Source organism: Pseudidiomarina sp. WS423 (assembly GCF_050750165.1).
Classification (GTDB): domain Bacteria; phylum Pseudomonadota; class Gammaproteobacteria; order Enterobacterales; family Alteromonadaceae; genus Pseudidiomarina; species Pseudidiomarina fusca.
Genome location: NZ_JBOJLN010000016.1, coordinates 1 through 51,363, shown reverse-complemented (window position 1 = coordinate 51,363; position 51,363 = coordinate 1). Strand labels below are relative to the sequence as shown.

60 protein-coding genes and 1 pseudogene are annotated in these 51,363 nt (G+C 46.8%); 43 read left to right on the top strand and 18 right to left on the bottom strand.

Translation table 11 applies throughout. The features are described from left to right. Positions 1-145 precede the first annotated feature (145 nt). Together ACQ661_RS11190 and ACQ661_RS11185 are read left to right on the top strand one after the other, a co-directional pair. Positions 146-496: a hypothetical protein gene (locus ACQ661_RS11190; protein ID WP_153826524.1), complete on the top strand. Its 351-nt coding sequence runs from the start codon at positions 146-148 to the stop codon at positions 494-496. Between the two features lie 77 nt (positions 497-573). Next, entirely contained in the window at positions 574-921 is a 348-nt protein-coding gene (locus tag ACQ661_RS11185; RefSeq protein ID WP_110075740.1) for a flagellar protein FlaG, read from the top strand. A gap of 31 nt (positions 922-952) precedes the next feature. On the opposite strand, the gene fliE is transcribed toward ACQ661_RS11185, so the two are convergent. Further along, positions 953-1,300, bottom strand: a complete 348-nt coding sequence (gene fliE / locus ACQ661_RS11180; RefSeq protein ID WP_110075741.1) for a flagellar hook-basal body complex protein FliE — start codon at positions 1,298-1,300, stop codon at positions 953-955. A gap of 206 nt (positions 1,301-1,506) precedes the next feature. Here fliE and fliF point away from each other — a divergent pair, with 206 nt between their 5' ends. From fliF to fliR, 13 genes are read left to right on the top strand one after another with little or no spacing between them, the layout of a single operon-like run. Next, entirely contained in the window at positions 1,507-3,261 is a 1,755-nt protein-coding gene (gene fliF / locus ACQ661_RS11175; protein WP_431668344.1) for a flagellar basal-body MS-ring/collar protein FliF, read from the top strand. After that, positions 3,248-4,294 (top strand): flagellar motor switch protein FliG, encoded by a 1,047-nt coding sequence (gene fliG / locus ACQ661_RS11170; protein ID WP_431668343.1) that lies wholly within the window; start codon positions 3,248-3,250, stop codon positions 4,292-4,294. Before fliF ends, fliG begins: the two co-directional genes overlap by 14 nt. Then, positions 4,281-5,009, top strand: a complete 729-nt coding sequence (gene fliH / locus ACQ661_RS11165) for a flagellar assembly protein FliH (protein WP_431668342.1) — start codon at positions 4,281-4,283, stop codon at positions 5,007-5,009. Before fliG ends, fliH begins: the two co-directional genes overlap by 14 nt. Then, complete coding sequence (gene fliI, locus ACQ661_RS11160) at positions 5,002-6,360, top strand: flagellar protein export ATPase FliI (protein ID WP_431668341.1); 1,359 nt, start codon at positions 5,002-5,004, stop codon at positions 6,358-6,360. The genes fliH and fliI overlap by 8 nt, the downstream gene beginning before the upstream one ends. After that, entirely contained in the window at positions 6,360-6,809 is a 450-nt protein-coding gene (gene fliJ, locus ACQ661_RS11155; RefSeq protein ID WP_153826519.1) for a flagellar export protein FliJ, read from the top strand. The genes fliI and fliJ overlap by 1 nt, the downstream gene beginning before the upstream one ends. 10 nt (positions 6,810-6,819) lie before the next feature. Continuing rightward, positions 6,820-8,112 carry a flagellar hook-length control protein FliK gene (locus ACQ661_RS11150; RefSeq protein WP_431668340.1) on the top strand — a complete coding sequence of 431 codons (1,293 nt, stop codon included), beginning with the start codon at positions 6,820-6,822 and terminating at the stop codon, positions 8,110-8,112. Positions 8,113-8,148: 36 nt separating this feature from the next. After that, entirely contained in the window at positions 8,149-8,640 is a 492-nt protein-coding gene (locus ACQ661_RS11145) for a flagellar basal body-associated FliL family protein (protein ID WP_162014505.1), read from the top strand. A 9-nt stretch (positions 8,641-8,649) separates the two neighbouring features. Continuing rightward, the gene (gene fliM, locus ACQ661_RS11140) at positions 8,650-9,765 is read left to right on the top strand and encodes a flagellar motor switch protein FliM (protein WP_431668339.1); all 1,116 of its coding nucleotides are present in this window, start codon (positions 8,650-8,652) and stop codon (positions 9,763-9,765) included. Further along, entirely contained in the window at positions 9,755-10,156 is a 402-nt protein-coding gene (gene fliN, locus ACQ661_RS11135) for a flagellar motor switch protein FliN (RefSeq protein WP_110075750.1), read from the top strand. The genes fliM and fliN overlap by 11 nt, the downstream gene beginning before the upstream one ends. A gap of 4 nt (positions 10,157-10,160) precedes the next feature. Next, complete coding sequence (fliO, locus tag ACQ661_RS11130) at positions 10,161-10,529, top strand: flagellar biosynthetic protein FliO (protein WP_153826515.1); 369 nt, start codon at positions 10,161-10,163, stop codon at positions 10,527-10,529. After that, positions 10,529-11,272: a flagellar type III secretion system pore protein FliP gene (gene fliP, locus ACQ661_RS11125; RefSeq protein WP_313933291.1), complete on the top strand. Its 744-nt coding sequence runs from the start codon at positions 10,529-10,531 to the stop codon at positions 11,270-11,272. The genes fliO and fliP overlap by 1 nt, the downstream gene beginning before the upstream one ends. 9 nt (positions 11,273-11,281) lie before the next feature. Beyond that, positions 11,282-11,551 (top strand): flagellar biosynthesis protein FliQ, encoded by a 270-nt coding sequence (gene fliQ / locus ACQ661_RS11120; protein ID WP_110075753.1) that lies wholly within the window; start codon positions 11,282-11,284, stop codon positions 11,549-11,551. An 8-nt stretch (positions 11,552-11,559) separates the two neighbouring features. Continuing rightward, positions 11,560-12,345: a flagellar biosynthetic protein FliR gene (fliR, locus tag ACQ661_RS11115; protein WP_153826514.1), complete on the top strand. Its 786-nt coding sequence runs from the start codon at positions 11,560-11,562 to the stop codon at positions 12,343-12,345. 41 nt (positions 12,346-12,386) lie between these two features. Here the strand turns inward: fliR and flgL are convergent, their stop codons facing one another. Genes flgL through flgB form a run of 11 tightly spaced genes read right to left on the bottom strand, consistent with a single transcriptional unit; the run spans position 12,387 to position 21,654 of the window. After that, a complete protein-coding gene (gene flgL / locus ACQ661_RS11110) occupies positions 12,387-13,583 on the bottom strand; it encodes a flagellar hook-associated protein FlgL (protein ID WP_110075755.1) in 1,197 nt (398 codons plus the stop codon). A 17-nt stretch (positions 13,584-13,600) separates the two neighbouring features. Continuing rightward, complete coding sequence (gene flgK / locus ACQ661_RS11105) at positions 13,601-15,208, bottom strand: flagellar hook-associated protein FlgK (RefSeq protein WP_110075756.1); 1,608 nt, start codon at positions 15,206-15,208, stop codon at positions 13,601-13,603. A gap of 57 nt (positions 15,209-15,265) precedes the next feature. After that, a complete protein-coding gene (locus ACQ661_RS11100) occupies positions 15,266-15,586 on the bottom strand; it encodes a rod-binding protein (protein ID WP_110075757.1) in 321 nt (106 codons plus the stop codon). Beyond that, the gene (locus ACQ661_RS11095) at positions 15,586-16,689 is read right to left on the bottom strand and encodes a flagellar basal body P-ring protein FlgI (protein ID WP_324186768.1); all 1,104 of its coding nucleotides are present in this window, start codon (positions 16,687-16,689) and stop codon (positions 15,586-15,588) included. The genes ACQ661_RS11100 and ACQ661_RS11095 overlap by 1 nt, the downstream gene beginning before the upstream one ends. Before the next feature lie 26 nt (positions 16,690-16,715). Then, a complete protein-coding gene (locus ACQ661_RS11090) occupies positions 16,716-17,399 on the bottom strand; it encodes a flagellar basal body L-ring protein FlgH (protein ID WP_431668338.1) in 684 nt (227 codons plus the stop codon). Positions 17,400-17,411: 12 nt separating this feature from the next. Further along, positions 17,412-18,194 carry a flagellar basal-body rod protein FlgG gene (gene flgG / locus ACQ661_RS11085; protein WP_110075759.1) on the bottom strand — a complete coding sequence of 261 codons (783 nt, stop codon included), beginning with the start codon at positions 18,192-18,194 and terminating at the stop codon, positions 17,412-17,414. Between the two features lie 14 nt (positions 18,195-18,208). Next, positions 18,209-18,952, bottom strand: coding sequence for a flagellar basal body rod protein FlgF (locus ACQ661_RS11080; RefSeq protein ID WP_110075760.1), 744 nt, complete (start codon positions 18,950-18,952; stop codon positions 18,209-18,211). A gap of 6 nt (positions 18,953-18,958) precedes the next feature. Beyond that, a complete protein-coding gene (gene flgE / locus ACQ661_RS11075; RefSeq protein ID WP_110075761.1) occupies positions 18,959-20,143 on the bottom strand; it encodes a flagellar hook protein FlgE in 1,185 nt (394 codons plus the stop codon). 11 nt (positions 20,144-20,154) lie between these two features. Further along, the gene (gene flgD, locus ACQ661_RS11070; protein WP_313933293.1) at positions 20,155-20,829 is read right to left on the bottom strand and encodes a flagellar hook assembly protein FlgD; all 675 of its coding nucleotides are present in this window, start codon (positions 20,827-20,829) and stop codon (positions 20,155-20,157) included. Beyond that, positions 20,829-21,233, bottom strand: coding sequence for a flagellar basal body rod protein FlgC (gene flgC, locus ACQ661_RS11065; protein WP_110075763.1), 405 nt, complete (start codon positions 21,231-21,233; stop codon positions 20,829-20,831). Before flgC ends, flgD begins: the two co-directional genes overlap by 1 nt. Before the next feature lie 13 nt (positions 21,234-21,246). After that, positions 21,247-21,654: a flagellar basal body rod protein FlgB gene (gene flgB, locus ACQ661_RS11060; protein WP_431668337.1), complete on the bottom strand. Its 408-nt coding sequence runs from the start codon at positions 21,652-21,654 to the stop codon at positions 21,247-21,249. Between the two features lie 153 nt (positions 21,655-21,807). Here flgB and flgA point away from each other — a divergent pair, with 153 nt between their 5' ends. From flgA to flgN, 3 genes are all read left to right on the top strand, one after another. Then, positions 21,808-22,569 carry a flagellar basal body P-ring formation chaperone FlgA gene (gene flgA / locus ACQ661_RS11055; RefSeq protein WP_110075765.1) on the top strand — a complete coding sequence of 254 codons (762 nt, stop codon included), beginning with the start codon at positions 21,808-21,810 and terminating at the stop codon, positions 22,567-22,569. Between the two features lie 66 nt (positions 22,570-22,635). Continuing rightward, positions 22,636-22,905: a flagellar biosynthesis anti-sigma factor FlgM gene (flgM, locus tag ACQ661_RS11050; RefSeq protein WP_219968240.1), complete on the top strand. Its 270-nt coding sequence runs from the start codon at positions 22,636-22,638 to the stop codon at positions 22,903-22,905. A 7-nt stretch (positions 22,906-22,912) separates the two neighbouring features. Further along, positions 22,913-23,368: a flagellar export chaperone FlgN gene (gene flgN / locus ACQ661_RS11045; protein ID WP_431668336.1), complete on the top strand. Its 456-nt coding sequence runs from the start codon at positions 22,913-22,915 to the stop codon at positions 23,366-23,368. Here flgN and ACQ661_RS11040 read toward each other — a convergent pair. Genes ACQ661_RS11040 through ACQ661_RS11020 form a run of 5 tightly spaced genes read right to left on the bottom strand, consistent with a single transcriptional unit; the run spans position 23,365 to position 28,784 of the window. Beyond that, on the bottom strand, positions 23,365-24,192 hold the full coding sequence (locus ACQ661_RS11040) for a S1/P1 nuclease (protein ID WP_431668335.1): 828 nt from the start codon (positions 24,190-24,192) through the stop codon (positions 23,365-23,367). The genes flgN and ACQ661_RS11040 overlap by 4 nt on opposite strands. A gap of 19 nt (positions 24,193-24,211) precedes the next feature. Next, positions 24,212-25,330, bottom strand: a complete 1,119-nt coding sequence (locus tag ACQ661_RS11035; RefSeq protein ID WP_431668334.1) for a PQQ-dependent sugar dehydrogenase — start codon at positions 25,328-25,330, stop codon at positions 24,212-24,214. Beyond that, positions 25,327-25,785 carry a hypothetical protein gene (locus ACQ661_RS11030; protein WP_110075770.1) on the bottom strand — a complete coding sequence of 153 codons (459 nt, stop codon included), beginning with the start codon at positions 25,783-25,785 and terminating at the stop codon, positions 25,327-25,329. The genes ACQ661_RS11035 and ACQ661_RS11030 overlap by 4 nt, the downstream gene beginning before the upstream one ends. Positions 25,786-25,806: 21 nt before the next feature. Next, a complete protein-coding gene (locus ACQ661_RS11025) occupies positions 25,807-26,334 on the bottom strand; it encodes a DUF6702 family protein (protein ID WP_431668333.1) in 528 nt (175 codons plus the stop codon). Then, positions 26,334-28,784, bottom strand: coding sequence for a M1 family metallopeptidase (locus ACQ661_RS11020; protein ID WP_431668332.1), 2,451 nt, complete (start codon positions 28,782-28,784; stop codon positions 26,334-26,336). Before ACQ661_RS11020 ends, ACQ661_RS11025 begins: the two co-directional genes overlap by 1 nt. A gap of 230 nt (positions 28,785-29,014) precedes the next feature. Here ACQ661_RS11020 and ACQ661_RS11015 point away from each other — a divergent pair, with 230 nt between their 5' ends. The 17 genes from ACQ661_RS11015 to glmS all read left to right on the top strand — a co-directional run bounded on the left by ACQ661_RS11015 (position 29,015) and on the right by glmS (position 46,018). After that, positions 29,015-30,418: a diguanylate cyclase domain-containing protein gene (locus ACQ661_RS11015; protein WP_431668331.1), complete on the top strand. Its 1,404-nt coding sequence runs from the start codon at positions 29,015-29,017 to the stop codon at positions 30,416-30,418. A gap of 52 nt (positions 30,419-30,470) precedes the next feature. Next, positions 30,471-30,926, top strand: coding sequence for a flavodoxin domain-containing protein (locus tag ACQ661_RS11010; protein WP_369742942.1), 456 nt, complete (start codon positions 30,471-30,473; stop codon positions 30,924-30,926). Between the two features lie 447 nt (positions 30,927-31,373). Then, positions 31,374-33,284 carry a tRNA uridine-5-carboxymethylaminomethyl(34) synthesis enzyme MnmG gene (mnmG, locus tag ACQ661_RS11005; RefSeq protein WP_110075774.1) on the top strand — a complete coding sequence of 637 codons (1,911 nt, stop codon included), beginning with the start codon at positions 31,374-31,376 and terminating at the stop codon, positions 33,282-33,284. Between the two features lie 8 nt (positions 33,285-33,292). Then, positions 33,293-33,913: a 16S rRNA (guanine(527)-N(7))-methyltransferase RsmG gene (rsmG, locus tag ACQ661_RS11000; RefSeq protein ID WP_153826500.1), complete on the top strand. Its 621-nt coding sequence runs from the start codon at positions 33,293-33,295 to the stop codon at positions 33,911-33,913. Between the two features lie 5 nt (positions 33,914-33,918). Then, positions 33,919-34,716, top strand: a complete 798-nt coding sequence (locus tag ACQ661_RS10995) for a ParA family protein (RefSeq protein WP_110075776.1) — start codon at positions 33,919-33,921, stop codon at positions 34,714-34,716. 20 nt (positions 34,717-34,736) lie between these two features. Further along, a complete protein-coding gene (locus ACQ661_RS10990) occupies positions 34,737-35,642 on the top strand; it encodes a ParB/RepB/Spo0J family partition protein (RefSeq protein ID WP_153826499.1) in 906 nt (301 codons plus the stop codon). A 73-nt stretch (positions 35,643-35,715) separates the two neighbouring features. Beyond that, positions 35,716-36,111 carry an ATP synthase subunit I gene (locus ACQ661_RS10985; protein ID WP_153826498.1) on the top strand — a complete coding sequence of 132 codons (396 nt, stop codon included), beginning with the start codon at positions 35,716-35,718 and terminating at the stop codon, positions 36,109-36,111. Positions 36,112-36,128: 17 nt separating this feature from the next. After that, the gene (gene atpB, locus ACQ661_RS10980) at positions 36,129-36,986 is read left to right on the top strand and encodes a F0F1 ATP synthase subunit A (RefSeq protein ID WP_153826497.1); all 858 of its coding nucleotides are present in this window, start codon (positions 36,129-36,131) and stop codon (positions 36,984-36,986) included. Positions 36,987-37,041: 55 nt separating this feature from the next. Beyond that, a complete protein-coding gene (gene atpE, locus ACQ661_RS10975; RefSeq protein WP_034733567.1) occupies positions 37,042-37,275 on the top strand; it encodes a F0F1 ATP synthase subunit C in 234 nt (77 codons plus the stop codon). 45 nt (positions 37,276-37,320) lie between these two features. Then, positions 37,321-37,791 carry a F0F1 ATP synthase subunit B gene (gene atpF / locus ACQ661_RS10970; protein WP_110075779.1) on the top strand — a complete coding sequence of 157 codons (471 nt, stop codon included), beginning with the start codon at positions 37,321-37,323 and terminating at the stop codon, positions 37,789-37,791. An 18-nt stretch (positions 37,792-37,809) separates the two neighbouring features. After that, on the top strand, positions 37,810-38,343 hold the full coding sequence (atpH, locus tag ACQ661_RS10965; protein ID WP_110075780.1) for a F0F1 ATP synthase subunit delta: 534 nt from the start codon (positions 37,810-37,812) through the stop codon (positions 38,341-38,343). 14 nt (positions 38,344-38,357) lie between these two features. Continuing rightward, a complete protein-coding gene (atpA, locus tag ACQ661_RS10960) occupies positions 38,358-39,899 on the top strand; it encodes a F0F1 ATP synthase subunit alpha (protein WP_110075781.1) in 1,542 nt (513 codons plus the stop codon). 57 nt (positions 39,900-39,956) lie between these two features. Beyond that, entirely contained in the window at positions 39,957-40,823 is an 867-nt protein-coding gene (atpG, locus tag ACQ661_RS10955; RefSeq protein ID WP_110075782.1) for a F0F1 ATP synthase subunit gamma, read from the top strand. A 39-nt stretch (positions 40,824-40,862) separates the two neighbouring features. After that, positions 40,863-42,248: a F0F1 ATP synthase subunit beta gene (gene atpD / locus ACQ661_RS10950; RefSeq protein WP_110075783.1), complete on the top strand. Its 1,386-nt coding sequence runs from the start codon at positions 40,863-40,865 to the stop codon at positions 42,246-42,248. 17 nt (positions 42,249-42,265) lie between these two features. Next, positions 42,266-42,682 (top strand): F0F1 ATP synthase subunit epsilon, encoded by a 417-nt coding sequence (locus tag ACQ661_RS10945; protein ID WP_110075784.1) that lies wholly within the window; start codon positions 42,266-42,268, stop codon positions 42,680-42,682. Between the two features lie 133 nt (positions 42,683-42,815). Beyond that, positions 42,816-44,180 carry a bifunctional UDP-N-acetylglucosamine diphosphorylase/glucosamine-1-phosphate N-acetyltransferase GlmU gene (gene glmU / locus ACQ661_RS10940; protein ID WP_431668330.1) on the top strand — a complete coding sequence of 455 codons (1,365 nt, stop codon included), beginning with the start codon at positions 42,816-42,818 and terminating at the stop codon, positions 44,178-44,180. Positions 44,181-44,185: 5 nt separating this feature from the next. Continuing rightward, entirely contained in the window at positions 44,186-46,018 is a 1,833-nt protein-coding gene (gene glmS / locus ACQ661_RS10935; protein ID WP_369742938.1) for a glutamine--fructose-6-phosphate transaminase (isomerizing), read from the top strand. 10 nt (positions 46,019-46,028) lie between these two features. On the opposite strand, the pseudogene ACQ661_RS10930 reads toward glmS, so the two are convergent. After that, a pseudogene (locus ACQ661_RS10930) lies at positions 46,029-46,544 on the bottom strand (phage integrase N-terminal SAM-like domain-containing protein). A 314-nt stretch (positions 46,545-46,858) separates the two neighbouring features. Here ACQ661_RS10930 and ACQ661_RS10925 point away from each other — a divergent pair. From ACQ661_RS10925 to ACQ661_RS10890, 8 genes are all read left to right on the top strand, one after another. After that, on the top strand, positions 46,859-47,311 hold the full coding sequence (locus tag ACQ661_RS10925; protein ID WP_431668329.1) for a hypothetical protein: 453 nt from the start codon (positions 46,859-46,861) through the stop codon (positions 47,309-47,311). A 100-nt stretch (positions 47,312-47,411) separates the two neighbouring features. Beyond that, on the top strand, positions 47,412-47,777 hold the full coding sequence (locus ACQ661_RS10920; RefSeq protein WP_431668328.1) for a hypothetical protein: 366 nt from the start codon (positions 47,412-47,414) through the stop codon (positions 47,775-47,777). Between the two features lie 136 nt (positions 47,778-47,913). Then, complete coding sequence (locus ACQ661_RS10915) at positions 47,914-48,336, top strand: hypothetical protein (RefSeq protein WP_431668327.1); 423 nt, start codon at positions 47,914-47,916, stop codon at positions 48,334-48,336. A 100-nt stretch (positions 48,337-48,436) separates the two neighbouring features. After that, entirely contained in the window at positions 48,437-49,027 is a 591-nt protein-coding gene (locus ACQ661_RS10910; protein WP_431668326.1) for a hypothetical protein, read from the top strand. A gap of 117 nt (positions 49,028-49,144) precedes the next feature. After that, entirely contained in the window at positions 49,145-49,288 is a 144-nt protein-coding gene (locus ACQ661_RS10905) for a hypothetical protein (RefSeq protein ID WP_181394975.1), read from the top strand. A 204-nt stretch (positions 49,289-49,492) separates the two neighbouring features. Next, positions 49,493-49,864, top strand: a complete 372-nt coding sequence (locus ACQ661_RS10900; RefSeq protein ID WP_431668325.1) for a hypothetical protein — start codon at positions 49,493-49,495, stop codon at positions 49,862-49,864. A gap of 121 nt (positions 49,865-49,985) precedes the next feature. Beyond that, positions 49,986-50,927: a hypothetical protein gene (locus ACQ661_RS10895; protein ID WP_431668324.1), complete on the top strand. Its 942-nt coding sequence runs from the start codon at positions 49,986-49,988 to the stop codon at positions 50,925-50,927. Between the two features lie 22 nt (positions 50,928-50,949). Continuing rightward, positions 50,950-51,291 carry a ribonuclease E inhibitor RraB gene (locus tag ACQ661_RS10890; RefSeq protein WP_369743941.1) on the top strand — a complete coding sequence of 114 codons (342 nt, stop codon included), beginning with the start codon at positions 50,950-50,952 and terminating at the stop codon, positions 51,289-51,291. Positions 51,292-51,363 lie beyond the last annotated feature (72 nt).

The following is a 51,363-nucleotide window of genomic DNA, read 5'->3' as shown; positions in this document are numbered from 1 at the left end:
GTCAGTATTGGCGCAAGCGAACCAAGTACCTCAATCAGTGTTATCACTGTTGGGCTAATCGCTCTGAGTTGTTTGAAAAAGGCGCCGATTGGCGCCTTTTTTATTAGTAGAGGCAGTATATGATGCTCACTTTTAAGGCGAATTTATGGCGTGGTCGGCGACAACCATTACTTCAGTCAACCTAATCAATGACGTGATTCCGAAGCTGAAGACGGTGGAGTTTATTTTACAAGGTAAGCTGCAACAGGCTATTGATCATGGTCCTAGCGCTGAGAACCGGACTAAATATCAGTTACTGCAACAAGAATTTGAGTTAGAGCTATTGATGATTCAAATGAATTTAGAGCATTTACTTCATCGTTATACTCAAGATTTACAGCCTACGGCTGGTCGGCTTGATAACAAAGTTTTAGATCTAGACGATAACGAGCGTGTGGCAATCACTGCGGTCTATCAATTGTATGAACGTGTTTGTGCGATCACGACCAAACTTTAGTTGCTTCGTTAAATTGTTTAAAGTTTCAGCAATGATTGCCGATATATCGTTATAACCTCATTGTTTGGAGAACTGTTATGGCGTCGCCTATTAATGAAGCCGGTTTAAATTGGCCGGTAACATCGGCAGCTGCCGAGCAACAACGGCTTGATCGGGTACTACAGCAATTGCCTGCGGTACGCCAAAGTGAAGCTCAAAAGGAACTGAAAAAAGACGAATTGGTGAAACCTATTCAACAAATCAACGAAGTGATGAACAATTACGGTATTCATTTTGAAATGAATGATGATGCTGGTCGAGTGGTGGTTAAAGTGATTAGCCGCGATTCCGGTGAGGTGATTCGGCAAATCCCATCAGAAGAAGTGATTCGCATTGCCCAGCATCTGCATGAAATGTCTGGCTTGCTGGTCCGCGAGCAAGCCTAGCAGGTCACCATGACGACGCCATGCAGGTGTTCTACACCTGCATGTTCATGATTTCTTTGTAAGCGCTTACTAATTTGTTTCGTACTTGTACACCCATCTCAAAAGCCAGCCCGGCTTTTTGTTTATCCACCATCACTTGGTTTAGAGACACGTTCGGGTCACCTAACTGAAAGGCTTTGGTGTTGGCTGCGGCAGTTTGTTGCAGACTATTAATTCGTTCCAGGGATTGTTTTAATTCAGTGGCAAAACCACCCTGTGGTACTGCGCTGTTTGCAGCGCCTATTGCGTTGGCTGCCATCGAGCTCGCTGAAGGAGCTGCTGTTTCGGCTTTAAGCGCTTGCATTTGTTGCAATGCGGTTTGAATTGCGGGTACGCTCATCATTGTCCTTGGTGCTAGTTAGGCCATTTTTATGCATGCCACTATACCCAGTTGAATCGCTAGTGAAGCAAACAATAAGCCTTAAAAAAGTGCCTTTATTGCCCCTTTGAGTTGCCACTACCTGCGCATAATGTGCACTAGATAAATCCGTCTACCCTAGACGACATTTCCGTCATTTGATTAACCGAATTGAGACCCAAGGCCCCATGGAAGCATCTGCAACAGTGACCCAAGCCGGTACCGCTAGTAATAGCCCAGACTGGCTGGCCAAGTTAAAACAAACCGGTATGGTGCCATTATTGATTGGCGGAGCTGCATTCATCGGCTTGGTTTTTGCCCTAGTGATGTGGGCTAGTGCGCCTGAATATCGCGTGCTTTATAGCAATTTAAGCGAAGCTGATGGTGGCCGTATTGTGACTCAACTGGACACCATGCAAGTGCCCTATCAGCTAAACGGCAATGGGACTATTTTGGTACCTAGTAACGATGTGCATAAGCTGCGTTTACAAATGGCTGAGCAAGGTTTACCGCAAGGGGGCAATGCTGGTTTCTCACTCATGGACAACCAAGCCTTTGGGATCAGTCAGTTTGCCGAGCAAGTTAATTTTCAGCGTGCCTTAGAAGGCGAACTAGCCAGCTCCATGGAATCTCTCGGCCCTGTACTCAAAGCACGAGTGCATTTAGCCATGGCTAAAGCCTCCGTGTTTGTCCGTGAACGTGAGCCAGCCAAAGCCTCGGTTATTCTTACCTTGCATCCTGGCCGCAAGCTTGGCGATGGACAGGTACAAGCGATTATCCACATGGTTTCAAGCAGTGTTCCCGAGTTAGCACCGGAACAGGTTACTGTGGTGGACCAATACGGCTCCTTATTGTCGAACAGCAATCAAGAAGACGCTCAAATCGGTTCTAAATTAGAGTACATCCATCAGTTAGAGCGCTCCTATCAAGAACGTATCGAAAATATTTTGAGCCCGATCCTTGGCCGCGATAATATCCAAGCCCAAGTTGTTGCTGAAGTCGATTTTGCCAAGCGTGAAGCGACCGCCGAGCGTTATAGCCCCAATCAAACGCCCGAAACTGCGGCTATCCGTAGTATTCAACGCAATCTCAGTATGCAGGGCAATGGCCAGGGCGCTAGCGGCGTTCCCGGAGCATTGAGCAATACGCCTCCTGGTGTAGCTGCATCACCGATCGAGTCGATCACCAATGCCGATGAAGCCACGGCTGCCGACAACACCAATCCACAACAAATTCAGCAAGATCAAGTGGTTAATTACGAAGTTGACCGTACCGTTGAACACGTTGACCACCAGCGCGGCCAACTGCAACGACTAAGCGTGGCCGTGGTTATCAATCATCGCAGTGTGTTAGACGAAGAAGGCGTGCCGCAATTAGTTCCACGCAGTGAAGAAGAGCTTGATTACATTAATCGGCTGGTACGCCAGGCTATGGGCTTTTCAGAAGTCCGTGGCGATCAGCTCGAAGTGGTGAATAGCGTGTTTGTACGACAACGCACCACCGACGAACAGCTGCCTTGGTACGAGCAACCGTCAATGGTTGATTTTATCAAGCAGCTAGCTCGGTACGTTGTTGCTGGTATCGGCGTGTTATTACTGTATTTGCTGATTCTACGGCCGTTGTTAAAACGCTATACACCAGCTCCTACAGTAACTGAGCCCGTTGAAACTCGTGGCCGTCTACGCGCAGTGGTCGGCGACGATGATGATGCCGTTGCTGCAAATGGCAGCAGTCGCAGTCGTCGAGCGGGCGGCGGTTACGCTGATGACGATGAGCTTGAAGTGGATGACAATACCCCTAGCGATCCTTTCCATTGGCCGAAACAGCAACGTAATGCTAGCTATATTCAAGCCTTAGCGAAGGCGAAAGAAGCAGCACAAAGTAACCCACGCCAAGTAGCTCGTATTTTACAAAATTGGATGAACGAAGATGACCACGTCTAACCCAACGAGCACGACGCCGGCTAACAATGGCGTCAAAGCAGGCAAAGAAACCACCGGGCTACGGCGGGCTGCTTTGCTGCTATTGATGATTGAAGAAGAATCTGCTGCAGAAGTCTTTAAACATTTCGCGCCTAACCAAATACAAAAAATCAGTAAGGAAATGACGCGCCTTAATGACGTATCCCATGCCGAAATCAAAGCGGTGCTGGAGCTCTTCCATCAGCATCTGGCCGACACCCCATCGCTAGATAAATACGACGATTACGTGCGTTCTGTGTTAACCAAAGCGCTTGGTACCGACCGTGCCAACTCACTGATTGAAGACGTGCTTGAGCACAAAGTGGGTGGCATTGGTATAGACGCATTAAACATGATGGACGTACCAGAAGTTGCTGAAATGATTAAAGATGAGCATCCGCAAATCATTGCCACCATCTTAATCCACCTGGATCGTGCCCAAGCGGCAAAAGTACTAGAATTATTTGATGAGCGCCTACGCAACGACGTGGTGCTGCGAGTTGCCACCTTTACCGGGGTGCAGCCAGCGGCTTTACAAGAGCTGACCGAGGTGCTTGGCGGTATGTTAGATGGCCAATCGCTCAAGCGCAGCAAAATGGGCGGAGTGCGAACCGCTGCAGAAATACTCAACTTACTTTCTGCGGGCCAAGAAGATACTGCATTGGAAAATATTCGCGCCTACAACGACGAGTTGGCACAAAAGATTGTCGACGAAATGTTCTTGTTCGAAAACTTATTGGATTTGGACGACCGCAGTATCCAAGTACTCTTGCGTCAGGTAGAAACCTCATCGTTGGTGATTGCTCTCAAGGGCGCACCCGACGAATTGGTGGAGAAATTCCTACGCAATATGTCCCAGCGTGCGGCACAGCTTATTCGTGAAGAAATGGAGACTCGTGGACCGATCCGAGTATCGCAAGTGGAAGGCGAACAAAAAGCTATTCTGCAGGTGGTTCGTCGCTTGGCCGATGCTGGTGAAATTGTCTTGAGTAGCGGTGACGATGCCTACGTTTAAGCCTTTTTTTACTGAACCAAGCTCTACCAATAGCAACTCTGAGCAAGAGTGGCAAAGCTGGAACATGCGTTCGTTAAATCAGCCGGCGCCGTCCAAACCACCAACACCCGCCGACAATGCTCAGGTTAAAACGGCCGAGTTTGCCCAGCAAAGCGAACTTAAGAAGTTACAAGAGCAAGCGCGTACCGAGGCCGCTGAACAAGGCCATGCCGAGGGGCATAAGGCAGGTTACGACGCAGGTTACGCTGAGGGCCTAGCGGCGGGTAAATCGGCCGCAGAAGAAGCCGCAAAAGCCGAACTAGCACAAGCTCTAGCGCCATTAGCAGACTTATTAAAAAGTGCCGACAGCGCTATCAATAGCATGAGCGAGCAGTTAGCTGATAGCTTACTGCAATTAGCCATGACGGTAGGAAAACAACTTGCCGGTGAAGCCTTGGCGGCGAATCCTGAGCAAATCATTGCGCTTATCCGCGATATCATTCATGAAGACCCCTTGCTGGGTGAACGCCCCACGCTAGTTCTGCATCCACAAGATCTGGCGCTCGTGGAACAGCACATGCAAGATGAGCTCGCCAGTTTACGCTGGAAATTAAGAACCGATGAGCGATTAGAGCGCGGCGGCTGTAAGTTACTCACCTCTCAAGGTGAATTAGACGCAACCATCGAAACCCGCTGGCAACGTATGCTACAGCAAGTACGAGGGCGACATGCCTAATTCGGCCCGCCTATTGGCCCACTGGCAACAAACGCTTACCAGCGTACAGCAGCGCCTTAACGAACAGCCGCGTTGGTTTATGTGCGGCCGCTTGGTGCGGGCCACCGGCATGGTACTTGAGGCTGTGGGCTTACGAGTGCCGGTTGGCAGCCATTGCTGTATTGAAGCCAATTCCAACAGCATTACTGCTGAAGTGGTTGGTTTTGCAGGTGATATTACTTATTTAATGCCACTCAACAACGTGCAAGGATTAGTGCCAGGCGCACGCGTGGTGCCTTTTACCGACAACGACCAAAGCGGTCAGCGCTTTCCTCTGGGCCCTGCGTTATTAGGACGGGTGTTAGATGGTTTAGGGCAGCCTTTAGATAATCGGCCATTGCCTAAACACACAGAATTTGGCGGCCTTACTAGTGCTCCTATCAACCCCATGCAACGTGCCCCTATCGATACTCCTATCGATGTTGGTATTCGTGCTATCAATGGCTTACTGACCGTTGGTCGCGGCCAACGCATGGGCCTATTTGCCGGCTCTGGTGTGGGTAAATCTGTTTTGCTTGGCATGATGGCGCGCTTTACTCAAGCCGACGTGATTGTGGTGGGTTTAATTGGTGAGCGTGGTCGTGAGGTCCAAGAGTTTATTGATCATATTCTTGGGCCACAAGGGATGGCCAGGTCCGTGGTGGTAGCTGCACCCGCAGATTCATCGCCGTTACAACGCCTTCAAGGCGCTACCTATGCTACCCGCTTAGCCGAAGACTTTCGCGATCGCGGCCAACATGTGTTATTGATTATGGATTCTCTTACTCGATATGCCATGGCGCAACGTGAAATCGCCTTAGCTATTGGCGAGCCCCCAGCTACTAAAGGGTATCCACCAAGTGTCTTCGCTAAATTACCTAGCTTAGTTGAACGCGCCGGTAATGGTACCCGTGGTGGCGGCTCTATCACTGCATTTTATACGGTGTTAACTGAAGGCGATGACCAACAAGATCCGATCGCTGATAGCACCCGCGCCATTCTCGATGGCCACATTGTTTTATCACGTGAATTAGCTGAGAGTGGACACTACCCGGCCATTGATATTGAGGCCTCTATCAGTCGCGTTATGCCTAGCATTACCGCGCCTAATCAGTTGCAAAGTGCGCAACGCTTGAAAAAACTATTCTCGGTCTATCAACGCAATCGCGATCTTATTAGTGTGGGTGCTTACAGCCCGGGCCACGACCCCCTCTTAGATCAGGCGGTGCAAAAACAACCGCAAATCGAGCGCTTCTTACAACAGCAAATGCACGAACAAGCACCTTTTGAGGCCGCTTTTAAAGGCTTAACCTCGTTAGTAGGAGGGGCATAATGAATTCTACCGCATTGTCTTTGTTAACCGAGCGTGCTGAACAAGCTCGGACCGAGGCAGCTGTGTTGCTCGCCTCTGAGCGGCAGAACAAAGTAAAGATTTCGCAGCAGTTACAGGTGTTGCAGCAATATCGCAATGAATATGCGGCACAGTTGCAACAGCAATTGCAGGCGGGCTTGCCAAGCGTGATGGTAACCACTTACCGGCGTTTTTTAAGTAGTTTAGATCAAGCCATCACGCAGGCTCAGCAAGCGTTGGTACAACAGCAACAAAAAGTAGCTCACAGTACCAAGCATTGGCAGCAGCAACAGCAGCAGTTGCAGTCTTATCAAACCCTAGCACAACGGCAGCAGGATAAGGCGCAGCAACAACAAAATAAACGCGAGCAAAAGCTGGCTGACGAACTATCCATCGCGATGTACGTACGTCAGCAACAGGCGCTTAAATAAGGGAACGGCCATGGTACAAATATCTTCGGTTATCGCAGCAGTGCCTGTTAGCCCTCGTACTACCGGCACTAAAGATGCCAGTGGTACTGAGCTAGGCAGCACTGGCGCCGACAGTGGTTTTGCTGGGCTTTTCGCTGCTTTACAGTTGCCGGCCCAAACTGCCACCAGCAAGAACCCAGATCTAACGCAACAGGTGGCCCGCTCTGGCAGCCAATTACCGCAATTTTCAGCGCCGGCCTTACTGGCAAACCTTGGTGTTGCAGCAGACCTGGCAACGGGGAATCCATCAGGTGCACCTGCTGCGACTCTGTTCGCGCAGACCCTGGCTGCGAACGAAGGCGGGACCGCTGTACTAGCACTCGCCTCTGCGGCTGCTCACACTAACTCATTATCGCCAGCGGTTCTGGTTGGTACCCAACAGGCTACGAATATCTCAGCAAGCCATGTTGCAAATCATGTCGCAAGCAAGACTGCCAAACCTAATCAGGTGTCGGGAGCTTTAACAGCTGCTAGCGCGACTGCGAGTGATTTAGCAGGGGCTAAGCCAACACTATCAGCAGCCCTCTCCGCAACCCATGCGGCAGCCACAACCGAAGCGCCCCATTCTAGTGTTGCTAACTCTGTGACAGCAGCGTTAGCTAGCCAAAGCAATCAAGCACTAGCACCTGCGGATAACGCCTCACCACAACTGGCTACGGGCACACTTGCCAGCACTGCGGCTCCTGCGGCAGCAGGCTCGACCCTGACAGCACCTGCTATTCAAGTGATGTTAACCGATGCGAGTAACTTATCGAGCGCAAGCACCAGCAGTGCCCAGCTAACTGCATCGGTAGGTTCTCAAGCTTGGGCTAACCAGTTAAGCCAATCAATGGTGCAGATGGTGATGCACAACGGCCAACAGATGACGCTAAAGCTTCATCCCGCAGAGCTTGGTCCGCTACAGATGCAACTGCAATTGGATGAACGCAATCAAGCACAGCTGGCCATCCTCACTCACAGCGGTGCTGTGCGTGCAGCGTTAGAGCAAGCCTTGCCACAGCTACGAGATACTTTGGCAAATCAGGGAATTCAGTTACAGGGCTCGCAAGTAAGCGAGCAATCTAACCACGCTAGTACCGCACAGCAATTTGCTGGTTCCGGCCAGTCTGCAGCTGGCTTTGCGCAACAAGATCGTGACCAGGGGCGAAATAACTCGCAAATTAACCCTGCAGAAATCGCCACTGCGGCCGAAAATACTGACAGAGAAGCAAATTCTCGGCATACTGCTGCGTCTGCTTCAGGCGCAGTTGATACTTACGCCTAAGCAAGCAGCTAATGGATGATAGAAAAGGTAGATAACATGGCGCGAAAAAATGACGCTCAGTCGGCTACGGCGGGACAGAGCTCTCCAATCATGATGGTCTTGCAAGTGCTCCTCATTGGGGTAATGGCGCTTAATACGTATTTGCTTTGGGATACTCGAAACATCGCCGCAACGGCTTCTGTCGCCGGAGGGCATGTAGAACCAGAAGCAATCGAGCCAGTATTTTTAAATATTGCGCCGTTTACGGTGAACTTAGCCAGCGATCAGTATGGTCCGCGCTTGCTCTATGCCGGATTAACGCTAGAGTTACCTAGTGAGAAAATGAAAGAATTGCTCACTAAAAACATGCCGCAAGTACGCAACCGCTTACTGGTCTTATTATCAGGTCAGCAAGCAGAACAGATTGCTAAATCTGAAGGCAAAAAAACCCTGGCTAGCAACATAGCCAAGGCTTTGAGCGAGCCTTACTCGGGCGATGAAGAAATTCTCATCAACGATGTTTTGTTCACAGAATTTATTGTTCAATAAGAAGAAGTTATGAGTAGCGGACACCACCTGTCACAAGAAGAGCTTGATGCTCTTATCAGTGCTATAGAACCAGAAGCGGAAGTTGCCGACGAGATCGGCTCTACCGCTACTGACCATGTGTCCGCAAGTACCGCTAAAAGTGCGCAGCCGCAGCGCAAGAAGGTCAAGCAGCAGCCTTTCGACCCGGGGTCACAGGCTCGTATTGTGCGCGAGCGCTTGCATACCTTAGAAGTTATCAATGAGCGTTTTGCCCGGCAATTTCGCATGAACTTGTTTAACTTGTTGCGCCGTAACGCAGATATCACGGTGGATTCGGTGCGCTATCAGCGCTTCAGTGATTTTGCTGATGCGACCCCGTCACCGGCTAACCTCAATATCATCTCGATGAAACCGCTGCGCGGCAGTGCCTTGGTGGTGTTTCCCCATGCCTTGGTAAGTATTATTGTCGAGAACTTGTTTGGTGGTGATGGTCGGTTTATGACGCGCAACGAAGCGCGAGAATTTACCGCCACCGAACAGCGAATCATCAATCGAGTCTTGAATTTAGCTATCGACGCCTATCAAGAATCGTGGCGTGCTGTGCATCCGTTAGAAATCAGCTTCATTCGCTCAGAAGTACAACCTAAGTTCGCCGCCATCACCAGTTCACCCAGCGAAATTGTGGTGACCACGACGTTCCGTTTAGAAGTCGGGCATTTAGAAAGCACCTTTAAAATCTGTATGCCGTATGCCATGGTCGAGCCACTGCGCGACAAGCTAAGTAACCTTCGCGCGGACATTGGTGGTAATTCAAACGACAAAGCTTGGCGCCAACGCATCACTCATGAACTACAATCGTCTAGTGTTGAAGTCATCGCCGACTTTGTCGAAATTCCCTTGCGCTTACCCCAAGTAATGTCATTGAAGCCAGGCGATATTTTACCCATTGAGCTACCGGCCACTGTGATGGCTACGGTTAACTCATTGCCTATCATGGAATGTGAATTTGGTACCATTGATGAACATAGAGCGCTGAAAGTGAAGCAAATGCTAGATAATCACCGCTTCCCTCAATCTATTCTGCGAGATAGCCGCAAAGGTGTATTCACACCACTGCGCGCCAAGGAGACATCTGATGACGAATAAAGACGATTCGTTTAACAACGAACAAGACCCATGGGCTGATGCCCTAGACGAAGAGCAAGCCAGTGCGGCGAGTGATAATGCCGGCGTATTTAAACCACTGGATAGTAGTGCAGCTGCCAGTTCAGCCATGAACGAGCTCGACATCATTATGGATATTCCAGTCAAGCTAAGCGTAGAGCTTGGGCGCACCCGGATCACCATCAAACAGTTGCTAGAATTAGCCCAAGGCTCAGTGGTAGAGCTAGATGGTCTTGCTGGCGAACCGATGGATATTCTGATCAACGGCTACTTAATCGCACAAGGCGAAGTGGTCGTGTTAGACGATAAATACGGTATCCGAATTACCGAAATCGTCACGCCGTCTGAGCGTGTACAAAAGTTAAACCGTTAAGCTGATGCAAAGTACCGACGCACCCGAATTAGCCACCGGTATGGCCCTCTTAGGCCAGGTAACCCTGATTTTGTTATTTATTATTGCGGTGATCTTGGTGTGCGCTTGGGTGTTTCGTAAGCTGTCAGGTAAAAGTGTTGGCCAACCAGGCTTAATGCAGGTGGTTGGTAGTTTGGCTATCGGTCAACGCGAACGTGTTGTCATTGTCGCTGTAAAAGACACTTGGTTGGTGCTTGGCGTTACCAACAACGGCATCAATAAATTACACGAAATGCCAGCGCAGGCTCTTCCTGCAACTCAACTAAGCAGCTTTGCCGCTCGTTTTCAGGCTGCCAATTCTCGCGTTGCTAACCCCACCAAGGATAACGACTGATGCGTTGGTGGGTGGTCTTAGTTGTTGCATTAGGTAGCCTGTTACTGCCGCTCGACGCCATTGCGCAGAGCATCCCAGGGGTAACTACTAGCCCAACTGAAGATGGCGGCCAACAATGGTCGCTGTCGCTGCAAACCTTACTGTTTTTAACTAGCCTTACTTTTTTACCCGCCGTACTCTTAATGATGACCTGTTTTGTGCGGCTTATTATCGTATTTGGCTTGCTGCGTACGGCGATGGGTACGCAATCAGCACCGCCTAACCAAGTGCTGCTGGGGTTAGCATTGTTTTTAACCTTTTTTATTATGCAGCCGGTGTTCAGCCAAATTTACGAACTTGCATGGCTCCCCTTTAGCCAAGATGCTATCGGATTTGAGCAATTTATCGAGTTAGCTGGCGGCCCATTGCGTGAGTTTATGCTCGCACAAACGCGCGAGCCGGATTTAGCGTTATTTGCGAACTTGGCGAATGTCGGGCCCTTAGAAAGTCCTCAAGACGTGCCTTTTCACGTACTGGTGCCGAGCTTTATTACCAGCGAACTAAAAACCGCTTTTCAAATTGGTTTTACTATTTTCATTCCCTTTTTAATCATCGATTTAGTGGTTGCCAGTGTGCTGATGGCCTTGGGGATGATGATGGTCCCGCCGGCAACCATTTCGTTGCCGTTTAAGCTAATGCTGTTTGTGTTGGTTGACGGCTGGCAACTACTGATTGGCAGTTTAGCCAACAGTTTTTACCTGTAGGAGCCGGCGATGACCCCAGAAACAGTCATGACCATTGCCTACCAAGCGATGCTGGTGTGTCTCTATCTAGCGGGCCCGCTGCTGCTTACAGCGTTGCTTTTAGGTTTGTTGATCAGCTTGTTTCAAGCGGCCACCCAAATCAACGAAATGACCCTATCTTTTATCCCCAAAATACTTGGTGTATTAGCTGTTTTGATTATGATCGGGCCCTACTTATTGCAGTTGATTATTGATTTTACCACGCGCCTCTTCACTAATATTCCTATCATGATTCAATAGGGTCGGTCATGATTACCGTCTCTTTTGCGCAGTTACAAGAATGGATTAGCCTGTTTTTATGGCCATTTTGCCGTTTTACTGGGTTTTTATTGATAGCCCCTATCTTCAGTCATTCAAGCCTGCCCAACCGAGTTAAACTTGGTTTAGCGCTGATTTTCACAGTGATTATTAGCCCAGTACTACCACCGCTACCAGCCGTGCCGCTGTTCTCGTGGGCCAGCTTTGGTATCATCATCGAACAGCTGATTATTGGCGTCGCCATAGGTTTAGTGATGCAAGTTGTATTTGCCGTGGTGCAGGCCGCAGGTGAATACATTGGCTTACAAATGGGGTTAGCGTTCGCGACCTTTTTCTCGCCCGATAGCGGCGCCAACACCATGATCTTATCGCGCGTCTTCTATACCTTTGCCATCTTGATGTTCCTAGCCCTAGACGGCCACTTATTGATGCTAGAAGTTCTCGCTCGCTCTTTTACTTTGTTACCAGTCGGAACCTTGGGCATGAACGCTGATGCCTTTTTGCTGATTGCCCAGTTTGGCATGGTCATCTTTAGTTCTGGTATTTTACTGGCTTTACCGGTGTTCGGCGCACTGCTTATTGTTAACCTTACCTTAGGTATATTGAATCGTTCTGCGCCACAGCTTACCGTATTTTCGGTGGGCTTTCCGATGTCGTTGACCTTGGGTTTGGTGTTATTAACGGTATTGATGACTGAGCTTGGCGGGTATTTACGGCGGCTATTTGAGCAGGGGTTTGCCATGCTAGAGCAGGTACTCACCAGCATGGCGTTATAAGCTATTGAGTTTGGCTTGGAGTTTGCTCCTTGTTTAACAACTTACAGGAAGTTAAACAGGCTCATTCCTTTCATATCAACAAAGGCTTTTTGCGCGGCCTGTAAACCCACCATCCGCACGCTGTACTGACTAGCCGCCTCGACATAATCTAAATCAACCAGTTGCGATAATGCTTGTTCGTAAGCCAGTTCCCGATTACCAGCAATAGCATCTAACGCATCCAATTCATTTAAGCTCGCACCCACCTCTGCACGGGTAGTAAGCACGTTGTCTAGGCCATTATCAAACTCGCGCATCACGGTACGCAGGGTATTAGCTCGGGTAGCTTTACTGGAGGCATCCGTAGCAGGAGCATCTAACACGGCCATGGCTTTCTCGAAGGTGCGGAAAATATTGGTATTATTTTCAGCTCCTCGAGCCACGCGCAAGCTATCGCCCGCAGCTGGCTGGCCTTTTAACTCAATCGCCACGCCGGCTAAAGAAACCGTCATAGGATCGGTGTAATCTTCCCAAGCACCGCCATTAACACGGTATTGCATGGCGCCGCCATTGTCGGCAAATTCAATGTCAAAAGCGTCCCCAAAACCCGCCGCATCAACGTCGGTAATGGCGATATTGCCAAATTCTAATGTCCCTTGGTTTGTAAGCGGGGCATCAGCAAGGTAGTTAGCACTGCTATGCACACGATCAAAAATATCGGCCCCGATGTGACCCACATCAACCAGTCTATCGCCATCTATTTTTTGTTGTCTAACTTGGTCGTTACCTACGTATTGCACGGCTCCATCAGCGCCAGCAGCAAAAGCTGGGCTATCGTCTTGGTACCCGGCGAACAAGTAGCGGCCATTGCCATCACGGGTATTAGCCAACCCTAACAAGGACTGATAAGCCCCCTCTAATTCGCTCGCAATAGAAGCCCTGTCGGCATCCGACATGGTATCGCTAGAGGCTTGAATCAGCAGCTCTTTAGCGCGGCTATACACATCACTGACGCTGTTCAAAACGCTCTCTTCTTGCGATAGCGCGTTGCGCACGCCAATTCGAGCTTGGTCATACTGGCCACTTACCGCTTTAGATTGCTGAATATTAATGGCTTGGGTCATGGCTTGCGGGTCATCAGAAATATTGACTATTCGCTTACCACTGGCAATTTGCTGCGAGATCTTCAGAAACTCAGTTTGCTGCCGATTCATCGAGGTATTGCTCTGGTTGTACATGGTCATGGTACTAATACGCATCTACTTGCTCCCAACCCTTAACGTAACGACAAAATGGTATCGAGAATGGTGGAACCGGTCTCGATGACTTTTGCGTTAGCCTGATAATATTGTTGATAACGAATCAAATTAGCGGCTTCTTCATCTAGGTTGACCCCAGACTCAGATTGCTGCAGCGCATAAAGTTGCTCGGTTAGGCCTTGCTGGGCCGCCATGTTAGCTTGTACCACATTGATTTGGTTACCCAAGGTGCTCACCATGCTGCCGTAGGCTTGATTAAAGGTGCCTTTACCTTCCACCAACAGCTGATTCTGTAGCTCTTGTAAGGCTAAGCTATTGCTATTATCGCCACTGGCATTCGACTGGGCTGCTGCAAACTGTGAGCCATCTTCAAGCTCCAGCTCGAAATTCTTCGCTTGGTTTACCAGCGGCCGTACTTTAAAGCGATCACCTTCGGCTACTGCGCCCCCAGCAAAACTCACCTCCACGCCCGCAAAAGATAACGTATTAGTAGCAGCATCAAAGGTTGCTGGCACGGTTTTACCGTTATCTAGACGAGTCACTTGATAGCCATCTGGTCCTAATTGCACATCAAAATCTGTGGCTAACAGTGCCGTTGCATCGGTAATTGTTGTGGTGGCGGTAGCATCGCCAGTGTTAGCGCTATGACTGTAGGTAAGCGGGCTGCCCATACTAAACATCGCTTGGCCCGGGTCCTGATTTAAATCCACCCCTTGTTGATGCTGCTCGTTCATTGCTGAGGCAAACACCGCAACCATCTGGCCTAGCTGATTACGAAGGGTATCGAGGCTTTCTGAGCGAAATTCCAGTAACCCACCCAGCGAGCCGCGGCTAAATACGTTTTCTCGTAACTGAATAGGCTGCCCTGTAGCATTGGTATAAACAATCGCTAACCGGGTAGGATCTGCTTGGTCCGTTTGCGCCTCAAGCTCATAGGTTTTATCGCCGGCTACTAACGGTAGGCCATTACTCATTGAGACACTGTAAGAGCCTGAAGACTGCTCATACACGCGCACGTCCATTTTTTGGCTAAGCTCATGCACCAACTGATCGCGTTGGTTTAAGAGACTATTGGGAGCCTCGGTACCACCGCTGCGGGCCAACAAAATTTCTTTATTGAGGCTAGCAATTTGAGTATTGAGTGAATTGATGCTGTTCACCTCGTAGGTGATCTCATTGCCAATGTTGCGCTCAATGTCGTTTAAATAATTATCAAAGGAGCGGAATTGTGCGGTTAAGGTGCCGGCTGTACCCATAACACCCGCACGAGCGGCTGGATCTGCTGGGTTACTATTCACCTGGCCAATAGCTTTAAAGAACTCTTGCATGGCCGGAGCCAAGCCTGCGCGTTCGTCCGATAGCAAATTATCAATCTGCTTAACTTGAGTGTGATAGGCTTCAAAGGATGCTAATGAGCCACTTGCGGCATTGAGTCGAGTTGCCACAAACTGGTTAAACTGGCGTTCAACCCCATTCACTAAAACTCCAGCTGCGCGGTTTTCGCTTAACTGGACTAACTCACGATTGTAACCGGGCGTACCCACATTACTGATGTTACCGCTGGTGGCAAACAATCCACTTTGAGCAGCTCGAAGACCGCTTAAGCCAATGGCAAAAATACTCATAATTGCTCCCTTTACTGATGCCTATGGTATCGGCAGCAGCGGCATAAACTTAAGTGCTTAGCGTGGCTTTTGCTGAAGTTGCTGTAATAACTGCTCAGCTAAACCAATCCCTTTACCTGCGGCCATCTCGCTCGCTAGTTGCTGATCAAACATATCGGTATAGGTGCGCATCGCGTTACTATTAAACAGCTCTGACTCGCCGCCCGCTTGCCGCATCGATTTCATCATCTGTTGAATAAATAAGGCTTCAAACTGCTGCGCAGCCTCGGTAGCCGCTTGCTCTGGGCGATGCCTACTGGCCGTTTTTAATGAGTCTAACGATTGCACATCCATGGCCACGCCACGGGTTAACTGGCTTATTGCGTTACTATCAGCCATTAAATAATCTCCAATTCAGCCCGTAATGCACCAGAGCTTTTGAGCGCTTGCAGAATCGCCATTAAATCACTAGGAGTTGCGCCCAAGCTATTTAACGCCTGCACTACTTGCATAAGATTTGTGCCTTCAACCACTTGCAGTGCACCACCTTCTTGGCTAATCGCTATATCTGCACCTTCGGTAACCACGGTATCACCACCACTAAGCGCTGGCGGTTGGCTCACCTGACTACGCTGGGCAATGGTCACGGTTAAATTGCCATGGGCTACCGCTGCTTGACGAAGTGTTACCGGGCCACTCAAGACCACCGAGCCTGTACGTGAATTAAACACCACTTTGGCATCACTTGGGCCAGCATAGACATCAATGTTTTCAATGCGCGCCATAAAGCGCACGCGGTCGGTTGTATCAGCAGGGCTCTCTAAGCGAATGGTGCCCCCATCAATGGCCTGTGCTACTGGGTAACCAAAGTCACTATTGATGGTATCTACCATGTTCAACGCGGTGGTAAAGTCTGCCTGCTTTAAATTAAGCTGTAGACTGCGCGGGGTACGATCCAAATCCAGTGCGACGCTACGCTCTACGGTAGCACCGGCGCTAATACGACCACCGGCTTGTTGATTGATTTGCGCTGACGAGCCTTGTGCTTCAGCACTGGCGCCATTGATTAGCAGATTGCCTTGGGCTAACGCATAAACTTGCCCGTCTGCACCCTTCAAGGGGGTCATCAACAAGGTGCCACCGCGCAAACTACGGGCATTACCAATGGAGCTCACCACCACATCAAGTTGTTGCCCGGGGCGTGCAAAAGCTGGCAAGGTCGCGGTCACCATTACTGCTGCAACGTTGCGTAGTTGCATATTGGTGCCCGGTGGAATAGTAACGCCTAACTGAGCTAGCATGTTCGTCATACTCTGGCCAGTAAACGGCGCTTGCATGGTTTGGTCACCTGAACCATCAAGCCCTACAACGAGACCATATCCCACCAAACTGTTGGTGCGAACGCCGGCAAAATCAGCAAGATCTTTAATGCGCTCGGCGTGCACGGTTGGCATCAAGAGTGCCAGTGCTACTAAAGCTACCCAAAACTGTCGCATCTTCATTCTTCTATCCTGCTTATATGCTGCTGTTAAAACGGCGCAATATAATTAAAAAAGCGTTGTAGCCAGCCCATTTGCTGCGCTTCGGTGATATAACCATCACCTAAATATTCCAATCGCGCTTCTGCGACAGCTGTAGAAGTGACGCTGTTTTGTCCACTAATACTGCGTGGATTCACAATCCCAGAAAAACGGATGTACTCGGTGCCTTGGTTAATTGCGAGCTGCTTTTCGCCACGCACTCGTAAATTACCATTGGTTAATACTTGCGTAACTTGTACGGTAATAATGCCAGAAAATTGATTACTGGCACTGGAGCCGCCAGACCCGGCAAAATCATTGGCACTACCAACGGTGAAGCCATATTCAGCTAACTGCTCTAAAGCTTCCGGTAAGCCTTCTAAATCCAACCCCATATTGCTGCTTCGAGAAGTCTGCGAGGATGAGTTTTTAGTAGCACTCACTTGTTCTTCTAGCACTATGGTAATCACATCACCGACTCGGCGGGGACGCTGATCTTCAAACAAAGGAACATAGCCCTGTTGCGCTTGAAAGATCGAGCCATTCGCTTCTGCTTGGGCATACTCGGGAATATGAATAGGCTGATAAGGCTCAACAACTTTGGGTTCAGGTGGCGATGAACTGCAAGCCGCCAGGCCTAAAAATCCCACAGTTGCCATAGCTCTGATTGCCAGCTTACCAGCGCGCATCATGGTGCTCATTCCTTACAGTTGACCTAAACGCGCCAGCATTTCGTCGCTCGTAGAAATGGCGCGACTATTAATTTCATAGGCTCGCTGGGTTTGAATCATATTGACCATTTCTTCTACGACGTTAACGTTAGATGCTTCAACAAAGCCTTGATACAAGGTACCAGCCCCATTAAAACCTGGTAGTGCTTCGTTTGGAGCGCCAGACGCTTGAGTTTCCACGTAAAGGTTACCACCACGAGCCTCTAACCCGGCGTCGTTCATAAACATGGCCAGAGAAATTTGACCTACCTGCACGCTTTGGGTGTTACCCGGCTGAGTGACCGTAACAATACCGTCTTGACCAATAGTGACGCTCAAGGCGTTCGCTGGTAGAAAAATTGCTGGCTCTAATGGAAATCCATTGGCCGTAACCATTTGCCCATCTTGGTTGATCTGAAAGCTACCGTCTCGGGTGTAGGCAATACTGCCATCGGGCATCAACACTTGAAAATAGCCTTTGCCACTGATGGCCAGGTCGCGCGAGTTCTCGGTGTTGTTTAGGCTACCTTGGGTGTGTAGGCGCTCGGTGGCAACGGTTCGCACCCCGGTACCCACCTGCAACCCCGACGGTAATTCGTCTTGAGCGTTGTTCATCGCACCTGGTTGGCGCATATTTTGATAAAGCAAATCTTCAAAGACTGCCCGCGAGCGTTTAAAACCAGCAGTATTCACGTTAGCTAGGTTGTTGGTGATAACGTCTAACTGTTGTTGCTGGGCGGTTAAACCGGTTTTTGCCGTCCATAATGATTTAATCATTGCGATTCTCCTAACTAACCTTTCACCGACAACAAGCTGTTTGCCTGCTGAGCTGTTTCGTCTGCAGTCTTTATCACGCTCATATTAAGCTCGTAGCGACGTTGGGTATCAATCATGGCCACCATGGCTTCGATGGTATTGACGTTGCTACCCTCTAGCGCGCCGCTGACAACTTGGGCGGTTTCATCACGTTCTAAAGCGCCGCCATTGGGGCTTCTAAACCAACCATCAGCGCTACGTTCTAGCTGTTGCGGTTGATCCACCCGCACTAACTTTAAACGATCTAGCGGCACCAACTCATTGGCATCACCCCCTAGGCCAATCCCACTCAAAGTACCGTCATTGCCAATACTTAGCTGGGTGCCCAAAGGCACTAGAATAGGACCACCATCACCTAATACCGGCATGCCGTTCACCAGCAACTGGCCGTCAGCATCTACCTGCAAGTCACCTCGTTTGGTATAAGCTTCGCCTGTTGGGGTTTGTACCGCTAGCCAGTTGGCTTGATCTAAAGCTACGTCTAAGTCACGCTCGGTGGTTTGAATGGCACCAGCACGGGTATCAAACAAACCCGTCGTAGTGACCGCAGCGACGCGAGTATCCAACGGACCCGGACCTTGCACAGGCACGGCCCTAGCCGCAGCCAACTGCGCACGAAAACCGGTGGTCGAAGCATTACTTAAATTATGCGTTACTACCGATTGCTCATCGAGCGTCTGCCGGGCGCCGTTCATGGCGGTATATAAAATGGCGTCCATGGTTTATTACTTCAGCTGCATGGTGGTTTGTAGTGCTTCGTCTTGCGACTTAATGCTCTGAGCGTTGGCTTGATAGTTACGCTGAGCAATAATCATAGCAACGAGCTCTTGGGTTAAGTCTACGTTAGAGGCTTCTACGGCACCGGCCATAATGCCACCAAACTGGCCTTCTCCTGGAACTGACACAATCGGCACGCCTGATTTTTGCGTTTCAATCCACGCGTTATTACCAATAGATTGAAGGCCTTCTAAACTTTGGAAGTTAGCTAAGGCAATGGTACCCAAAACTACTTGTTGTTCGTTCGAGTAGGTACCAACAACGTCACCATTTTCGCTTACTGCTACTTGCATCAAGGTCCCTGACTGGTAGCCATCTTGCTCAATCGCGGTAAGCTCAAATTGGTTTGCAAACTGGGTGGTACCAGTCACATCCAACGCAATCGACATATCAGCCGCACCCTCACCTGGGGTAAAAGTAAAGGCATCCATATCGGTTTGAGTAACCAACAGGCCATTGGCATCAAAATCTAGTACACCAGTTTCTGGCGCTAATTCACCATCGCGTGACATCCGTACTTGCCATTGGTTATCGGCCACCTTGGTAAAGTACATCATGCTCTGATGCGGGTTACCTAACGAATCGTAAAGGGTTACCGAGTTTGCATAGCTGTAAGTATCAGGGTTGTTCATATCAAAAGGCGTGGTAGCCGGATCGATAATGGGCGTTGAGGTATCCAAGTTAAACGTGGCTTCAATACCGGTCGAAGCATTCGCTGCTAGACCAGACGCTGGCACCTGCAATACTTGCGGTTGACCACCAAAGCCTACGCCATCTGGATACCCCGTTAAGCGTGCGCCCTGCGCATTCACTATGTAGCCGTTTTTATCGATAGAAAGCTGACCATTGCGCGAATATTGAATCTGACCTTGCTGCTCGAAGCGGAAAAAGCCTTTCCCAGTGATAGCTAAGTCCATAGTACGGTTGGTCGTTTCAATGTTACCGTCGCTAAAATCCTGAAACACACCGGCAATACGAGTACCTAAACCAACTTCTGCGTTGGCATAAATATCGGCAAATTGAGCTCGAGAGCTTTTAAAACCAACAATTTGTGAGTTGGCAATGTTGTTACTAATCACATCAAGGTTGGTAGCAGCAGCGCGTAAACCAGATAAAGCTTGAGAAAAACCCATGATAGAGCTCCTTAAATAATTTGCCGAACGTCTTCAAGACGCACCGGTTCTAAAATTCCGCCTAAATCTAACCGTGGCCCATCTTGACCCATGGTTACAGCAATCACTTGAGCATAATTAAAGCGTTGAGAGGTTACTGCTTGATCACCATTGGTGGCTTCAACAGTAAAATTATAAGATCCGGCGGGCGCCTGATTGCCATCATCCATCACCCCATCCCATGAGAATGATTGTGGCCCACTGCCTACAGCGCCCACATCCATTCGCTTCACTAACATACCGCTAGCGTTATAAATATTTACCGTGACATTCTCAGCCGGTGCGCTTAGCTCAAGACCAAAAGGGGTCACATCACCCACTTCGCCACCCACCAACAAACGGTCGCCAGGCACCAGCACAGCACGACCAATCAGGGCCGACGCTTGCATGTTTTTTGCGGCTTCCATTTGCCCGTTGATGTTTTGCATGGTGTCATTTAAGGACTCGATACCACTGACGGTGTTGATCTGCGCCAATTGCGAGGTCATTTCATTGTTTTCCATCGGGTTCAATGGATCTTGGTTACGCAGCTGTGTAACCAACAAGGTCATGAAGTTATCGCGCATCTCTTGGCTATTCGAAGCCACCTGTGCGTTCTGGGTAGTTTGATTAACCTGGTTTAATACTGCGTTATTGATGGTGTTCATTAGCCTTTACCAATCGTTAGGGTACGCATTAACAAATCTTTACTGGTGTTCATTACTTCAACGTTGGCTTGATAAGAACGCGACGCTGAAATCATATTCACCATTTCTGCAACAGGATCGACATTGGGCATGGTGACATACCCTTGCTCATCCGCTAACGGGTGCCCTGGTTGATACTCTCGTCGAGCTGGTGCAGTAGATTCAACCACTTGTTGCACCTTTACGCCGCCTACCCCGTTGGCTTGCAACTGCTGTTCAAAAATAACTTGTTTCGCCCGATAGGGTTCACCATCAGGACCAGCCACACTGTTGGCATTAGCCATATTACTGGCCGCCACGTTCATGCGCTGGGATTGCGCCGAGAGAGCCGAACCAGAAATATCCAGAATTGAAAAATTAGCCATCCGTTAAGCTCCGTTATTGTTCCGGTTGCATGGCTTTACGCAAGCCTGTGATTCGATCATCTAAAAATTGGATATCTGCTTGATAACGTAACGAATTATCTAAAAACTGAGCGCGCTCCATTTCCATATCCACAGTATTGCCATCAAGGCGCGATTGCGCAGGAACGCGATACTGCATAGCTACTGGAGCTTGATGAGCATTGCTTAAGCTCAAATGGCCGCTATGGGTTTTTGCTAGCGGCACTGGCCCCGGTTGACTAGCTGTGGCCCGTTTTAGGGCCGTAGCAAAGTTAAAGTCTTGCGCTTTATAATTGGGGGTGTCAGCATTAGCGATATTACTGGCTAAGGTTTCTTGGCGCTGCTGCCGTAAGGCCAACGCTTGTTGCTGAAACTGTAATGCACTCGTTAACTTATCGATCATCAAAGAGACCCTCCTTTACACCAAGCAGATTACTGCGCTTTAGGGCAAGCCAAAGCGATGAATAAGCGCTTTTTTTAACGCCAATTCTAACCATCTCAAAGCATGCTTATGGCTATAATCTAGGCAGCTGTTATCCATCATCACCTTGTGAGTATGCTTATTTTATTGCGTGCGATAGTTTTTCTTGGGGCCACTCTCTGGCTTGCTTACGTACCCTCGAGTCAGGCCACCAGTCTGACCGAATCTTTGTTGCCGCCAATCATTCAACAAGCTATTGCGACCTTGGTTCGTGAAGAACTGCCGCTGGGTAGCTCCGAGCATCACATCAGTCTACTTAGCTCAAGCGCTAGTTTAGCCAGCCTTCGTGTCTGCACCAGTAGCTATCATGACCAGCCTCTGGCGCAATTTACTCGTGTGCCAGAGCGATTGACGGGTCGGGTGATGGTAAAAATCATGTGCAGTAATTCAAGCGCTGAAAGTGCGCCCACTGCCATCCAGCAATTTGTGCAACTTCAGGTTGAGGTTATCGGTAGCTATTGGGTGACAAAAGCAGAGCTTGCCGCAGGAACTCCCTTACAATCAGAGCATATTGACGTAGTCACTGGGCCGCTGCAGCGCTTACCGCGGCATGCGGTATTAGGCCAATTACAAGATCATCCCCAACTGCTAGGGCAAACACTTCGCCGCAGCTTAAGTAAAGGGTCTATTATTCAAGAAAATTTACTGCAAGCCACTCAAGTAATTCGCTTTGGTGACGACATTATCATCACCGCAGAAGGTCCCGGCTTTGTAATTACTCGTAGCGGTAAAGCCATGGATACTGCCGCAGTAGGTGACAGAATTAGAGTAAAATTAGATAATCAACGCATCATACAAGTGTTAGTAACAGGTAAAGGTACGGCAAAAGCACTATAATAGGTTAAAGAATTACCAGCAGATGCCGATAAACCATGTAGTGCATGATAAAACGAGGGAATAGCCGTGAAAGTTAACGGATTTCAATCACTGAACAACTTAACTCAAACTGAGTCTAGTCGTTCACAAGCAACCACAAAGAAAGCTGATACCGCAGCGCCTGCGGCTCATGCTGATGTGGTGACCCATTTAAGTTCGGCAGCGCAAGATGCCAGCCAAGACATTGATATGGTCCGCGTTGAAGAGCTTCGTCAAGCCATTCGCGATGGTAGCCTCTCGATGAATGCTGACAAGATCGCTGAAGGCTTACTGAAAAGCCTGACCGACGAGGTTTAATTAAGGTATGAGTTTGCGCCAACACTTAACGCAACAACAGCAGCGCCTGCAAGATCTTCTCTCGTTATTGGAGCAGGAGCAGCGTGAGTTAAGTTCTGGCACTATCAACGGTGAACAGTTGCAAGTATTGGCACAACAGAAACAAGAACTGCAACAGCAGCTTGAACAAGCAGAAACTCAGCGCCGTAAAGCCCAACAAAAACTGGGCTACAGTAATGATGCTGATGGCGCTAAAGCAGCTGCAGCAGCGGCTGGTTGTGCTGAGGTTTGGCAACAACTGCTAGCTACAACCCAGCGGGTTGCCCAATTAAACCAACTCAACGGTGAATTAATTCAGCACCGCTTGCATCACAATCAGCACATGCTGAATATTTTGCAAGATGCCGCCGGCACCAGCGGTTCACTTTATGGTGCAGACGGCAATCAATTCAAAACCCCATCTAGAATTAACTCTAAAGCTTAAAACGAATCGCTATAAAGTTCGTCCAATACGGCCGCTAAACGCTGTGCTCCTTGTTGCATGCGTTGTTCTAGCACGGGTCCCCATTGGTCGGTATAACTCTGGCCTAGTTTCTGTTCAGCACGATAGTTTGAATAGATACGACGAGTAATTGCTGCTGACTCATTCGCCCACGCCAACGTTTGCTCAGCATCGATAGCCGCTGGTTTTAAAGGGCTTAAGCCGCGCAGCAGCTCACTTGCTTTAGCTTTACTATCACTACCACCGCGTTGCATTAACATTTGGGTATCCCACAACCGATGTAAATTGGTTGCTTCATCAAAGTAGGACAAGCGTGCTCTGTTACCCCCGAGATCATCGGCAAAACTCACGTGCATAGGCTGATGTAAATCACCAATAAAGTGCGCTAAAAAAGCCAAGGCAATCCAATCTGTGCGATCGTGTTTAAGCACATCATAATGATGTTGAATCGCTGATAAAATACATCCGTTAGCAGCGCAGTCTGCAGCCGTTACCTTGGCACTTCCACGAGCAAAATTCACATAATGATGCGGCTTAGCCCAGTCCCAGCGTTTATTACTTTTTATGTTGTCGGCCCAATTACACATACTGGCGAAGTCTTCGTAATCAGGATGCTGATCCGCAAAGGACTGCAACACTTGTTGTGTTTTCGGCGAGCTCAAATCAAATGCTAGTTGGCAAAAAGCATCATGCCCAATACCTCCGTAACTGTGCGCTGGGCTGCTTACTAAACTGACGAAACCTAGGCTTAATGACAGAATTAATGCCGCACTGAGGTGTTTTAACTGGTAATAAACAGACTGCATATATAACCTCATCTTTCTGTTATTGCTGAATATCTAAATCTAACGACCACAATTCACCTTCGTTACTATCCGTTAGCACCAGCACACGACCATCTTTGGCAACCATTACCGCGCGTAAGCGCTGTTGTTGTGCTACTAGATATTCAGCTATGAGATGCCATTTGCCATCCACTAAACGCAAACGCTGTAACCTCTTTCCAGCTAAATGGCTAACGAGTAAATCACCCTGATACAGGGCTAAACCAGCCGGAGCTAACGATGGTGTCCATTGGTAAAGCGGTGCCTTTACCCCAGGTAAATCATTATAAGGGCTCACTAAAGCACCGGTATAGTCTTTACCAAACGAGGTCATAGGCCAACCATAATTGCCGCCCTTTACAATATCATTAATTTCATCACCACCTTTAGGGCCATGTTCGTGCTGCCACACTTTATTGCGCTCGGCATCAAACACTAAACCTTGCACGTTTCTATGACCATAACTATAAACTTCGGGAGCTTGTGTGTGGGTAAAGGGATTATCCTCCGGCACTTTGCCGTCACGCAGAATTCGCACAATCTTACCCAAGTGGTTTTGTAAATTTTGCGCTTGTTCTCGATAAACAAAGCCATCCCCCAAAGCCACCAACAAGCTACCATCACCAAGCCAAGTCATGCGGGCACCAAAATGGGCGGCACCTTCTTTTTTGGGTAGCGCAGTAAAAATATTCTGTAATGCAGATAATGCATAACCAGCGGCATTCGGTGGTGATAATTTGGCTTTAACTACGCAGGTATTATTCGCTTGCTCAGTACCACAAGAATAACTCAGCACCAGCTCTCGCGATTGCTCAAAATCAGGGGTAAGCAGCACTTCAAACAGACCAGCTTGAGCGGTGGCGTACAAATCAGGCAAGTCTAAGGGAATGTGCATGCGCTGCCCTTGGGGATTTAAATACACTAAGTTACCCGGGCGCTCAGTTACTAACCATCCACCTTCCGGTAACTCTGCCATCGACCAAGGATAGTGTAACCCTTTTGCTAGCACCTTAGGTGTGACCTGCACTTGTGGTGCTTGTGGTTCTTGCTGTGACGCCGTCGCTGCCGCCGACAGAACCATACTTAAGCTTACTAATAAAGCTTGTAGCAATCTACTCATGGCAATTCCTCCAATAATTCTTGCGGCCGAGGATGCCATAACCTATCAAAAATCCAGCCACCAAAGGCACCACAGCTACTCATTAAGATAAATCCTAACAAGGTTCTATTAGCTGCGATTAAGGTGGGCATAGGGGCTAAACTATCGATGAGGGTAAAAGCGACAGCTAAGCCAACGCCTCCGGCTAGAATAAACCACCAACGTTCAGCCACTTTTAGTTTAACGCTAAGCCAATATGCCACCACAAAAGCAATGGCAAAGGTAGGAATAAAGATTAACGCAATGATAGGACCAAAATGCAGTAAATCATGGCTAATTGCATGCATCCGTACAGTTAAATCAATAGGTACGGATAACGCCACTAACGCTGCTAAATTAAATTGAGTTTGAATGACAGTGGCAACTAAAGCCGCCCCGATAACTGCCAATGCAAAAGCTATCATGATGCGTGCCATAGCTGCCTCCAAGCAGGTTAACTAGTTTAATTGAACAGCTTGCCAATCACTTTCGGCAGTAAAAATGACACTTTTTACTGCCCCTAAACCTTCCACATTGACAAGATTCTGTTGGTCTGGCCATAAATCATGCAAGGCTTTATGTTTAATCTGTAGCTGCGTTAAATCAGCTGGGATCGGAGTTTCTTGGTACACCCAAAAATTAACGCCTTGAATCTCGTGCCCCACCCGCATTAAGGGTAACTGCTGCTGATGATGATCCGCTAGTGCAAAGGCTTGCATCACATAATCTGCGAATTGCTGACGAGTTGCCTCACGCTGATGAATGTCCGCTTTACGATCAAACAAATCACGCACGGCATGTTCGGCATCATGCAAAATAAACCGATGCATAATTTCAATATTGCCAGTACGTTCGTTAAACAGCACTGTAGTACTGGCTATTTTTAGTTGGTGAGCACTAACTTTAGTGCTCACCGCCATAATAGCTAAACTTAGAATAAAAACGCTAGTTACCGCTAGCAACCAACGTAAGATCACGAATGGCATTAATCCTGCTCTTCTTCATTAGCTTCTTTGGTTTTTAGTTTGGTTTTAGCATCTTGCATGATATCGCGAGAAATATGATCCTGACCACGAGTTGCTTTAAACGCTTCAATACGTGAAGGAATAATCTTACGCGGATAATAGTTGTTCTCGATATCTACGTCTGCTGTTTCCCAATTTGGGTCGACCGCAAATTCTAAAACTTCTTTATCAGTAACAATCAGTTTGCTCACTGATTTAGCATTACGCCGCCAAATTTCAGCAGGAATGTACATGCTGTCTTGGCTACCGTCAGTGTACGTCCACTGCAGTAAAATAGGCATCACCAAACCACCTAGATTATTGAAATCTAGTACATAATAGTTCTTATCTTCAGCAATGGCACGGTCAAAGGTCTTACGCTCCCACGGCTCTAGTTTGTCTAAGAAACTCTGATAGGCATTCCGTTGTTTATTGGTGACGGTGAAACGATCATTCTCATCATGAAAATCACGCACATCTGGATTCAGTTCTACCCATGTTTTGCGACCTTCAGCCTGATTGCGTTGCACAAACAGCGAGGTTGGCTTATCGGCCTCTTCTTGACGACGACGCTCCCAATCAATATCTGGGTCTTGGGTATCAAGACGTAACTTGTAAACCCGATCTAGCGCAATATCAACATGGTCGGTTGAGTAGAACCAACCGCGCCAGAACCAATCAAGATCAACCCCTGAGGCTTCTTCCATGGTACGGAAAAAATCTGCTGGCGTAGGTCGTTTGAAAGCCCAACGCTGTGCATATTCTTTAAAGGCAAAATCAAACAACTCACGCCCTAAGATCACTTCTCTTAGAATATTCAATGCTGCGGCTGGCTTGGTGTAAGCATTAGGCCCTAAATTAAGAACACTGTCAGACTGGGTCATGATTGGAACTTGATTGGTTGATTTCATGTAATCAACGATTGAACGTGGTTCAACGCCCCATGGAATGGTCGGATCCCACTCACGTCCGGCAACGCCATCCAAAAAGCTGTTTAAACCTTCATCCATCCAGGTCCATTGACGTTCATCTGAATTAACAATCATTGGAAAATAAATGTGACCAATTTCATGAATGACCACGCCAATCAAAAATCGTTTTTCTGATAACGAATAAGTACGGCTTCCATCATCCTGTAAAATAGTACGCGGACCATTAAAGGTGATCATCGGATATTCCATACCACCGACGGGGCCATTCACTGACTGTGCGGTTGGATACGGGTAATCAAAAGAAAAGCGAGAGTAGACTTCCATGGTATGAATAACCGATTCGGTCGAATATTTTTCCCACAACTCGCCGCCCTCTTTTGGATAAAAGGACATCGCCATAACTTCTGGTTGAACGTTACCGCCTTGCTGATAGCCTTTGGCGTCCCAAATAAACTTACGCGATGATGCCCAAGCAAAGTCGCGCACGTTTTCTGCTTCAAAACGCCAAACTTTCCGCTTGTCCGTACCTTCTTTCTCGTTTTCCAAGGCTTCTTCTGGGGTTACTACAAAGACCGGACGTTTTGCTTTGCGCGATTGCTCTAAACGCTCGCGTTGGGTTTTGGTGAGCACCTCACGATCATTTTTCAACACCCCTGTAGCCGACACGATATGGTCTGCTGGGACATCTATAGTGACTTCAAAATCACCAAATTCTTGGGTGAATTCACCTCGTCCTAAAAATTCTTTATTGGTCCATGCTTCATAGTCAGTAAAAGCAGCTACGCGCGGATACCACTGCGCAAGTAAGAAAATATCGTTGCCACCTTCGCGCGCATCATCAGGAAAATGCTCATAGCCCGAGCGTCCGCCTACGGTGTCGCTATCGATGATGTTGAAACCAAAATCTATGGCCAACGACGTTTTATCGCCGGCTTTAAGTGGCTGCGGTAAATCTATCCGCATATTGGTACCTACCACCACAAAATCCAGTGCTTTGCCACGACCATCCGCAACTTTGTTAATGGCAAAACCTAACTCGTTGTCGGTCATAAACTGTTGCCGACGTAGTTGGTTCAAGCTGATTCGAGCAGGGCGATCCACGCCACCCAAACTAGGATCAGGCTTACTATTAAAGGTAGCTGTTAACTCCGCCATCGAATCATTTTTAAAGATATTTTGATCCAGCTGAATCCAAATGTATTTGAGGGTGTAGGGAGAATTATTAAAATAAGTGATGGTTTCAGCAGCATCTATGCGACGCTTTTCTTCATCTAAGCGCACTTTAATTGAATAATTGGCCTGTTGTTGCCAATACTGCTCACCCGGTTCACCGGCTGCACTGCGATAAACGTTTGGTGTTGGTAACACTTCATCGAGTTGGCGAAACTTATCTTCAAATGTGCCTTTGGTTTGTTGAATTGCCGAACTGTAAGCAGCAGTACTAAATAATTGCGTCGCCGCTAAAGCCAGCGCAGAACACCAATACAGAGTAGATTTCATTATTATTATCTCGTTAGCTGGGTCATCGTATAAAAGAAGAAATAAGTACGTACGAATGTATCAACAAATGGCACCCTGCACCATTAACTTGAGCGTAAAAAATCGCCGTTCATCGAAGCTATTTAGTAATCCCGCTAAAATTCCACTCAATAATGCTTGCAACCTCAAGCCAGCTAGGTTTAATTAGTTATAAATAATAATAAAAACACTCAGCAGATTAGGGCGTCAGTTTGAATCTAAAACAGCAAGTAGTCGTCTTCGCATCTTGGGTAGCACTATTCTACGGTGCCGCCATCATGTCCTATACACAATATATTAGTCTCTATTATCTGCCTGCTGGGGTTTCCACAGCCGCATTTTTTGTGTTTGGTAAACGTATTTTCCCTGCCGTTTTTTGCGCTATTTTCTTCGTATCTCTAGATCTAAATGGGCTCTTGCAGGGGCGCTTTGATCCCCATCAGCTAGCCACCGCTACCTTATTCGCTATGGTGCACACGGGCGCCTACGCTTTCGCTGGTTTAAGTGCTCAATTTATTAGTAAACACGTGTTCACAAATAGTTTGCCAGCTAAAAATAGCATGATTCTAATATGCTACACGCTCGCCGCTTTAATAGCTGCTACCGGAGCCTTATTGATTTGGGAATTGGTCACCTTACGATCAGACGTGCCCTTTATTGAAGCTTGGCTACCGTTTTGGATTGGAGATGCCGTTGGAGTAGTAGTTATCACCCCGTTATTTGCTGTGTTATTTAGACGCCTTTTACCCAAACAACGAATAGCATGGCTGGATGTTTTTTTTGAACATGATTACCTATTGAATAATCAATGGGGCCCTTACATTTTCAAATTGGCCGCATTGTTGACAACAGTGGTAACAGTTTTATTGCTAGATAACGCGATTGCGCATCCATCTATTGGTATGCTTATTTTCTTTGTAGCTATTCCACAATTTTGGATAGCATTTACGGAACAAACCATTCGCACTATTTTTAGTCTGATTTTGCTCACCGTGGTTATTTCTTCTGGATACAACTTTTTGGCTCTCGACAATAATGCCATCATTTACCAAATCGCTATCTACTTTGTGGCTGTAACCTGTTATTTAGGTACCGCAGTGCCTGCTTTACACCAGCGTAACCGTGATTTAGAACAAGATAGCATTTACAACAAACAAACCGGTCTCTACTCCGCTAACTATTTTGAGCAAGCGGCTAACTTACTAATTGCTAACCGTAAACCAACACAAGAATTGAGTATCGCTGTGATTGATATTGATCAACTGCAGCAAATTAATACTGAATGCGGCTTTTCTACGGGCGATACCGTCATCAGCCAAGTAGCTACAGCGTTGCAACAACACTTACCTCATCACTGCTTAGTTGCCCATTCACATGGGGACATTTATTGGGTCTTGTTGCCCTCGACATCGGTTAGTAATGCAGTTGAAATTTTAGACAAAATTCGACGGAACATGCCCTTTGTAAAAGATGAACATGTCACCTTACGAATTAAGCTAAATATTGGGGTAACTAGCCTTCACTTGAGTGAGACGACCAGCACCGCATTAAACCGTGCCTTCATTGCGTTAGAGCAAGCAAAAGCCAGCGGACGTGATAAAGTATGCGTTAATTAATGCAATAATTAATGTAGCAACACATCTAGCACGCACAGAAGGGCCTTTTAGCATGTCATTCCCTACCATTCATATTCTCGTAGCCACAACCTCTGGTAATACTGAATACCTTGCTGACGAAGTCGCAGCCCTATTGGAACAACAAGGGCTGACTAGCGTGATGCATTATGAACCAAGCTACTCTGAATTAATCACTGAAGTGACCGATCAAAGCATCTGGTTATGTTGCGTGGCAAGCCACGGTGCCGGTGAATATGGTGACAGCATGCTTGATTTTTCCGAGCAACTAAGCCAGCAAAAACCCAACTTAAGCCCTCTCAAATATGCCGTTATTGCCGTGGGTGACAGTTGTTACGATACCTATTGCCAGGCAGGTAAAGATTGCGATGCTATGCTACAACTTTTAGGCGCAAAAAAGCTTTTAGATCGCCTAGAAATAGATATGTCATGCGATGATCCGATTGAAAAATCATCAACATGGCTACCTTATTTTATCCAAGCCCTGTGATCAAACCATGTATAACCTAGCTTGAACCCTGTACATACGCACTGTATTAACCTGTGAATAAGATCGCTTGTGGATAACTAGCCCGGTTATACACACCTTGATCACCTAAAGGATCATGATCTAATCACACCCTAACCGATCGTTGTGATCCTTACCAAACCTAGCTTAGCTTCAGTTATCCACAAACATTGCTGAGCTAGTAGTAATAGTAATAAAAAAGATCAAAACAAAAGATCTAAAGATATTCTTAGATCCTTAACGCGATCGAGACTAAAATATAGACGTTCCGATCAAGCCAAATAACAGGTACAATACTCGGCTACATTTTTGTGAACTAAGCTTTTAAAGCCAAGACGCGATAACATCTGATGATCCTCACAAGGATCATGGGTTAGCCCAACTTTTTTGGTGTTACACGACATCTGTTTATCTAGGATTTATCAATCTATGCCAACACAGCCAACAAGCAATTCTTACCATCAACATTATGACGTGATTGTCATAGGTGGCGGCCATGCAGGTACTGAAGCAGCCTTAGCGGCTGCACGAATGGGCTGCAATACTTTATTGCTTACCCATAACATCGAAACCTTAGGGCAAATGTCATGTAATCCTGCGATTGGCGGTATTGGTAAAGGTCACTTAGTTAAAGAGATTGATGCCCTAGGCGGTGCCATGGCTATGGCAGCTGATAAAGCTGGTATTCAATTTCGTACCTTAAACTCATCGAAAGGGCCAGCAGTTCGCGCCACTAGAGCTCAGGCAGACCGACAGCTATACCGAGCTGCTATCCGAACGATTCTAGAAAACCAACCTAATTTAAGTTTATTCCAACAAGGTTGTGATGATCTGATCGTTGAAAACGATCGGGTTGTTGGTGTTGTAACCCAGATGGGCTTAAAGTTTTCGGCAACCACAGTTGTACTTACGGTAGGTACATTTCTAGGTGGCCAAATCCATATAGGTTTACAAAATTATCAAGGTGGGCGAGCTGGCGATCCTCCAGCAAATGCATTGGCAAAACGCTTACGTGAGCTGCCATTGCGAGTAGATCGCTTAAAAACCGGAACACCTCCAAGAATTGATGCAAAGAGTATCGATTTTTCAGTGATGCAAGAACAACCAGGTGATACCCCAACTCCTGTTTTTTCATTTATGGGATCACAAGCAGATCACCCACAACAAATTTCTTGCTACATTACCCACACCAATGAACAAACTCATGAGATTATCCATGGTGGCTTAGATCGTTCCCCCATGTACTCTGGTATCATTGAAGGCGTTGGTCCGCGTTATTGTCCGTCTATCGAAGACAAAGTTATGCGCTTTAGTGATAAAAACTCGCACCAGATCTTTGTCGAGCCAGAGGGTTTAACCACCCATGAAGTGTACCCCAATGGTATTTCAACTAGTTTACCTTTTGATGTGCAAGTAGCCTTAGTACGCTCCATCAAAGGTTTTGAAAATGCTCACATTACTCGTCCAGGCTATGCCATAGAGTATGATTATTTTGATCCTCGCGATTTAAAACAAACCTTAGAAACCAAACATCTACAAGGCTTATTTTTTGCCGGACAAATTAATGGAACGACCGGATATGAAGAAGCTGGTGCACAAGGCTTAGTAGCAGGCTTAAATGCTGCATTACAAGTGCAAGGAAAAGACGGTTGGGCTCCTCGTCGTGATCAAGCTTACATGGGAGTATTGATTGATGATCTCAGTACTCTCGGCACCAAAGAACCCTATCGGATGTTTACGTCACGCGCCGAATATAGATTGTTATTGCGCGAAGACAACGCAGATATGCGCTTAACTGAAAAAGGCCGCGAGCTAGGTTTAGTTGACGATGCAAGATGGGCTGCGTTTAACGACAAAATGGAAGCCATTGCACAAGAGCAACAACGTCTACGTAGTACTTGGATCCATAAAGATCATCCAGCAGTTGCTGCGGTTAATGAATTAGTTAAAACGCCGATAACTCGAGAAGTGAATGGCGAAGAATTATTACGTCGCCCTGAAATTAGTTATCAAGATCTCGTCAAAATTGATGCTTTAGGACCAGGTTTAGCCGACGAAAAAGCTGCTGAACAAGTAGAAATTCAAACGAAATATGCTGGTTACATAGCGCGTCAGCAAGACGAGATTAGCAAACAGCAACGTCATGAAAATACTCAGTTACCGGCTCATTTTGATTATGCCAGTATCAAGGGTTTATCCAATGAAGTGATTGCTAAGCTGAATCAACATCAACCAGAAACCGTTGGTAAAGCTGCTCGAATATCTGGCATTACTCCAGCAGCAATCTCAATGTTGTTGGTGCATTTGAAGAAACTTGGCCTATTGCGAAAGAGTGCTTAATAAAATCCATGTTAAATAGACTACAATCATTATTGGCTCAGGCCGAGCTTGATCTTTCTCTAGATAAACAAGTTCAACTTATTCAATTGGTTGAACAATTAAATAAATGGAATAAAGCCTACAATTTAACGTCGGTTCGTGATCCCATCCAAATGGTGAGTCGCCACATTGTGGATAGCCTTGTGGTGTTACCACATCTTCAAGGGCAACGCTTTATTGATGTCGGAACTGGGCCCGGATTGCCTGGCTTACCTTTAGCCATTGCTTGTCCAGAACGTGATTTTGTTCTGTTAGATAGCTTAGGCAAAAGGATTCGTTTTATCCGCCAAGTTAGCCATCAGTTAGGCCTTAAGAATGTAACAGCTGTGCAAAGTAGAGTTGAAGATTATCAACCTGAACTAAAATTTGATGGCGTGATAAGTAGAGCCTTTGCCTCGCTTAATGATATGCTGAATTGGTGTGAGCATTTACCTAAGCCTGATGGCCGGTATTTTGCTCTAAAAGGGCAATACCCAACTGCTGAATTGGCTGACTTGCCAGCGCAGTTTGAGGTTGAACAAGTGATTCGATTACAGGTTCCAGAGGCCGATGGCGAACGCCATGTGGTGATTATAAAAACGAGAGGATAACCCCTGTGGGCAGAATTATTGCGATTGCTAATCAAAAAGGCGGCGTTGGTAAAACCACCACTGCTGTTAATTTGGCAGCATCGATGGCAGCAACCCGCCGTAAAGTATTGCTGATAGATCTTGATCCTCAGGGCAATGCAACCATGGGTAGTGGTATCGACAAATACGATGTTGAAAACACCGCCTATGAACTATTGGTTGAGCAGAAACCAGCCGAACAAGTGATTATTAAAGAAACTAACGGTAAATATCACCTCATTGCGGCTAACTCTGATACCACGGCTGCTGATATTAAATTAATGGAAGAATTTGCGCGCGAGCAGCGCTTGGCTAATGCCTTAAAACCAGTGGTTGATAATTACGATTTTATCTTCATCGATTGTCCACCATCGCTCAGTATGTTGACCGTAAACGCCATGGCCGCCGCTGATTCAGTGTTAGTGCCGATGCAATGCGAATATTTTGCTCTTGAAGGCTTAACGGCGTTAATGGATACCATTGAACGATTAGCTGAAGCTGTTAATCCACGGTTGATTATTGAAGGTATTTTGCGAACCATGTACGACCCTCGTAATCGTTTAGCTAATGATGTGTCAGAGCAACTGAAAAATCATTTTGGTGACAAGGTTTATCGAACCGTTATTCCACGAAATGTTCGCTTAGCTGAAGCTCCTAGTTTTGGCTCACCAGCCATGTATTACGATAAATCATCAGCCGGAGCTAAAGCCTATTTAGCCCTGGCCGGAGAGTTAATTCGTCGCGCCGAACAACAAAAAAAAGCCGAAGCAGCGGCTGAAGCTTAAGCTAAAGGAAACGACGCTTTATGTCTGCCAAAAAAAGAGGATTGGGGCGCGGTTTAGATGCCCTACTTACAACCAGTAAAACGGCTCGTGAAAAAGAACATCAGGTTCCTGATGAGATAGTTCAAGACTATCGCCAAGGCGAACTGCAAAAGTTACCGATAGAATGGTTACAGCCGGGCAAATATCAACCACGCAAAGATATGACTCCTGAGGCCCTTGAAGATCTCGCTGCTTCAATTAAAGCCCAGGGTGTAATTCAGCCCATTGTTGTGCGCGAAATAGCGCCAGAAAAATATGAAATTATCGCAGGTGAGCGACGTTGGCGTGCAAGCCAGCTGGCACGCCTAGACGAAGTACCTTGTTTGATTAAAAACGTCCCTGATGAAGCGGCTGTAGCTATTGCGTTAATTGAGAATATTCAACGTGAAGACCTCAATGCCATGGAAGAAGCGACCGCCTTACAACGCCTACTAACGGAATTTCAATTAACTCATCAAGAAGTTGCCGATGCGGTAGGTAAATCCCGAGCAACTGTAACTAACTTGCTGCGTTTGAATAATTTACAATCCGAAACTAAAACGCTACTAGAGCGCGGTGACATTGAATTAGGTCATGCCAAGCTGTTACTTGCTTTAGAGGGTGATGCGCAAACAGACATTGCTCGGTTAATTGCAGCAAAAGGCATGACGGTGCGTGAAGCTGAAAAACTGGTTCGCCAAGCTCTAGAACCAGCCAAGCCAAGCCCAGCAAAACCGCAGCCTGATGCTGATATTCAACGTCTAGAGAAGCGCTTAAGTGAACGCTTAGGCGCCGCTGTCGCAATCAGTCACGGCCGTAAAGGCAAGGGTAAAGTTGTAATTAATTACAGCAGTTTAGATGAATTAGATGGCATTCTTATGCAATTTCAATTGAATGAGGATGGCTAACCATCCCATTTCATTTGCATTTGAACGTTAAATCTTTATACTATCGCGGGCTTTCAACCGAGGGTTTTAGCCCGTGAATAGAACGTTAACAGGCCAAGGGAAACAACTCGCAGCGAGGTTAATTCGCGCCCAAGCTGGAGCTATATTTTTGCTCGCTTGTGTCTTTTCTTTGGTGCAGCCGCATTTTGGCTATATGTATTTTTGGGGTGTTGTGGGTGGCGGTATCGCCGTCATTATTCCTACGGCACTGTTTGCATGGCGAGCCTTTGCTGAAGGTGGAGCGCGAGCTGCGCAAACTGTAGTGAGTAATTTTTTTGCCGGCGAAGCATTAAAAATTTTCTTCGCAGTAGCCTTATTGGTTGTATTGCTGGTATTTACTTCGCTCCCGCTTAGTGCGGTTGTTAGCGGCTATATTACCGCCTTAGCAGTGCAATGGCTGGCACCAATTTTGTTTTTAAAATCAACTTAAAATTGTGGGAAACTAAGATGGCTGCAGAAGAGTTAACGCTCCAAAGTCATATTCAGCACCACTTAACTAACGCCAAAATGTGCTCTACCGAAAATGGTATAGCCTTTAATAAAGCGTGTAGTGAAGCTGGCTTCTGGACATGGCATATTGACACCTTAGCTTGGTCTATCGGACTAGGTATCTTGTTCTTAATGATCTTCCGTAGTGCTGCAAAGAAAGCAGATACTGGCGTGCCCGGTAAGCTGCAGTGCTTTATTGAGATGATTGTTGAATTCGTTGGTAACAACGTACGCGACACTTTCCACGGTAAAAGTAAACTTATCGCTCCTCTAGCGTTAACCATTTTCGTGTGGGTTTTCCTCATGAACTTAATGGACTTAATTCCGGTTGACTTTTTGCCTGCTTTTGCTGGTTTTGTGGGCGAGCAAGCCTTCGGTGTGGATTCGCACGATGTGTACATGAAAATCGTACCAACCACCGATATCAACATGACCGCAGCATTAGCCATTGGTGTGTTCTTACTCATGATTGGCTACGGTATTCGTATGAAAGGTATCGTTGGCTTCATCAAAGAACTTACCTTACACCCGTTTAGCTCAAGTAATATGGTCGTTCAGGTGCTACTGATTCCGTTTAACCTATTGCTTGAAACGATTGCTTTGGTGGCCAAGCCGTTCTCGTTGGCACTGCGTTTGTTCGGTAACTTATATGCCGGCGAGCTAATCTTTATCCTGATTGGAGCGATTGGTCTGGCGCAATTACCATTGCACTTTGTGTGGGCGGTATTCCACATTCTTGTAATTGTGTTGCAGGCCTTCGTATTTATGATGCTGACTATTGTTTACTTAAGCATGGCCAGCTCAGAGAGCCACTAAGATTTTGTATTAACTTTTATTTTTTAACTTAACCTTTGAAATATCGGAGAAAACAATGGAACTAATGTTAGGTCTTAAATATATCGCTGTAGCTTTACTGATCGGTTTCGGTGCAATCGGTACCGCAGTAGGTTTCGGTAACATGGGTGGTAAATTCTTGGAAGCGTGTGCACGTCAACCAGAACTAGCTCCTTCTCTGCAAGTTAAAATGTTCATCTTAGCAGGTTTGATCGATGCGGTAGCCATGATTGGCGTAGGTATCGCAATGGTACTGTTGTTCGTACTGTAAGGTCTATTGATACCAATTCGAACAACTGAACTAAGGGGGTAGGTCGTGAGCTTAAACATGACCCTTATCGGCGAACTGATTGCCTTTATCGTCTTCGTACTATTCTGTATGAAGTTCGTATGGCCACCGCTGAATAATGCGATTGAAGCCCGTCAGAAGAAAATAGCCGATGGTCTGGCTGCCGGTGAACGTGCAGAAAAAGACCTGGAATTAGCGCAAGCTAAAATTGCTGACGAGTTAAAAGAAGCGAAAGCACAGGCGGCTGAAATCATTGCCCAAGCGAAGAAACGCGCTGAGCAATCGGTTGAAGAAGGCAAACAACGCGGCGAAGCCGAGCGCGAAACTATTATCGCTGCTGGTCACGCTGAAGTTGAAGCTGAACGCAATCGCTTACGCGAAGAACTGCGCAAGCAAGTAGCTGTATTAGCTGTTGCTGGTGCTAGCAAAATCATCGAGCGTGAAATTGATAAAGACGCTCACAGTGACATTGTTGAAAAACTGGTCGCTGAACTCTAACCAAAGGGGTTTGTGCAAATGTCAGAATTGACTACGGTTGCTCGCCCCTATGCAAAAGCAGCTTTTGATTTTGCAGTAGAGAACGGCGCGATTGAAAATTGGCACAGTATGATTGCTTTTGCTGCTGCGGTAGCAAAAGACTCGGCTATGGCCACATTTTTGAGTAGCGCCGAAACGCTAGATAAGAAAACTGAAGTATTCATTAATGTATGTGGCGAACAATTGGATGAAAAAGGCCAGAATTTTGTTCGTTTAATGGCTGAAAATAGCCGTTTGAATGCTTTACCTGCTGTACTTGCCCTATTTGGTGAGTTACGCGCTGAACATGAGAAAGAAGTCACGGTAGATGTTACCTCCGCCGTAGCACTCTCACAGCAGCAACAGGACAATCTAGCGAAAACGTTAGAGCAACGTTTTTCACGCAAAGTTAAGCTGAATTGCACTGTCGATGAGGCTATTGTCAGTGGCTTATACATTAAAGCTGGTGACACAGTAATCGACGGCACGGTGCGCGGCAAGTTAGAACGACTTGCACACGCACTGCAATCCTAATTGGGGACTTGAGCATGCAACTGAATTCAAATGAAATCGCAGAGCTGATCAAAAAACGAATTGAACAGTTCGAAGTGGTCAGTGAAGCTCGTAACGAAGGTACCATCGTTTCTGTAACCGACGGTATCATCCGCATTCACGGCCTTGCAGACTGTATGCAAGGTGAGATGATTGAGCTTCCTGGCAATCGTTACGCTATCGCTTTGAACCTTGAGCGCGACTCTGTCGGTGCCGTGGTTATGGGTCCTTATGCGGACCTTCAAGAAGGCGTAAAAGTTAAATCAACAGGCCGTATCTTAGAAGTTCCTGTTGGTCGTGCATTACTTGGCCGTGTAGTGAACACCCTAGGTGCTCCTATTGACGGTAAAGGCCCGATCGACGCGGATGGCTTTGAGCCGGTAGAAAAAATTGCTCCTGGTGTAATCGAGCGTCAATCGGTAGATCAACCTGTACAAACAGGTTATAAGTCAATCGATGCTATGATTCCAGTAGGCCGTGGTCAGCGTGAGTTGATCATCGGTGACCGTCAGACAGGTAAAACTGCATTAGCTATCGACGCTATCATTAACCAGAAAAACTCTGGTATTAAGTGTGTGTACGTAGCTATCGGTCAGAAAGCTTCTACTATTGCTTCAGTAGTACGTAAATTAGAAGAGCACGGTGCCTTAGAAAACACCATCGTGGTAGCTGCATCTGCTTCTGAATCAGCAGCATTGCAATACCTAGCAGCCTACTCAGGTTGTACTATGGGTGAATACTTCCGTGATCGTGGTGAAGACGCGTTAATCGTTTATGATGATTTGTCTAAGCAAGCTGTTGCTTATCGTCAAATCTCATTGTTGTTACGTCGTCCGCCAGGTCGTGAAGCTTACCCAGGTGACGTGTTCTATCTTCACTCACGTTTGCTTGAGCGTGCAGCGCGTGTTAACGCTGACTACGTTGAAAAGTACACCAATGGTGAAGTGAAAGGTCAAACCGGTTCATTAACGGCGCTGCCTATTATCGAAACCCAAGCGGGTGACGTATCAGCGTTCGTACCAACCAACGTGATTTCAATTACCGATGGTCAGATCTTCTTAGAAACTGATTTGTTTAACGCGGGTATTCGTCCTGCAGTTAACGCTGGTATCTCGGTATCTCGTGTAGGTGGTGCAGCGCAAACCAAGATCATTAAGAAACTTGGTGGTGGTATCCGTTTAGCGTTAGCGCAGTATCGTGAATTAGCAGCGTTTGCTCAGTTCGCTTCAGACTTAGACGAAGCAACTCGCGCGCAGTTAGAACACGGTCAGCGTGTTACTGAACTGATGAAACAGAACCAATATGAGCCAATGAGCGTGGCTGACATGGCAGTGTCTATCTTCTCTGCAGAAAAGGGTTACCTTAAAGATGTAGAGCAAGACAAAATCCTCGACTTCGAAAGTGCGCTGATTGCGTACATGCGTAGCGAGCACGCTGAGCTGATGGCGGATATTGACAAAACTGGCAACTATAACGACGACATCGAAGCTAAGCTGCACGAAGGTTTAAAAACCTTCAAGAAAACGCAGTCTTGGTAAGCGGAACGTGGCTACAATTTTTGTAGCCACAAGTCGTTGAGTTAACAGGAGAATATCATGGCCGGCGGTAAAGAGATAAAAACCAAGATCGGGAGTATTAACAATACTCAGAAGATCACCAGTGCAATGGAGATGGTTGCTGCGTCCAAAATGAAAAAGGCGCAGGAACGTATGGCTTCAAGCCGTCCGTATGCGGACAGCATTCGCAAGGTGATCGGCCATGTTGCCCATGCAAACCTAGAGTACAAGCATCCGTATCTAGAAGATCGTGATGTGAAACGGGTTGGCTACATCGTCATTTCTACCGACCGTGGCTTGTGCGGTGGTTTAAACACAAACGAATTTAAAGCGGTTGTGAAACATGCCCAAGCACAAAAAGAAAACGGCGTAGAAGTAGACTTTGCAGCCATTGGCAACAAGGCTACGGGTTTCTTTAAACGCTTTGGAGGCCGTTTACTGGCACAAACATCAGGTCTAGGCGATAAGCCAAGCGTGAATGATGTGTTAGGGACTGTACAAGTGATGCTAGATGCCTTTGATGAAGGCAAATTAGATCGCTTGTTCGTGGTGTACAACAAGTTTGTTAACACCATGAAGCAAGAGCCAACGATAGCGCAATTGCTACCGTTGCCAAAAGCTGAGTCTCGCGATGAGGTTCAATCAGGTAGCTGGGACTATCTGTATGAACCTGATCCACAACCCATTTTAGAGTTGCTGATTCGTCGCTACGTAGAAGCAACCGTGTATCAAGGTGTGGTGGATAACATTGCCAGTGAACAGGCAGCGCGGATGGTGGCTATGAAAGCCGCTACCGACAACGCCGAAGACCTCATCGATCAGCTGCAATTGGTGTATAACAAAGCACGCCAAGCAGCGATTACGCAGGAAATTTCGGAAATTGTATCGGGCGCCGAAGCGGTTTAAGGCGAAGCTTGCAAGAATTTTAGAGTTAGAGGAAATGTCATGAGTCAAGGTAAGGTCGTGCAAATTATTGGCGCGGTTGTGGATATCGAATTTCCACAAACAGACGTGCCAAAGGTATACGACGCGCTGAAGGTGACCGACGGTGACCTCAAGGGTTTGACCTTGGAAGTTCAGCAGCAGTTAGGCGGTGGTATCGTGCGTACAATCGCACTAGGTACTACTGACGGTCTGCGTCGTGGAATTACCGTAGAAAATAGCGGCGAGCCAATCATGGTACCAGTGGGTAAACAAACCCTAGGTCGTATCATGAACGTATTGGGTGAGCCAATTGATGAAGCGGGTGAAATCGGTGAAGAAGAACGTATGTCTATTCACCGTGCTGCACCTTCGTACGAAGAACAGTCAAGTGCTACTGAACTGTTAGAGACCGGCATCAAGGTTATCGACTTGATTTGTCCGTTCGCTAAGGGTGGTAAAGTTGGTCTGTTCGGTGGTGCGGGTGTAGGTAAAACCGTAAACATGATGGAACTTATCCGTAACATCGCTATCGAGCACAGTGGTTACTCAGTATTCGCTGGTGTAGGTGAGCGTACTCGTGAAGGTAACGACTTCTATCATGAGATGAAAGACTCAAACGTACTCGACAAAGTTGCACTGGTTTATGGCCAGATGAACGAGCCTCCAGGTAACCGTTTACGCGTAGCGTTAACAGGTTTGACCATGGCAGAGAAGTTCCGTGATGAAGGTCGTGACGTTCTGTTTTTCGTAGATAACATCTACCGTTATACCCTTGCTGGTACCGAAGTATCTGCATTGTTAGGTCGGATGCCATCTGCGGTAGGTTATCAGCCAACTCTTGCCGAAGAGATGGGTGTACTACAAGAACGTATTACTTCAACCAAAACTGGTTCAATCACGTCGATTCAGGCCGTTTACGTACCTGCGGATGACTTAACTGACCCATCACCAGCCACTACCTTTGCTCACTTAGATGCAACCGTAGTATTGTCTCGTGATATCGCGTCACTGGGTATCTACCCAGCGGTTGATCCATTGGATTCAACGTCACGTCAGTTGGACCCATTGGTTATCGGTAAAGAGCATTATGAGACTGCGCGTGGCGTCCAGTCAGTATTGCAGCGTTACAAAGAGCTGAAAGATATCATCGCAATCTTGGGTATGGACGAATTGTCTGAAGAAGACAAGATGACCGTATCTCGGGCGCGTAAAATTCAGCGCTTCTTATCGCAGCCATTCTTCGTAGCAGAAGTATTTACTGGCTCACCAGGTAAGTATGTGTCTTTGAAAGACACCATCGCTGGCTTTAAAGGCATCTTAAACGGTGATTACGACGACCTACCAGAACAAGCGTTCTACATGGTTGGTAGCATCGAAGAAGCAGTCGAAAAAGCCAAAAAAATGTAATAAACCGGGAGGTTTAAATGGCAGCTAAAACTGTACAGCTTGACGTGGTCAGCGCCGAAGAACGTTTGTTCTCTGGCGCCGTAGAGACCTTGCAAGTGACCGGTAGCGAAGGTGAGCTAGGTATTTATCCTGGTCACGCCCCTTTATTAACGACGATTAAACCAGGTATGGTTCGCGTAGTTAAAGAAGGTGGCGAAGAAGAAATCATCTACGTAGCCGGTGGTGTGCTAGAAGTGCAGCCTCACAACGTCTCGGTACTTGCTGACTCGGCAGTTCGTGGTGAAGAGCTTGATGAACAGCAAGCCCTTGATGCGAAGAAACGTGCTGAAGAAGCAATTGCAGATTCTGCCTCTGATTTAAGTTATGCAGAAGCAGCAGCTGAATTAGCTCGAGCGTTGGCACAACTGCAGATTATTCGCAAAATTCGCAAGTAATCAGCGCGCCTGCAATCTAAAGAAAATGAAAAGACCCGTAAATTTCGGTTTGCGGGTCTTTTTTTCGTCTGTTAATTTGTTGTAAACAGCTTTAAAATAGCTGCAGGTTTATAAAATAGAAACGGAAGGATTCATGTCTCTGAATGTGGTAGTTCTAGCAGCAGGTAAAGGCACCCGGATGCGTTCAGCGTTACCAAAGGTGTTACATCCCATCGCCCATAAACCCATGGTTCAGCATGTGATTGATACTGCGCATACCTTAGCGCCTACACATGTGCAGGTTATCTATGGCCATGGTGGCGATGTACTTAAGGAAAGGCTAGCCGGACAATCGTTAAATTTTGTTGAACAAGCGCAACAGCTAGGTACTGGTCATGCCGTGCAGCAGGTCGTGCCTTATGTGGCTGACGACGAAACTGTACTTATTTTGTATGGTGATGTACCGCTAACGCGCACAGAAACTCTGCAAGGCTTGTTGGATGCTGCGGCAACGACGGAGTTAGCGCTGCTCACCGTGACCCTACCCGACCCCACCGGCTATGGACGTATCATGCGTGATGCCAGTGGCGCGGTAGTAGGTATTGTTGAGCAAAAAGATGCCAGCCCAGAGCAGCTGGCTATTACTGAAGTAAACACCGGTATGATGGCGGTAAAAGGAGCAGCGTTAAAACGCTGGCTTGGCAATTTATCCAATGATAACGCCCAAGGTGAATACTATTTGACGGATATTGTCGCTATGGCTGCCGCAGAAGGCGTAGTGATTACCACGGCACAACCACAAGCCATTAGCGAAGTGGAAGGTGCCAATAATCGGGTGCAGTTAGCCGGGCTAGAGCGTGCCTATCAAGCTCGCCAGGCTGAGCAACTGATGCTTAACGGTGCCACCTTAATGGATCCGGCTCGGGTTGATGTTCGCGGCGAGGTTATCATCGCGAATGATGTGGTGGTTGATGTTAACGTTATTTTTGAAGGCCGGGTTGAACTTGGCGAAGGCGTAGTTATCGAAAGCAACTGTGTGCTGCGTGATTGTAAGATAGGCGCAGGTTCTCGGGTAAAAACGAACAGCCTGATTGAAGAAGCCGTACTTGCAGAAAATTGTGCTGTGGGCCCTTTTGCCCGCTTACGACCAGGTGCTGAGTTGGCTGAGGGCGCACAGGTAGGTAACTTTGTTGAGATTAAAAAGACTCGCATGGGGCAAGGCTCTAAAGCGAGCCATCTTACCTATTTAGGTGATGCAGAAATTGGCGCTGGAGTGAATATTGGCGCAGGCACTATTACTTGTAATTATGACGGTGTAAACAAACACCTGACAGAAATAGACGATGGTGCGTTTATTGGTTCAAATAGTTCGTTAGTGGCTCCGGTACGAATTGGTAAGCATGCTACCGTAGGTGCAGGCTCTACCGTAACGAAAAATATCGATGATCATGAGCTAGGTGTGGCCCGTGGTCAGCAACGGAACATCAGTGGCTGGCAACGCCCTGTAAAAAAAGGATAAGGACAATGTGCGGAATTGTTGGTGCAACCTCAGAGCGCCGTATTAGTGAAATCTTGATTGAAGGCCTAAAGCGGCTTGAATACCGTGGTTACGATTCGGCTGGTTTAGCCGTATTGAGCGAAGACGGACGCCTACAAAGTGTGCGTCGGACTGGTAAAGTCCAGGCACTCAAAGATGCGGTTGGCGAGCAACCGTTAGCCGGTACTGCTGGTATCGCTCACACGCGTTGGGCTACTCATGGTGGTGTTACCGAGGCAAACGCACATCCTCATATTTCTGAAGATTGTATTGCCGTAGTGCACAACGGTATTATCGAGAATCACGATAAATTGCGTGAGCAGTTAAAAGGATTGGGCTACACCTTTGCGTCTGATACTGACACCGAGGTGATTTGTCATTTGGTTCATCACGAGCGTAAAACTCATGCGGACTTATTCACTGCTGTACAAGCCGCAATCAAACAGCTTGAAGGGGCTTACGGCACTGTCATCATGGACTGTCGCGATCCTGGCAGACTTATTGTCGCGCGCTCAGGTAGCCCCTTGGTGATTGGGCTTGGTATTGGTGAAAACTTTGTCGCATCAGACCAATTGGCTTTGTTACCAGTAACCCGCAAGTTCATGTACCTTGAAGAAGGTGATATGGCGGATATTAGTCGTACCGAAGTAAAGGTGTACGATGCTGACGGTAACCGCGTTGAGCGCGAAATTCATGAGTCTGACGGCAACTACGATGCTGGTGGCAAAGGCGAATACCGCCACTTTATGCTCAAAGAAATTCATGAACAGCCAAGTTCGGTGCGTAATGCGTTAGAAGGCAGGATTGTTGATGGCAAAATTGCTGAAGATGTCTTTGGTAATGGTTCTTTAGATCTATTGAAAGGTATTCAGCATGTACAAATTGTTGCCTGCGGTACCTCTTATCACGCTGGAATGGTGGCTCGCTATTGGCTTGAATCAATGGCTGGAGTTTCTTGTAACGTTGAAATCGCCTCAGAATTCCGTTACCGCACCTCTCATGTTCATCCAAATAGCTTATTAGTCACTATTTCACAGTCAGGTGAAACGGCTGACACCTTAGCGGCGCTACGTTTAAGTAAGGAGCTTGGTTACAAGGGCAGCTTAACTATATGTAACGTTTCTACCTCGTCAATGGTGCGTGAATCAGATTTAGCCTACATGACTCGTGCGGGTACGGAAATTGGCGTGGCATCAACGAAAGCTTTCACCACGCAGTTAGTTGGCTTGCTGATGTTAACTTTGGCTATTGGTCAGTACCGCGGCATGAACGAAGAGCAGCAAGCGGCCGTAATTAAGTCATTGAAAACATTACCGTCTAAGCTTGAAGAAGCCTTGCTGTTAAGTGATGCCATTGAAGCCTTAGCGCCAGAGTTTGCTGATAAATTCCATAGCTTGTTCTTAGGCCGTGGTACGCAATACCCTATTGCAATGGAAGGCGCGCTAAAGCTGAAAGAAATCTCATACATTCATGCTGAAGCCTACGCCGCTGGCGAACTGAAACACGGGCCTTTAGCACTGATTGACGCCGACATGCCGGTTATCGTGGTCGCGCCAAACGATGAGCTGTTAGAGAAGCTGAAATCAAACGTGGAAGAAGTACGCGCCCGTGGCGGAATCATGTATGTGTTTGCTGACAAAGACGCACACTTTAAAGGTGACGACAGCATGCGCGTGATCAACGTGACGCACTGTGATGAGCTGATTGCGCCAATTGTGTACACAGTACCGTTGCAACTACTCTCCTACTTCGTTGCCATTATTAAAGGCACCGACGTAGACCAGCCGCGCAACTTGGCTAAATCGGTAACGGTGGAGTAATTCCACCGTTTTACTGGTTGCTGATAAGCCTATCAAGTGGGCTAGCTGTGCCCGCATAATGTTGACCAATGACGTGTGTATAAATTTGAGTTGTACTCACGTCGTTGTGCCCTAGTAGTTCTTGCACTGTTCTAATGTCGCATCCCGCTTGTTTATAAGCATTTGGATATTTTCTATCGAGCGCATTAGGCATCGATGGGCCAAGTCCATTCTTGTTATCCTCGATCTGAACAGTTAAAGCCGTTTCAATGGCTTGTTGTAATGGTTAAATGAGTCTTTGGCTGAGAAGGGTTTGCCGATCTTTCTTGCCTTTACCGTCACGAATCGTAAGTGCAGCATGGCGCTCATTCGCCAACCAACTTAAAAAGGCCTTCACCTCTTCCGCTCCCATATCAATAGGATGTCGTTTTTTATGAAAATAGATAAACTGCCGTATCCAACCTAAATAAGATTTCTCCGTTTTTAAGCTATAGCCACGTAATCGCATATCAGCGCGAAGTTTTTCAATAAAAGGGCTCGCCATCATTAACATCCATGATTTTTGATAATCGTGAGTTAAGCATAATCGATCAATCGGCACGCTTCACGGCTCAAAGTCGCACACTTAAAGCTTGCATGTAGGATAAATATGTCCTATTTTCAATTACATAATTTAAACAAAAATAGTGTTATCAGGCGTAGTCGAACAGCAAAGTGTGCATGCTTACTTTGCTGACAGTAAAAGGCGACTTTCTAGATGGTTTTTGTATTGTTTTTGGTGAGTTACCAATTTAAACGAACGATTACGACATGTGCCAGCACACTACACAAATGTTAGGCCTACCGAAGAGAAATGGCAGAATGTCTGACGAGCGAAAACTAATTCCAGCTGATCCAGAGTATCTGTCTGCTCTTGGCCTCGCGACTTACGCATTCGCACGATGTGAATGGCAAGTCGTATGGTGCAGCGAGAAAGTTTATCCGGGTTCAGTTGCTAAGATCACTTCTGAAGAAATGACGGCCGGAACAATTGGCAAATATTTCGCAAACATCGTACGAAACATGCCAAAGTCGAAAGAGCGCGAGGAGTTGAGTTCGCTGGCCTCGGAGTTCCTCGCTTTGGTTAACGAGCGAAATAGAATAATTCATGGTAAGCCTTGCACTGCTCCAAGTGGGGCGCAGAGGCTCAGCGGTACTGGCATTATCGAAATATCCGATCTAGAACAAGCCGCAGATGCATTTACAGTATGTGCTGGCAAGCTCAACTCACTTTTTTACGGCTTCTTGCAAAGCTATGTGCCACGACAGGCCTAACAAGGAATTCAAGCTCGCTCGTTACACTCGCTGGGACGCGCTTTCAGCGCGCCCCTTAATTTCGCGTTAGGCTTAAAGAGCAGAAATAGAGGAGAAAATCATGGATTCAGTTAATTGGACGGATAGAAAGCAAGTCAGGGAACTGGTGCAAAAGCATAGCTTGATTTTTCGTCAAGCTGCTGAAAACGGAATCATCGAGCAGGCTCAATTGGATGTCGGTGACGAATTAAATGCTATTACTGAAAGCCTTGACGAAAGTAAGGTCGAGTTGTTTAACAATCTCTACGCGGAGGAATCGAATGCTGCGGCTTCGAAGTTAGAGAGGGAAACTGCTGAGCTGAATTTGAAAACCGCTGAGATCGAATTAAAAACCGCCGAGTCAAACGCCAAGGCCGAGTACACTGGTCAAATTATAGGAGCCATTATATTATTTGTTGTACTATTTTTTATCTTTAAAAATTTGTAGCCTAACAAACAGCACCAGTACGCGCCCTTCGGGCGCAGGACGGCTTTTAAATTGCGCGTTTTTGCGAATCGCTGCGCGAATTTTATCGCAACGCGCAATTTAAAAACCGCCTCTGTGCTGGGCGTTAGGCATTTCCATGAACGAAAAGATTAGTTTAGATAGCAAATACCTTGTTGAAATTCGTCTTGGGGAAAACCATGAGAAGGTTCATGCTGCTTGGCAAGACGATACTAATGAGGGTTTTCTGATTTGTTATGACATTAATTTATTATTTGATGATCAAACTGTATTCTTGGTCAAACCATGTGAAATTGGGATTGCTGGTCGGTATCCCGGGATGGCGTTGTCATTGGAAAAAATTGAGTCAGTAAATTGTCAGTCGCCGTTCAATGCTTCGTGCCTTCCGATGAAAGTTGATGAAGTAATTCAAACAGATTACTTGGGTGAGGGCGCTGTAAATGAAATTATCCTTGTTCTAGTGAATAAATGCAGAATTATAATCAGGCATGTCTTTCCCCCCATGACAATGGGTGTAAAACTGGAGCAAAAAAATGCCTAACAAACCGCTTAAATTCGTTCCGGCCACAAAAAGCGTGGCCTCCACCGGACTCGCTAACGCTCGCCGTTTAGCGGGGCGTTAGCAATCACAAGGAGCTATCGTGCACGAAGTCACTGAATTATTAAGACAAATCGCGGAGCAAACAAAACCAGATAATAAGGCTATTTGGGTTGCAGCAATATCTTCAGTTTCTGCTCTGGTTGGTGCTGGTATTGGTGCACTTTTGCTCTATCGGGGCACTAAGAAGCAAATAGAATCAGCTTCAGAAATCGAAGAGAAGAAAATAAGAGCCAACATTATTACTACCGAGAGGCTGAGATGGCTTCAAGAGTTACGCGCTAAAAGTAGTGAGTTCTACGCCAATTTAGATATGCATTACAACTTACTTAAAAGGCCAGTAAACCCACAAGCTAATCCTGAGTACCAAGAAGAGGCTGACAAGATTTCTAAAGAAGTAATGGTTCAGGTAAATCAAATAATCCTGTTGCTTAACCCTAAGAAAACGCATCAAGAAAAAATGCGCCAGAGCTGCAATGGATCACTTGCTTTTTTCCAAGAGTGTGTAGGAAAAAGAAATCAAGGTGATTTTAGCTTTGATGACCAAAAGTACGCTCAAATAAAAACAGATTATTTTAATGCGTTAACGGAAGTCGGTGTTGAAACCTGGAAGCAAGTAAAGGAGCTAAAATAATTGCTAACAAGGCCATCAAATTCGCTCCCTTCGGTCGCCGGACGCTCGCAAGCTCGCGCCGTTTATGGCGGCGTTATGGCTAAGTAATTTCACATTTAGTTGTTTTAAGGAGGAAACATGATTAATGATTTTAAAAACTGGTGGAACTCAGTGCCAAAAGCTCAGAAAACTGGCTTGATCGTGTTAGCGGTTTTTGTTGCGGCTGTTCTTATCATGAGTTTTGGAGTGACTATCGGCTCATCTCTGGGTAAGGTGCTCTAAAGTTGTTGCTCTCAGGAATAGATACATTTGAGCTCTCATGGCAAAAAGTGCTACTAACATTTCCGTTAGTTCCGCCACGAGCGGTATCAAGCGGGCAATGTAGCCATAACAAGGCCAGGCAGGGCGACGTCTTTTCCGCTACGGCTTCGCCTTCACTACAAAGTCGCGCGTGCTGGCGGCGTTATAAGCCATAGGAAACCACATTTGGCGATTCTATTTTTTACCGTATTTATTGTTACGTTTTGCTGGCTAGAGCTTCTTTATTTAGCTCTAAATCGCTTTGGAAAGGTAGCTACCGTAGGAGTCTCGGTACTGGGTGTTACTGCGGGTTTTTTGTACTCATATTATGGTGTAACAGATTACACAAGAGACACTAAAGCCGTCCCATTAGTGGTGTTCAGTATACTGGCCTATCTAATACCAGCAATCGTGTTGTATTTTATCGCTTTGTTTACAAAACATTTTAGTGTAAGTAGTAGGCATGCATGGGCAGCAGTTATTGGTTTTATTAACTGTTTTGTTTGGCCTTTCTTTGCCCTTGCACTTGGCTGTTACTCAGAGTTGGATTGCATTTAATGGCTTATAACAAATTGCTTAATTTCGTTCCGGCCACAAAAAGCGTGGCCTCCACTGGACTGCCTACGCTGCGCTGCGGCAGCCAATTAGCAAAGCGTTAGCTGCCAAAACAGGAGAGTTTGTGAAAAAGTTCGTCTTTGTCGTTTTTCTTCTAATCACATGCAATACATTCGCAAGTGATTACAAGGCTATGGATGGGTATTCGTCCTCCCCTCTCGAAGAACCGGTTTTCGAATATGCGAAAGTTATTGTTGATACGACCGCTTTTAATAACTGGCTAAATGCTAATTATTCAAAGCTAGACGCACAGTCTATGAAGGGCCCAAGAGAGCACCTTTACTATTTATTAAGCTCATATGTTTCCGAACTTTATAAAAGAGACGGAGTTATTCTCCCAAAGGAAAATGATCTTGTTTTAGAAACAATGCTTTCATGGAGTGAGAGGCTAGGGGTTTATGGGGCTCACCTTTTTTATAATAAAATAAAGAGGCCTGATTCCACGGCTATGCCAGAACTAATGAAAGTCCCTGAAGGTATCAAAATATCAGCCTTCAATGACATGTATGAAGTTAAATCAAAAAATGGCGGCTGGGAGTTCAAAATCCCATACTATTTTATGATAGGAGGTATCAACGAATTTGAAGCGACCAATGGAATGCACACCCAGCTCTTAATAATTTCTACTGGGGCAGTAAGAGATAAAACAGAAGCAGGTCGCTCACAATCAACTTTAATGTTTGTCCACTCGCCGTCTAAAAAAACCGATGAATTTAAAAGTTATTGGCTTTCCCAATTTAATATAGGAAGTGACATAAAACCAACATCACTAGGTCTAAACAGTCTGGAGAGCTTTTACCTTTACGATAGACGGGCCCGGCTACATAAAGAAGTCGCTTTTTTGCCGTCACATAAAGGCTCTTACCTTGTGGCCTACTTGGGTATGGATGGAGCGTTCCAGGTAAACAAACAACATTATTTAGATTTTCTGTCACAGGTGAATATTGAGAAAGAGACAGCAGCTAACAAATCAATGCAGTCGACCGCTAACGCGTCGGCTGATTGAAGCATTAAGTGCTAGGAGGAATATGTCCACTATCGAAAAACTTTTAGATAACGCCTATCAAGATACTCAGCTTTTAATAGGCAATGATGAAAAAGGGGATAATTTCAATGTTCCAAGAGATATTGATTTTATTCTTTATGCACCAACTGCTGAAAAAGCAGCGTTGGTCGCTAACTTCATTAATGATAATCGTTATGGTTCTGCGCGGTCAGAAACCATCAATGAAAATCACAGAATTACCGTTGTCGTAAATATGCCATCAACACAAAATCTCGTGTGTTCTGTGTCTGGCTTAATGGTGTGCATTGCTTCATTATTCAACATCGAATACGACGGGTGGGGTTGTGCATTACAGCGCACTTAACAAGGCCCAGCACACCGCGCACTTCGTGCGCTGGACTCGAGCAAGCTACGCTTGCACTCGCCTGTGTGGGCA

Excerpts from the sequence above, each read along its gene's own strand:
- ACQ661_RS11190 (WP_153826524.1), top strand. The coding sequence starts at position 146 with ATGGCGTGGTCGGCGACAACCATTACTTCAGTCAACCTAATCAATGAC.
- ACQ661_RS11185 (WP_110075740.1), top strand. The coding sequence starts at position 574 with ATGGCGTCGCCTATTAATGAAGCCGGTTTAAATTGGCCGGTAACATCG.
- fliE (WP_110075741.1), bottom strand. The coding sequence starts at position 1,300 with ATGAGCGTACCCGCAATTCAAACCGCATTGCAACAAATGCAAGCGCTT.
- fliF (WP_431668344.1), top strand. The coding sequence starts at position 1,507 with ATGGAAGCATCTGCAACAGTGACCCAAGCCGGTACCGCTAGTAATAGC.
- fliG (WP_431668343.1), top strand. The coding sequence starts at position 3,248 with ATGACCACGTCTAACCCAACGAGCACGACGCCGGCTAACAATGGCGTC.
- fliH (WP_431668342.1), top strand. The coding sequence starts at position 4,281 with ATGCCTACGTTTAAGCCTTTTTTTACTGAACCAAGCTCTACCAATAGC.
- fliI (WP_431668341.1), top strand. The coding sequence starts at position 5,002 with ATGCCTAATTCGGCCCGCCTATTGGCCCACTGGCAACAAACGCTTACC.
- fliJ (WP_153826519.1), top strand. The coding sequence starts at position 6,360 with ATGAATTCTACCGCATTGTCTTTGTTAACCGAGCGTGCTGAACAAGCT.
- ACQ661_RS11150 (WP_431668340.1), top strand. The coding sequence starts at position 6,820 with ATGGTACAAATATCTTCGGTTATCGCAGCAGTGCCTGTTAGCCCTCGT.
- ACQ661_RS11145 (WP_162014505.1), top strand. The coding sequence starts at position 8,149 with ATGGCGCGAAAAAATGACGCTCAGTCGGCTACGGCGGGACAGAGCTCT.
- fliM (WP_431668339.1), top strand. The coding sequence starts at position 8,650 with ATGAGTAGCGGACACCACCTGTCACAAGAAGAGCTTGATGCTCTTATC.
- fliN (WP_110075750.1), top strand. The coding sequence starts at position 9,755 with ATGACGAATAAAGACGATTCGTTTAACAACGAACAAGACCCATGGGCT.
- fliO (WP_153826515.1), top strand. The coding sequence starts at position 10,161 with ATGCAAAGTACCGACGCACCCGAATTAGCCACCGGTATGGCCCTCTTA.
- fliP (WP_313933291.1), top strand. The coding sequence starts at position 10,529 with ATGCGTTGGTGGGTGGTCTTAGTTGTTGCATTAGGTAGCCTGTTACTG.
- fliQ (WP_110075753.1), top strand. The coding sequence starts at position 11,282 with ATGACCCCAGAAACAGTCATGACCATTGCCTACCAAGCGATGCTGGTG.
- fliR (WP_153826514.1), top strand. The coding sequence starts at position 11,560 with ATGATTACCGTCTCTTTTGCGCAGTTACAAGAATGGATTAGCCTGTTT.
- flgL (WP_110075755.1), bottom strand. The coding sequence starts at position 13,583 with ATGCGTATTAGTACCATGACCATGTACAACCAGAGCAATACCTCGATG.
- flgK (WP_110075756.1), bottom strand. The coding sequence starts at position 15,208 with ATGAGTATTTTTGCCATTGGCTTAAGCGGTCTTCGAGCTGCTCAAAGT.
- ACQ661_RS11100 (WP_110075757.1), bottom strand. The coding sequence starts at position 15,586 with ATGGCTGATAGTAACGCAATAAGCCAGTTAACCCGTGGCGTGGCCATG.
- ACQ661_RS11095 (WP_324186768.1), bottom strand. The coding sequence starts at position 16,689 with ATGAAGATGCGACAGTTTTGGGTAGCTTTAGTAGCACTGGCACTCTTG.
- ACQ661_RS11090 (WP_431668338.1), bottom strand. The coding sequence starts at position 17,399 with ATGATGCGCGCTGGTAAGCTGGCAATCAGAGCTATGGCAACTGTGGGA.
- flgG (WP_110075759.1), bottom strand. The coding sequence starts at position 18,194 with ATGATTAAATCATTATGGACGGCAAAAACCGGTTTAACCGCCCAGCAA.
- ACQ661_RS11080 (WP_110075760.1), bottom strand. The coding sequence starts at position 18,952 with ATGGACGCCATTTTATATACCGCCATGAACGGCGCCCGGCAGACGCTC.
- flgE (WP_110075761.1), bottom strand. The coding sequence starts at position 20,143 with ATGGGTTTTTCTCAAGCTTTATCTGGTTTACGCGCTGCTGCTACCAAC.
- flgD (WP_313933293.1), bottom strand. The coding sequence starts at position 20,829 with ATGAACACCATCAATAACGCAGTATTAAACCAGGTTAATCAAACTACC.
- flgC (WP_110075763.1), bottom strand. The coding sequence starts at position 21,233 with ATGGCTAATTTTTCAATTCTGGATATTTCTGGTTCGGCTCTCTCGGCG.
- flgB (WP_431668337.1), bottom strand. The coding sequence starts at position 21,654 with ATGATCGATAAGTTAACGAGTGCATTACAGTTTCAGCAACAAGCGTTG.
- flgA (WP_110075765.1), top strand. The coding sequence starts at position 21,808 with ATGCTTATTTTATTGCGTGCGATAGTTTTTCTTGGGGCCACTCTCTGG.
- flgN (WP_431668336.1), top strand. The coding sequence starts at position 22,913 with ATGAGTTTGCGCCAACACTTAACGCAACAACAGCAGCGCCTGCAAGAT.
- ACQ661_RS11040 (WP_431668335.1), bottom strand. The coding sequence starts at position 24,192 with ATGCAGTCTGTTTATTACCAGTTAAAACACCTCAGTGCGGCATTAATT.
- ACQ661_RS11035 (WP_431668334.1), bottom strand. The coding sequence starts at position 25,330 with ATGAGTAGATTGCTACAAGCTTTATTAGTAAGCTTAAGTATGGTTCTG.
- ACQ661_RS11030 (WP_110075770.1), bottom strand. The coding sequence starts at position 25,785 with ATGGCACGCATCATGATAGCTTTTGCATTGGCAGTTATCGGGGCGGCT.
- ACQ661_RS11025 (WP_431668333.1), bottom strand. The coding sequence starts at position 26,334 with ATGCCATTCGTGATCTTACGTTGGTTGCTAGCGGTAACTAGCGTTTTT.
- ACQ661_RS11020 (WP_431668332.1), bottom strand. The coding sequence starts at position 28,784 with ATGAAATCTACTCTGTATTGGTGTTCTGCGCTGGCTTTAGCGGCGACG.
- ACQ661_RS11010 (WP_369742942.1), top strand. The coding sequence starts at position 30,471 with ATGTCATTCCCTACCATTCATATTCTCGTAGCCACAACCTCTGGTAAT.
- mnmG (WP_110075774.1), top strand. The coding sequence starts at position 31,374 with ATGCCAACACAGCCAACAAGCAATTCTTACCATCAACATTATGACGTG.
- rsmG (WP_153826500.1), top strand. The coding sequence starts at position 33,293 with ATGTTAAATAGACTACAATCATTATTGGCTCAGGCCGAGCTTGATCTT.
- ACQ661_RS10990 (WP_153826499.1), top strand. The coding sequence starts at position 34,737 with ATGTCTGCCAAAAAAAGAGGATTGGGGCGCGGTTTAGATGCCCTACTT.
- atpB (WP_153826497.1), top strand. The coding sequence starts at position 36,129 with ATGGCTGCAGAAGAGTTAACGCTCCAAAGTCATATTCAGCACCACTTA.
- atpE (WP_034733567.1), top strand. The coding sequence starts at position 37,042 with ATGGAACTAATGTTAGGTCTTAAATATATCGCTGTAGCTTTACTGATC.
- atpH (WP_110075780.1), top strand. The coding sequence starts at position 37,810 with ATGTCAGAATTGACTACGGTTGCTCGCCCCTATGCAAAAGCAGCTTTT.
- atpA (WP_110075781.1), top strand. The coding sequence starts at position 38,358 with ATGCAACTGAATTCAAATGAAATCGCAGAGCTGATCAAAAAACGAATT.
- atpG (WP_110075782.1), top strand. The coding sequence starts at position 39,957 with ATGGCCGGCGGTAAAGAGATAAAAACCAAGATCGGGAGTATTAACAAT.
- atpD (WP_110075783.1), top strand. The coding sequence starts at position 40,863 with ATGAGTCAAGGTAAGGTCGTGCAAATTATTGGCGCGGTTGTGGATATC.
- ACQ661_RS10945 (WP_110075784.1), top strand. The coding sequence starts at position 42,266 with ATGGCAGCTAAAACTGTACAGCTTGACGTGGTCAGCGCCGAAGAACGT.
- glmU (WP_431668330.1), top strand. The coding sequence starts at position 42,816 with ATGTCTCTGAATGTGGTAGTTCTAGCAGCAGGTAAAGGCACCCGGATG.
- glmS (WP_369742938.1), top strand. The coding sequence starts at position 44,186 with ATGTGCGGAATTGTTGGTGCAACCTCAGAGCGCCGTATTAGTGAAATC.
- ACQ661_RS10925 (WP_431668329.1), top strand. The coding sequence starts at position 46,859 with ATGTCTGACGAGCGAAAACTAATTCCAGCTGATCCAGAGTATCTGTCT.
- ACQ661_RS10920 (WP_431668328.1), top strand. The coding sequence starts at position 47,412 with ATGGATTCAGTTAATTGGACGGATAGAAAGCAAGTCAGGGAACTGGTG.
- ACQ661_RS10915 (WP_431668327.1), top strand. The coding sequence starts at position 47,914 with ATGAACGAAAAGATTAGTTTAGATAGCAAATACCTTGTTGAAATTCGT.
- ACQ661_RS10905 (WP_181394975.1), top strand. The coding sequence starts at position 49,145 with ATGATTAATGATTTTAAAAACTGGTGGAACTCAGTGCCAAAAGCTCAG.
- ACQ661_RS10890 (WP_369743941.1), top strand. The coding sequence starts at position 50,950 with ATGTCCACTATCGAAAAACTTTTAGATAACGCCTATCAAGATACTCAG.